This window comes from Sphaerisporangium krabiense (genome assembly GCF_014200435.1).
Lineage (GTDB): Bacteria > Actinomycetota > Actinomycetes > Streptosporangiales > Streptosporangiaceae > Sphaerisporangium > Sphaerisporangium krabiense.
Map to the genome: position 1 here is coordinate 797740 of NZ_JACHBR010000002.1, position 57671 is coordinate 855410.

Here is a 57671-nt window from a genome sequence, read left to right on the forward strand (position 1 = left end):
GGGACCGCAGGAGACGACGGGCGCGGGAACAACGCGCGGAGCAGGCCGCCCGGGGCGCGAGGACGAGGCCGTGGAGGACGCATCGAGGAGGGCCGCTCTCAGCACGGCCGCGTCACGGGGGGCGGACACACGAGAAAGACTTACCGTAGCCGGTCCATCACTACACGTCACCGTGAGGCCACCGTTATGAAACCGTGACCACCGCCGCGGCGTGCTCAGGTGGCGCAGATGTCCTTGTCCTGGGCGGTGGCGGACGGCGTCGGCGTTCCCGGCCCGGGGGACGGGCTCACCGAGGCCGAAGGGGACGGGGAGAGGGACGGTGAGGACGGCGAGGAGGGGGCGGGCGTCGGGGCCGGCGCGGCGCGGCGCCCGGAGTCCCGTACGGCCTTGGCGCTCAGCCTGCGGATCAGGTCCCAGTCCGGGTTCCCGGTGTGGATCAGCGGCGGCACGAACTGCACGCCGGTGACGCGCGCGTCCCGCACCTTCAGCGCCAGCGGCACGAGATGGGAGAGCATCGGCCGGGGGATGTCGGTGCGGAACATCCCCTTGGTGGCCTTGGCGAGCTGGTTGAAGCGCAGCAGCACGGTCGCGGGGTCGGCCTGGTGCAGCAGGGCGTCCAGCACGCAGCGCTGGCGTCCCATCCGCGTGTAGTCGTCGCTGTAGGTGCGCGACCGCGCGAACCACATCGCGTCCGCGCCCCGCAGGCGGCGGGTGCCCGCCTTGACCAGCCCCTCGTTGTACTTGCCGAACACCACGTCGGTGGGGACGGTCAGCGTCAGGCCGCCGAGGGCGTCGATGATCCGGGCCAGCCCCCACATGTTCACCATGGCGTACCAGTCGATCTCCAGGCCGAGGGTGTGCCCGATGGTCTCCTTCAGCGTCTCGGGGCCCATGCCGGTTCGGCCGCCGAACAGCTCGGGGTGGGTCTCGGCGTACTCCCACACCGAGAAGAGCAGATCCTCGCGGGAGCCGTCCGGGTTGGCGGGCAGGCGGAAGCCGGCGGGGAAGCGGCGGTGCATCGGCGTGCCCGGGGGGAAACGGACGTTCTCCAGGTTGCGCGGCAGGCTGAACAGGACGGTCGCGCCGGTGCGCACGTCCACGCTGGCGACGTTGATGCTGTCGGTGCGGATGCCGATCCGGTTCGGCTGCCAGTCGCCGCCGAGGATCAGCACGTTGACCCGCGTCCTTCCCTCCCACGGGTCGGCGGGCACGACGCCCCTCTCCGGCGCCGCCGCCACCGGGGCGGGGTCGTCGAAGACGGTGCTGAGCAGCTCCTCCGACACCAGGGCGTACTGCGCGACCGCGACGAACGGCAGCGAGACCGCGACGGCCAGCGTCCCCGCCAGGATCCCCGAGAGCACCTGCCCGGTCTGGGAGAGCAGGGACGGCCGCAGCACGACGTAGGAGCGCACCAGCAGGGCGAACCAGCCGAGGGCCAGCAGCGGGGCCACCACGACGGTGCCGCGCAGCAGGGCGGGGTCCAGCAGTCGCCCGCTGAGGTCGTCGCCCATCGCGAGGACCGTCGTCACCAGGCCGGCCAGCACGAGGACGTAGGCGCAGAGGAGGATCAGCCCGGTGCGCCGGCGGCCGGCGCGCAGGTGCGCCGAGCCCGGGAGCAGGGCCGACAGGGCGGTCCAGGCGATGACCTCGGCGGTCGTCGGGCGCGTGCTGGTGCCAGGCAAAGATCTTCCATTCCCCCGGTGGTCAGGGGGGCACGATACCCACGCCGTTCGACGGGGACGTGAACACGCCCCGAACGGATCATGATTTATCCGGACATAGCCGGGCAGGCGTCCGGCCGCCCTACCAAGGGATGCCGAACAGCCCGTAGTACGCGCCCGTGACCAGCAGCAACGCCGTCCCGCCCAGCACGGCCGCCATCGCGTACCGCTGCCAGCGCCCCGGCTGCCACCCCTCGCGCAGCGCCGTCGCCACCGCGGCGACCGCGGTGACCTCCTGCACCAGCATCAGCAGGGCGAGCACCCGGACGACCAGCCACCCGGACAGCACGGCGGGCCACGCCCCCGCCTGGTTCACCGAGAACAGCACGATCAGCGTGATGAACGCCAGCACCGAGGCGAGCAGGCCCACGCCCGTCCACGCCATGCGGCGCAGCCGCCGCCGGACGGCCGGCCAGACCTCCACGCCCGCCGACGTCAACGGCCCCCTGCCGCGCAGCCGGACGACCATCTCGGTGACCGGCGCCGCGACGTACCCGACCGCGGCGAGCGTCAGCGCCAGGCCCAGGATGGCGCTGTGGGCGTACCACGGCGCCTGCGGGATGTCGCTGGCCTGGTACCGCTGCACGGGCGTGGCGCCGGCGATCTGCGTCGCAGGCCGCGGTCGCGCGGTCCCGGGCAGGCCGTTGATCCAGTTCGCCAGCGTCTCCAGGTAGCCCCGGGTGTACGGGCCGCCGTTGACGCGCATCGCGTGGTCGGCGCCGCCCAGGAAACGGATCGTGTAATCGCGGTTGTCGCCGGCGGTCAGCGCGGAGGTCAGCGTCTGCATGCTCTCCACGAAGGGGATCGAGGGGTCCATCGTGCCGTACAGCGCCAGCACCGGCTGCGTCATCCGCTTCAGCTCCGGGACGCTGTCGTAGCGCAGGAAATCGAACCCGACCCCGCCCATCGCCTTCGTCAGCAGCTCGCGCACCCCGGCCGGCGCGTGCAGGCGCTCCAACTGCTCGTTGAGCGCCCAGGCGACCTGCCGGACCGGCGAGACGTTGGGGGAGGACACCAGGACGCTGAACCCGATCTCCTTGCTGGCGGCGGCCGCGATCGGCACCACCCAGCTCCCCTCGCTGACCCCCCACAGCCCCGCGCGCAGCGGGTCGACGTCGCCGCGCGAGCGGAGGACCTGGACCATGCGCAGGGCGTCGTCGGCGAGCAGCCCGAAGTCGCGGTGGCGGAAGTCGTACCCGACCGTGCGCTTGTCGTAGGTCAGCGTCACGATGCCGGCCTTGGCCAGCCACGTGGCCTGCGTGGTGAAGTCCTGGCGGGACCCCGAACCCGAGCCCTGCACGAAGGCGACCGCCGGATGGCGGCCCGGCACGCGGGGCGCGCGGATCGTCGCGGCGAGCGTGGCGCCCTTGACCGGGACCGAGATCTCGCGGGTGGTGATGGCGCCGTCGTGCGGGACGGGGCGGTACTCGGCGGCCGGCTGCGCCGGCAGCGTGCCCATCGTCTCGGACAGGCGCGGAGGGTCGAACGAGGGCGGCGAGAGCAGATATCCCACGGAGCCGAGCATCGCGAGGACCACCACCGTCGCGACGCCCAACCGGCTACGGTCGGTCACGCCACCTCCTGTTCTCGCGACCTCCTCGCGGAACCTCTTCCCGTGTCTTCGCCCACCTGAAAGGTTCCGATCGCACGCTTCTTACGCACAACAGAATTACACCCTCGAACACATCCTCCGATCATCAGATTAAGTCACGGGGCATGAACGATGGGGCCGGTGGTACCGCATTTGTCGGTGGGACCTGTTAGCTTCCTGCGACATGCGCGTCCTGCACACCTCCGACTGGCATCTCGGGCGGGCGTTCCACCGCGAAAGCCTCCTCGACGCCCAGGCCGCCTTCGTCGACCACCTGCTCGAAACGGTCCGTTCCGAGCGCGTCGACGTGGTGGCCGTGGCCGGCGACGTGTACGACCGGGCGCTGCCCTCGGTCGACGCGGTCGCGCTCTGTAACGACGCCCTGCGGCGGCTCACCTCCGCGGGCGTCCGCACCATCCTGATCAGCGGCAACCACGACTCCGCGCGCAGGCTCGGCTTCGGCGCCGAGCTGATCGACGCCGCGGGCGTGCACCTGCGCACCGATCCCGCCCGCGTCGGCGAGCCCGTCGTCATCGGGGACGTCGCCTTCTACGGCATCCCCTACCTGGAGCCCGAGGCCGTGCGGGTCCCCTGGGAGCTCGGCGAGCGCAGCCACACGGCCGCCCTCCGGCACGCCATGGGCCTGATCCACGCCGACCTCGCCCGCCGCGGCACCCGCGCGGTGGTCCTGGCCCACGCCTTCGTCTCCGGCGGCGAGAGCAGCGACAGCGAGCGCGACATCAGCGTGGGCGGCGTCTCCCACGTCCCGATCTCCGCCTTCGACGGAGTCGACTACGTCGCGCTCGGCCACCTGCACGGCCGGCAGCGCATGAGCGAGACCGTGCGCTACTCCGGCTCGCCCATCGCCTACTCGTTCTCCGAGGAACGCCAGCTCAAGGGGTCGTGGCTGGTCGACATCGGGCCGCGGGGGCTCTCCACCGCCGAGTTCGTGCCCGCGCCCGTGCCCCGCCCGGTCGCCACGCTCCGCGGCCACCTCGACGACCTGCTGACCTCGGAGCGGTGGGCCGGCCACGAGGACCACTGGCTGCACGTCACGCTCACCGACCCGCGGCGGCCCAAGGCGGCCATGGAACGCCTGCGCCGCCGCTTCCCCCACACCCTCGGCCTCGCGTTCGAGCCGGAAGGCGGCGACGAGGCCGCGCCCGCGGCGCAGCCCCTGGCCGGGCGCCCCGAGATCGACGTCGCCCTCGACTTCGTGCGCGCCGTGCGCGGCGAGCCCGCCGACGCCGACGAGACGCGCCTCCTCCGCGCGGCCGTCGAGGCGTGCCGGCTGAAAGAGGCTCTGGTCTGAATGCGTTCGTGCCACGCTGGACCACGTGACCTTGTCGCGTCGTCGATCACGCCCGCGCCCGGAGGCCCGCTGACATGAGGCTGCACCACCTGCGGCTCACCGCCTTCGGCTCCTTCCCCGGCAGCGAGGAGGTCGACTTCGACGCGCTCGGGGAGTCCGGCCTGTTCCTGGTGCACGGCCCCACCGGCGCGGGCAAGACCACCGTCCTGGACGCCGTCTGTTACGCGCTGTACGGCCAGGTGCCCGGCCTGCGCAACAGCGCGCGCCGCCTGCGCTGCGACCACGCGCCCCCCGACCGCGGGCCGAAGGTCACCCTGGAGGTCACGCTGCGCGGCAGGCGGCTGCGCGTCACCCGTTCCCCCGTCTGGGAGCGGCCCAAGCTCAGAGGCGAAGGGGTGGTCGAAGAGAAGGCGAAGGTCCTGCTCGAAGAACTGCCCGCCTCCGGCACGCCGGTGTTCCTGTCCAGCAGGGCCGACGAGGCGGGCGAGCTCATCGGCGGCCTGCTCGGCATGAACGCCGACCAGTTCTGCCAGGTCGCGATGCTCCCGCAGGGCGACTTCGCCAGGTTCCTGCGCGCCGACGGCGAAGAGCGCCGCCGCCTGCTGGAGAAGCTGTTCTCCGTCAAGATCTTCAGTGACGTCGAGCACTGGCTGTCCGACCACCGCACGACCGCCCACCAGGAGCGCCAGGAACTCCGCCAGCGCGTCGACTCGGTCATCGACCAGATGCGCGGCGCCGCGGGCCCCGCCCTCCTGGAGGCCGCGGCCTCCGCCGTCCCCGCAGCCGTGACGCCCGCTCCGCTCGAGGTCACAGGCGCCGTCCCGCGAGCGGGCGGTTCCCCGACGCCGGAGGCCGAGGAGCCGGCCATTTCGCAGGCAGAGGCTTCCGCCTCGCCGAACCCCGGAGTCCTGCGGGATCCGCGAGAAGAGCCGCTGGAGTGGGCCCGTGATCTTCTGGAGGCCGCCGGGCGCGCCTGCGCGGGCCTCAGCGGCGCGCGGGCCGCGAGCGAGGCGTCCCTGAGGTCGGCCAGGTCCGCGCTGGAGGCCGGGCACGAGCTGGCCCGGCGCCGCCGCGCCCACGCCGACGCCCAGGCCAGGCGGGACGAGCTCGACCGCGCCGCGGAGGAACGCTCCGACCTGGAGACCATCCTCGCCGAGGCCACCCGCGCCGACCAGGTCGCGCCCCTGATCCAGCAGGCCGAGCAACGCGCCGAGGACGCCACGAAGGCATCGCGCCTGGCCGTCGAGGCCACCGCCCGTGCCCTGCCCCTGCTCCCGTCGGCCGGGACCGCTCACCATGACGTCACCAAGCCCACCGGCCCGCGCCCGTCCCCGGGTGACCGCCCTGACTCCCGGAGTCCCGCCGCGGGTGACCGGCCGGAGCCGGAGTGGATGGCCACGCTGGAGCGTGCGCGCCGGGATGAGATCGCACGGCTGGAGCAGCTCGTTCCCGAGGAGGCGCGGCTCGCCACGCTGCGGGACGGGCTGGCGGAGGCAGGCGCGCGGCTCGCGACGCTGGCGGACGAGCGGGACCGGACGAGCCGGCGGCTCGACGCGCTTCCCGGGCTTCGCGCGCAGACCGGCGAGCGCCTCGCGCTGGCCCGCCTGGCCGCCTCCGGCCTCCCCACGGCCCGCGCCGCCGTGTCCGCCGCCACCCGTCACCTCGACGCCGTCCACCGCCGCGACACCGCGGCCGCCGACATGTCCGCCGCCCTGAACGATCTCCGCGCCCTGCTCGCCGACCTGCCCGGCTCCGGACAGAACGACCTGCCGGCTCGCCTGTCCGGCCCGGTATCCGGTGACCCGTCCGCCGATCCGGCGGGGCCTTCCGAGGAGGTCGGCGCGGCGGCGCGGGAGGTGCGTGAGCGGCTGTCCGTGCTGGAGCGCGGGCTCCGGGACGAGCTGGCCGGGCTTGAGCTGCGCCGGGCCGACGAGACGCGCGCCGCCGAGGTGCGCGGCGAGCTGGCCGAGATCGACGCCGTCCTCGCGGGGCTGGACGAACGTGAGGAGGCCCTCGCCGCCGCCCGGGACGAGCTGCCGGCCCGCCTCGCCGACATCGACGAGCGCCTGGCCGCCGTACGCGAGCAGGCGGCGCTGGTCCCCGCCGCCGAGGCCGCCTGGAACGCCGCCTGCGCCGCCCTGGAGCACGCCGAGCGCCGCGACGCCGTGGCCGCGGAACTGGAGGCCGCGGAGGCCGAGCGGCGGATCACCACCGACGAGGCCCAGGACCTGCGCGACCGCCTCCAGTCCATCAGGCAGGACCGCATCGAGGGCATGGCCGCCGAGCTCGCGCAAGGGCTCACCCCGGGCGAACCCTGCGCCGTCTGCGGCTCGACCGACCACCCGGCGCCCGCGGTCGCCGCCGAGGCCATGCCGACGGTCGAGGACGAGCAGGAGGCCGAGGCGCTCGCCGACGCCGCACAGGATCGCCGCCAGGCGGCGGAGGGCCGGGTCGCGGTCCTGCACGCCCAGGTGGAGGAGGCGGAGGCGCGGGCGGGCGGCCTGTCGGCCGACGAGGCCCTGATCGCCCGCGAGGAGGCCGAGTCGCGGCTCGCCGGCCTCGCCGTGGCCGCGGAGGACGAGGACGAGCTGGCGGAACAGGCGCGGGCCGTGCGCGCCGAGCTGGACGAGGTCAGAGACCGGGCGCGCGACGTCGAGCTCGAGATCGCGGGCCACCGCACGCGCCGCGCCGCGCTCCAGGCCGAGCTGGACCGTCTCGCGCTCGGCCTCGACACCGCCCGCGGCGAGGACGCCAGTGTGGCGGCGCGGCGCGAGCGCCTCGCCGAGGAGGCCCGGCTGCTCGGCCTCGCCATCGACGCCGCCACCCGCCTGGGCGAGACGGCCGCCGCCCACCAGGAACAACGCGCCGCGGCACGCCGGGACCTCCCGGAGACCCTCCGCCTCCTCGACGCCGCCGAAGCCTCGTCCGGCGCAGCCAGAACGGACGGCACGAATCCAGGCGCCGTTGACTCAGACGGCGCCGACGGCGGCGGAGCTCGGTCAGGCGTCACGATTCCAGGCGTGGACGCCGGCGGCGCGGAGTCCGGTGGGGCGGATGTCAGCGAGGAGGTGGCGGCGGGGCTGGTGCGGCGGGGCGAAGGGGTGCTGGCCGCGTTGCGTGCAGCGGCGGGCGAAGAAGCCGCTCTGGCCGAGGCCGCGGCGCGTCTGGACGCCGAGTTGGCCGAGCTGAACGACGCCCTCGCCCGCGTCGGTCTCGAACTCGCCGCGGAGCAGGCCAAGGAGGAAGGCCTCACCACCGAGTCCGAGCGGCTGACCACGCGTCTGGACGCCGCCAGGGGACAGGACGCCACCCTGTCCGCCCGCCTGGAGCGCCTCGCCGACGAGGCGGAGCTGCTGCGGGACGCCGCCGAGGTCGGCCGGCACGCCCGCGCGGCCGCCACCGAACGCGACGCCGCCGCGGCCAGGGCCGAGAGCGCGGCGGTGGAGGCCGGGTTCGCGGGGGTCGAGGACGCCCGCGCGGCCATGCGCACGACGTCGGCCCGCCAGGCGATGGCCGAGCGGCTGCGCGCGCTGGACGCCGAGCACGCCGCCGTCACCAAGCTGCTCGCCGATCCCGAGCTCGCCGCCGCCGCGGCGGCCCCGCCCCCGGACGTCCCCGCGCTGACCGAGGCGTTCGAACAGGTCGAGCGCGAGCACGCCGAGCGTTCCTCGGCCCGCGACCAGGCCGCCGCCCGCCGTGACCGTCTCGCCGAGCTGTCCACGTCGCTGGACGCCACGATGGCGCGGTGGCGTCCCGCCGAGGAGCGCCACCGCCTGGCCAAGAGCCTCGCCGAGCTGGCCGTGGGCACCTCGCCGGACAACGTGCCGCACATGCGCCTGTCGTCCTACGTGCTGGGAGAGCGGCTGCGCCAGGTCGTGGACGCGGCCAACGCCCGGCTCGACCACATGTCCGGCGGCCGGTACGTCCTGCTCTACGACCCGCGCAAGTCCGCGGGCGACCGCAGGCGGGCCGGCGGCGGCCTCGGCCTGCGGGTCCTGGACGGCTGGACGGGCGTCGACCGCGATCCGGCCACCCTGTCGGGCGGCGAGGCGTTCATGACATCCCTGGCGCTGGCCCTGGCGCTCGCCGACGTCGTCAGCGCCGAGGCGGGCGGCGTCGAGCTCGGCACGCTGTTCATCGACGAGGGCTTCGGCACCCTCGACGAGGACACGCTCGACGGCGTCCTCGACATCCTGGACGAGCTGCGGGACGGGGGCAGGGCCGTGGGCATCGTCAGCCACGTCGGCGAGCTGCGGGCCCGGGTGCCCGCGCAGCTCAAGGTGATCAAGAACCGGTTCGGCTCCCGTCTTGCCATGGCGGTTCCCGGATAGATCGCGGCGTATGGGAACGTTGTAACGGCTGGGGTGTTCGGTGTCATCGGGATCGACGACACGGGGGGGACATCCCAGGGCGGATGGAGAAGGGCGGGGAAGTCACGGGGTGAAGATCGCACTGCCGCGGGGAGACCGGCGCACGGCGATGATCGCGGCGATCGTCGTCGGCGCGCTCGGGATCACCGCCGCGGTCGCCGGGGTGGGCGTGTCCAGCGCCGGCCCGAGGCTGGCCGACGTCGGCGCCTGGCTGCAGAGCTCGGCACGCGGCTCCGTCGTGCACGCCAACGGCCTGTCCGGCCAGGTGGACGGCCGTATCGACCACGTCGCCAGGCCCGGCCGCGACCTTGACGTCGTCCAGCACGGCGCCACCGTCCTGCTGGTCGACCGGGCGGCCGGAACGGTCAGCCGCATCGACCCGGGCCGGCTCACGGTGGCCAGGACCCGCGAGTTCCCGGTGGCGCGCCTGCAGATCGTCGTCGCCGGAGACGCCGCGTACGCCGTCGATCCCGAGGGAACGGTCCAGCGTGTCGACCCGGTCACGCTCGCCGCCGTCGGCGCGCCCGTCGCCCTCCCTGGCCCGCTCGGCCGCGCCGCCGCCGACGGGGGAGGGACGCTGTGGGTGCCGGTGCCCGCGACCGGCCACGTGGTGCCGATCCGCGACGGCGTCAAGGGCGCGGCGGTCCCGGTCGGCGCGCCCGGCGACCCCTTGTCGCTCACCGTCGCCGGTGGCGTGCCGGTGGTCGTCGACGCCCGCGCGGCACGCGCCGTCAGCATCGGCGCCGACGGCACCCGTACCCGCTTCACCCTCCCCGACGCCGTCACGGCCACCGGGCGCAGCGGTGTGCTGTCCCCGGCGACCGTCGAGGGTTCGACCGTGCCCGTCCTTGTGCCGGGGCCGGACGGGTTGCTGCTGCTCCTCGACTCCGCCTCGGGGCAGATCGCCCAGACCAAGCTGTCGCAGGCCGCCGCCGACCCCGCGGCGCTCGGCGTGCCCCAGGCGCTCGGCGCCCGTGCGTACATCCCCGACACCGGCGCCGGGCGGCTGATCGTCTGGGACTCGGCGGCGAACGGCTTCGCCGAACCGATCCAGGTCACCACGCGCGAGGGCGACCTGGAGGTGTCCGTCCGCGACGGCCTGCTCTGGGCGAACGACGGCGCGGGCGACGGGGCCGTCGTGGTCGATCCCGAGGGCCGGGAGCGCCGTGTGCGGAAGGACGACCCCGACGTTCCCGGCCCGGCACGCACGTCGCGGCCCGAGCCGGCGCCTGGCACCGCGTCCGCCGGCGACGGCGGCGCGCCCACGTCGTCCGAGCCGACCGGCTCCCCGCCGCCCCGCCCCGAGCCCGGTCCGCACTCCACCCGGACCCGCGGCGCGGCGCCTCCGGAGGCGTCACCGACCCCGACACGCGACCGCGAGCCCCCGCCGGACCAACCCGGGGCCCCGGGGTCGGTGAGCGTGCGGTCCGGGCCCGGCAGGATCGACGTGGCGTTCGCTCCGTCCGCGAGCGGCGACGTGCGGCGGTACACGCTGGAGGTGTCTCCGGCGGGTGGCGAGGTCACCCCGGCGGCGGTGGCGGGGGACGGGCCGTTCCGCTTCACGGTGGCCGGAGGCGACTGCGCCAAGGAGTACACGGTGGTCGTCGTCGCGCGGTGGAAGGGCGGCGAGGTGCGGTCCGAGCCGAGCGGAGCGGCACGGCCCTGCGTCGCGCCCGCCGCTCCCGCGAACTTCCAGGCCGAGCCCAAGAACCACGGGGCCGACCTTTCGTGGTCGGCACCCGAGAACGCCGGCGGTGCGGACGTGACGTACGCGCTGTCGGGCGCGGCGTCCAAGGACGGGATCGCGGGCACCTCGGTGAGCGTCGAGGGCCTGAAGAACGCGCACAAGCACACATTCACCCTCAAGGCGCGCAACGCGGCGGGGGACGGGCAGGCCACGGCCTCGGCCACGGCGGACCTGGCCTACCCGCGCCACGCCTACCGGAACGCCGGCAAGACCGATGCTCTCGTGCGGCCGGGCCCCGGCAAGGACGGCGAGATCGGCCGCATTCCCAAGGGCCGCCACCGGCCCCTCACGGTGATCTGCCAGATAAAGGGCCCCTCCGTCACGGATGCCGAATCGGGGGAGACCAGCGACGTCTGGAACCGCATCGAATGGAACGGCGGTGTGGGGTACCTCAGCGACACGCTGATGAAGACCCCGCGCGGCGCGTTCCCGGCCGCGCCCCTGTTCCAATGCGACGACTGACCGGACGCGGCGGCATGCGACGAGACGCGACGACCGACAGGGGACCGACGTCGTGAGCCACACCCCACGGCACAGCGACCAGGGCCGCGCCGCCCCGCACCCCCCGTCCGGACATCCCCATAGCACCCCACCCTCACCCCACGACCCTCGGTCTCTTGGGGAGCCGTCCGCCCCGCACGACGGACGCGGCTCGGGCGCGTCCGACGGTGCGGCCGAGTATGGTCCAGAGGCGTCCGGCGGTGAGACCGGGTATGGCCCGGAGGTGCCTGATGGGGCGGCGGGACACGGTTTGCGGGCGTCCGGCGGGGAAGCGGGGTACGGCTCGCGGGCGTCCGGTGAGATGACGCCGGTGTACGGCGAAGACGTGGTGTCGGTGGTGTCCGGTGAGGTCGGGGGGCGTGTCAGCATGAAGTCCGACAGTGGTGAAGGGGCGACCCCTGCCGGAGCGCAGGGGCCGGTGCCCCCGGGTCCGGATGACCCGGTGAACGCGCCCCCGTACGGCGGCGCCGCTCCTCGCCACGGCATTCCGCCCGCTCCTCGCCACGGCGGCCAGGCTCAGCCAGGGGGACCGGACACCTGGTCCCGGCATGCCGCATCCGGGGAGACGGTATCCGGCCCCAAGGACGCGATTCCTCCGAGCCACGCCGGCGCGGCGTCTCCCGCTACGGGGCGTTCCGGATACCCGTCTCAGGATGGCGACTCGCTCACCGCCTCTGCGACGACGTCTGCGGTTCCTGCAGGTCAGACAAGCCATTTTGATCAGACGGGTTATCCAGGTCAGACAAACCATCCTGGTCAGATCGGCTATCCCGGTCACATGAGCCAGCCAGGTCGACCTGGCCCCCCTGGTGGGACAAGGGACCCAGCTCAGAGTGGACACCCAGCTCAGACAGGACAGCCGGGGCAACCCGGGCACCTTGGGCAGACGGGTCCCGTCGGAGTCACCGTCGCCGGACCCGTCGACGGTGGGGCGATGGATCGGCCGATGATGGGTGGCCATGGCGACGCCGTGACCCTCGACCAGGGCACCGCGCGCCTCCAGCGCACCGGGCGCGAGCAATGGGACACCCGGTATGCCGACCCAGGATCTCCGGCAGCTCCGTCATATGCCGCGTCCTCGCCATCTCCGACCGCCCCGCCATACGCCGCATCCTCGGCCAATACCGGATCTCACACGCCGCATGTGGACCAGTGGTACGGGAGGGAGGGGTCCGCATCGCCTGGGTACGCTGCGCCCTCGCCGAGTGCCGGATCCCCGACGCCGCACGCCGATCAGCGGTACAGGGGCCAGAACACATCGGCTCCGCCGCTGTACGCAGCATCCTTCCCGGCAGCGGGATCCCCGACGCCGCATGCCGGGCAGGGGTACGGGAGCCAGGACACGTCGGCTTCGCCCCTGTACGCCGCATCCACGCCGGGTGCCGGATCCTCGACGCCGCATGCCGGGCAGGGGTACCCAGGTCAGGAGCCTTCAGCGTTGTACGCCGCGTCGTCGGACAATTCTGGATCTTCCATGTCGCACGCTGGGCCGGGGTATGGGGGTCAGGAGACGCCCGCGTTGCCGCCATATTCCGCGTCCTCGGCGGGTGCCGGATCCTCGATGTCGTATGCCGAGCAGGGGTACGGAGGACAGGGGTCTTCGGCTTCGCCGCCGTACGGCGTGTCCTCGCCGAGTAGCGGATCTCCGATGTCGCAGGCCGACCAGGGGTACGGGGGACAGGAGGCTTCGGCGCCGTATGCCGCGGCCGCGGTGTACGCGGCGCCCACGATGCACGACGCACCGGCGGTGGCCGTGGCGTCCCCTCGATACGGCGAGCCGCCGATGGAGTCCGCGAACCCGGGGTACGGCGACCCCGGATCGGCCGCGCCTCCTCCCCGCGCCGTGTCCCCGTCGGCTCCGGGGCCCCGGCCCTACGTCCCGGCGCCCTCGCCGGAGCCGGGGTACGGCGACGCCGAGGATCTCGGGGACATGGCGGCGCTGGCGGGGGAGTTCCGGCAGCGGTTCGAGGCGCTCGCGGGCAACGTGGAGCAGGTCATCCGCGGGAAACGGGAGACGGTCGAGCTTGCGCTGATCTGCCTGTTCTGCGAGGGGCACGTGCTCATCGAGGACGTGCCGGGGACGGGCAAGACCACGCTGGCCCGGAGCCTCGCGGCCAGCATCCAGGCGGAACTGCGCCGGGTGCAGTTCACCCCGGACCTACTGCCGTCCGACATCACCGGAGTGTCCATCTACGACCAGGCCGGCCATCGCTTCCAGTTCCACCAGGGCCCGGTGTTCGCCAACCTCGTCCTCGCCGACGAGATCAACCGCGCGTCCCCGAAGACGCAGGCGGCGCTGCTGGAGGTCATGGAGGAGCGGCGGGTCACGGTCGATGGCGAGTCCCATGAGGTGCCGCGCCCGTTCATGGTGCTCGCCACCCAGAACCCCGTCGACATGGACGGCACCTATGCCCTGCCCGAGGCGCAGCTCGACCGGTTCCTCATGCGCGTGGCGGTCGGGTATCCCGATCACGCCTCGGAGGTCGAGGTGCTCAAGGGCATGCCCAGCGGCCCGCGGATCGACCGCCTGCCCCTGATCGCGCGGGCCGCCGACATCGCCGGGATGATCGACTTCGCCGCGCGCATCCATGTCGCCGACTCCATCTACGACTATGTCGTCGCCGTGGTCGGGGCGACGCGGCGTTCGCCGGAGGTCCGGCTCGGAGCCAGTCCCCGCGCCAGCCTCGCGCTGGTACGCGCGAGCAAGGTCAGGGCGGCGGCGGCCGGACGGCACTTCGTCATCCCCGAGGACGTCAAGGCCCTGGCGGTCCCCGTCCTGGCGCACCGCCTCCTCCTCACCGCCGAGGCCGAACTCCGCGACCGCACCGCGACGGCCGTCGTCACCGAGATCCTGTCCCGCACGCCCGGCCCCCACCCGCTCACGGGACCCTGACACCGTGCCCAGGACCCCTCGCCACCCGGCCGATGAAGGACACGTCGCCGAAGGAGCGCGTGCCCATGCGGGTGGGCGTTCCGGCGGAGTGGCCGGCGAACCGCGGGCTCCCGGGGCGCGGGATGTCCGGGAGGCACGGAACTCGCGGCAGGACGGGCTGCCGTCGGGCGGGGCGGTGCTGACGTCGGCGGGGAAAGGGGTGCTGGGAGCGGCGGTCCTGCTGTACGCGGTGGGGGCGTTCGCGCTCGGGTATCCCGAGTTGGTCGTGATGGCGGCCGGAGGCGTGATCGCGCTCATCGGGGCGTTGCTGTGGACGTTGCCGCGGGCCAGGCTGTCGGTCGGCCGGGAGGTGACGCCGCTGAAGGTGTCGCGGGGCGAGGCGGCGATGGCCGTGCTCACCGTGCGCAACCAGGGACGGCTGCCACTGGCCGGGCTGCGCGCCCGCGACCGCGCCGGCGCGTCCGAGCGGGTCGTCGAGCTGCCTCCGCTGCGGGGTGGCCGCACGCGCGTCGTGTCGTACGAGCTTCCCACCGGCGTCCGCGGTGAGATCGAGGTGGGGCCTCTCGCCGTGGTCAGGGAGGATCCGTTCGGCCTGACCCGCCACGTGACGGGGTACGGCGAGGAGTCCCGCCTGCTGGTCCGGCCGCGGGTGGTGCCGCTCGGCGTGCTGCCGTCCGGGCGCGCGCACCATCTGGAGGGTCCGGCGAGCGACCGCGCGCCCAGCGGCACCGCGACGTTCCACACGCTGCGTGAGTACGTCCCGGGCGACGACCTGCGGCAGGTCCACTGGCGGTCCACCGCCCGCACCGGGACGCTCATGGTCCGCAGGCTGGTGGACGCGGGTCTGCCCTTCACGACGGTGGCGCTCGACAACCGGGGGAGCCCGGGCGGGGAGGTCTCCGGGTTCGAGCTGGCCGTGGACGTCGCCGCCTCGGTCGCCGTCGGCGCGGCGCGCGCGGGCTTCCCCGTGCGGGTGGTGACCGCCGACGGGGTACTGCTCGACCTCAAGGGCGGCGCTCACGACGCCGAGGCCGTGCTGGACGCGCTCGCCCTCGTACGCGTCCGTGCCGGCGACGCCGGCGGGGGGAACCCACTCCGGCTCGCCCGCCCGGGTGGCTCGCTGGTCGTCGTCACCGCGCTCCCTGCCGCCGCAGGTGGCAGGGGCGCCGACACGGCCGTGAGCAGAGAGGGGAGTACGGCCGCGAGCGGGGAAGGGAGCACGGCTGCGAACGGGGAGGCGGACACGCTCGCGAGCATGGTCGCCGCCGCCCGCCGCCGTCACGACCGGACGCTGTGGCTGCGCGTCACCTCACCCGGCGACCCGCTCCTGCCGACCGGCGGTGCGCCTGTCCCGTCCGGCGACCCCGCACCGGGCGGTGCGTTCGCCTCGTCCGGTGGTGCGCTCGCCGCGTCTGGCGACCCTCCGGCCTCTGCGTTCGTTCGGCCGCGTGGTGCGGTGGCCGTGCCGGGGGTCGCGGTCATCGATGTCACCGACCTTGACGTCCTCGCGGCGGTGTGGCCGGGAGCTCGGCGATGACCGCCTTCCCCGATACGGACGCCCCGGTCCGCCGGTCTGGCGGGCCCGCCTCGGCACAGCCGGTGACCGGGCGCGCTGCCGCACCCCGCGCGGCCGGGGCCGCCACGGCGCGGGCGGCGGACGGCGGAGGCGGGCGCTTCCGTGGGGCGCAGGGCGTGGCCTTGGTGCTGGTCGCCGTGCTGGCGGGCGTGGCGGGGTGGGGGTTCCAGCGTGTCTTCGAGCCGCGTGCGCTGCTCCCGGTTGCCGGGGTGGCGGCGGTCGTGCCGGTGCTGCTGGCCGCGCTGACGAGGCGGTGGCCGTTGTGGGCGGCCCTGGCGGCGCAGGCGGTGGTGTGGCCGCTCACGGTGTCGGCGACGTTGTTCCACGGCATGGCCGTGGCCGGCGTTCTGCCGTCGGCGGCGACCGCCGCCGAGCTCGGGCAGGCTCTCGTGAACTCGTGGCGGGCGCTGCTGACCACGATCCTCCCCGCGCCCGGCGTGCCGAGGCTGCTCGCCGTGCCGCACCTGCTGGTGTGGCTGGCCGCGCTGGCCGGCGCCGAGCTGGTCCTGCGCTCGCGGGCGCGGATCCTTCCCGCGCTGCCCGCGCTCGCGGTGTTCACGATCGCGGTGACCCTCGGCGTGGACGGCCCGGGATCGGTCCTGCCCACGGCCGGGGCGCTGGTGGCGCTCGTGGCGGCGCTGGCGGTCGTGCGCGGAGAAGGGGGCGCGCTGCGGTCGCTCGCCGCGCTCCCGCTCGCGGCCGCCGTGGGCGCGACGGGGCTGCTGCTGGCCCCGTCGCTGCCGGTCGCGCGCGAGCCGCTCGACCCGAGGACGCTGGTCGAGGAGCCCCCCGTGGCCAGGTTCGACGGCGTGAGCCCGCTCGACCGCGTGTCGGCCTGGCTGCAGGTTCCGACGACGCCGCTGTTCACCGTCCGCGCGCCGCGTCCGCACAACTGGCGGCTGGCGGTGCTCGACCGGTACGACGGGGTGCGCTGGACGTCCTCCTCGCGGTTCCGCATGACGGGCGGGCGCGTGCCGCCGGGCCCGTACCGCGGCGCGTACGAGACCCTGGATCAGCAGGTCACGCTGGAGGGACTGCCCGGCGGGTGGCTCCCCGCGGCCGACCGGCCGGTCTCGGTGTCGGGCGTCGGCGTGGCGGTCGACGAATCCGGCACGCTGCTGTCGGCCCCGTCCGGCGCGCCGGGCAGGACCTACCAGGTCACCTCCCGCATCCCGCGCCCTTCCGCCGAGCAGCGGCGGGACGCGTCGCCGGCGGGCGGTCCCGGCGCGCTGCCGCCGAAGGTCGAGGCGTTCCGGTCCCTCGCCGCGCGCGTCACCCGCGACGCGCGTTCGCCGTACCAGCGGGCGTCGCTGCTGGAGCACTACCTGCGCACCGGGCTGAAGTACGACGTGACCTCGCCGCCGGGACATTCCCTGGCCGCCCTGGAGTACTTCCTGCGGACGACGCACCGGGGAACCTCCGAGCAGTTCGCCGCGTCGTTCGCCCTGCTCGCGCGCACGCTCGGCCTGCCGAGCCGGGTGGTCGTCGGATTCCGCCCCGGCACGGCGGACGGCGGCGCCTACCACGTGCGATCGGGGGACGTCCTGGCCTGGGCGGAGATCGAGTTCGAGGACCTGGGGTGGGTGGCCTTCGACCCGACCCCCGAACGCGGCGGCACGGCGGACCGGCACGACGTCGTCAGCACCGAGGTGCAGGAGCGCGAGCGGCTGGCCGAGCGGATCCAGGCGTCCCCGCGCGCGTCCGCACCGTCGCCGAGCGGTCCTGCGGTCACGGACGGGAACGACGCCCGTCCGCCGGTGGCGGCCGGGGCGGTCGTCGCGGCGGTGGCGGGGGCCGTCCTGCTGCTGGGGTATCCGGTGGCCGTGCTCGCGGCGCCGGCGCTGCGGCGACGGCGCCGCCGCCGGGGCGATCCGGCGGAGCGGGTGCGAGGGGCCTGGGTGCAGGCGTGTGAGGATCTGGGGCTGGCGGGCGAGCCGGCGTTGACGGCGTCGGAGGTCGCGGACCGCGCGGCGGACCTGCTCGGACCCGAAATATCACCTCATATAACGGCCTTGGCGAACCTCTCGAACTACGCCCAGTACGCGGGCCGCGACATCGGACCGGACGCCGCCGAGAAGGCATGGCGCCACTCCACCGAGGTGAGCACGCTCGCGGCCCGCGCGACACCACCCCTTCGAAGACTGGCCCGTCGCCTCCACCCACGAGCCCTCCGCCGTCCACGTGCCCCTAGGACGAGGCCCCGGGACGAGCAGCCGGCGAGACCCTGAGCGGGGGCGGCCTGGCGGAGAAGGGCGGTCAGACGCAGACTCCTGGGGACGCCGGCGCTGGAACCGCTGAGAAATGGCCGCTCATCGCCATCGTCCACGTCCGTTCGCAGCATTTGTGCTCATCGTGGGCGCGAAGTGGGTGGAAGCTCGAATTCTCTATATCATCTGTAATCTCCTGGCGAACCCGCCATGATCCGACGCTTAGGTGCGTATGGCAACGTACTAGAACGCGTCTATCGTCAGAGTCCACGCATCTCGCCGCCGACTGGAGTTGGCCTTGGGATTCCTCTCACGACTGCTGGCCGGGCCGCTCTCGCGCGACCGCAAACGCAAGCGCCGTTCGCGATATCGCGGCCCGTTCATACCGATAATCGGCCCGGCCTCCCGCCCGCACCGGCCGCCGGACCCGCATCCTTCCTCGGATATCGAGCGCTTCATACCTGCGATCGGCTATTTCGTCCCTCGTGAGCCGCCGGTCCCTCCTGAGCTGTCCGTCCCTCGTGGGCTGTTCATGCGTCGCGGGCTGTTCGTGCGCCGTAGGCTGTTTCTGCATCGTGGGACGTTCCGAGCGGTATTGGGCGGGACGTGCCTCTGCGGCGTTGGCGTGATCGTGGAACGCCAGGGCCGGTTCGGTCCGTTCCTGGGGTGCACAGAGTGGCGCCCCGGTGACTTCGGATGCAAGCTCGCCTGGCTGATGAATGGCGACAGGATTCCTCCGCCGTACAGGAACAGGTACAGGTGACACCCACACAGGCGCTGACCCCTCGGTCGGCCGCTGCCGGCGTGGCCTGAGCCGGCCTCGGGCGCGATCGCCGTCGACCAGGACGGCGACGCCTGGCGGCACCCCGAAGACAGGGGATGGTTCTGCGTCGAGCCATCGGCATGGACGTGGACCTGGCGAGCCGGCCGGACGAGTGGGACACCGTGCTCCTCTGGGCGTGCGAGGCTATATCCGCGCCCAGGGGGGTGCGTGCCCGATGGAGGTGGACCCTGCAAACGTTCGGCGGCTTCTTGGAGCGGGTGACGGCGGTACAGCCGAGCCCGCCCTTCTGGATGACGGCCCTGGCAGCGGTGGTGGCGCTCGGCGTGGTCGTGTATCCGACCTCGTGGCACCTCTCCCGTGGGCTGATCACGATCGCGCACGAAGGAGGGCACGCCCTCGTCGCGTTGCTCACCCGGCGCAAGCTCCAGGGCATCAAGTTGCACTCTGATACTTCTGGCGTCACGTTGACCCGGGGCCGCCCCACCGGTCCGGGCATGATCTTCACGGCGGCCGCCGGGTACGTCGCACCCTCGCTGCTCGGGCTGGGCGCGGCCTGGCTGGCCGCCGCCGGGTACGTCATGATCCTTCTCTGGACGGTGCTGGTCCTGCTCGTCTGCATGCTGCTGATGATCCGCAACGTGTTCGGCGTGGTCTCGCTGGTCACCATCGGCGGGGCCGTGTTCGCCCTGTCCTGGTTCGCCAAGCCCGACATCCAGGCCATCGGCGCGCAACTCGCCGTCTGGTTCCTGCTGATCGGCGGCATCCGCCCGATCCTGGAGCTACGGCGCAAGCGCCGCCAGGGCCGCGCGCCGGAGTCCGACGCCGACCAGCTCGCGCGCCTCACCCCGTTCCCTGGTGGCTTCTTCGTCTTTCTCTTCCTTCTGATCTCGGCAGCGGCCTTGGTGGTCGGCGCCTACCTGATGACCCCCATAGACCTCCTTGACCACCTCACCCGCCTGTGACCTCGAACAGCTCCTTGAGGCGGTCGGGAATGTCCTTGTCACCCTGAAGGTGGGCCTGGTCCACGACATCGCGCCGGACGGCGTTCTCGACATGTTCGGTTTCCAGAAATCAGTCATCTGGTCACTCATAAGATCGAGCGACGCCGCCGCGGTGGACCGCTGAGGGCAGGTGATGCGCACCCAGTGGGTAGCGCAAACCGGATACCGGGTGGCGTAGCGTACAAGTATGTCCGCCGATGTGCCGATAACTGATGCGTCAGTAACGCCTGCGAAGCCGTGGCCCATAAAGAAGCGGCTGTCCACTTCGCTCCTCTACCTCGTTTTGGCGGTCGTCCTGCTCGGTATGGCCGGGCTCGCTCTCGCCTTCGCGTGGCACATCTACACGCAGGATTATAAATACTTCGCGTTCAGCCTGTTCATCGCCGTCTGCGCGGTGCGGTGGCTCGCCTTTTTCGGGGTCGGGTATCTGTGGTTCGCCATCGGCGCCCCCTTCAGCGCCACCGATCCGTTGGCCGCCACGACGACGGCCGATCACAGCCCGGGAAGCGGCCACGGAGGCTGGTACGTGGAGGGCTCAGACGACTTCGGCGATGACGGCTTCGACGTCGATTGATCTGAGGGCGGCTGTTCCTCCCGGTTCCAGGCGAGCTGGTCGATCTTCTGGTCCCTGACGCTGACGCGGTAGCCGGCGGCCTGGGTCCCCTTCCGCGCGGGGCACCTCCAGGGGATCCGGCGGTGGGCCGGCGCCCGGGGAGGAGCAGGTGTGGGCGGGTCTGTGGGGGGAATGGCGTTCTGTTTTGGAACGTGCCGTCTAAGCTGGGACAATGCACGAACCCCTTACGCAGGGCCCTCAGGGTGAGGAGCAGCACGGGCTGCTTCTGGCGTTCTTCCAGGCCTTCTCTCGCGGCGACCTGGACACGATGGCGCGGTGTTACCACCCTGAGATCAGCTTCGGCGACCCGGTCTTCCCCGAGTTGGAGGGCCGTGAGCGCGTGATAGGCATGTGGCGCATGCTGTTCGCCGTGGGCCGGGACGTCCAGGTGACGTTCCGGGACGTCATGGCGAGCCGGCACACCGGTGCGGCGCACTGGACGGCCACGTACCGCCTGCCGGGCAGCGGCCGCACGGTCGTCAACGAGGTGGACGCGGAGTTCCGCTTCGAGGACGGCCTGATCGTCCGCCACCACGACGTCTTCGACTTCCGCCGGTGGTGCAAGATGGCCTACGGCGTGCCCGCCGGCGTGGTGCTCGGCTGGACGCCCGCCCTGCGCCGCCAGGTGCGCGGCCGCGCCCGTGGACGGCTGGACGAGTACCTGAAGAGCACGTCGCCGGCCCCGGGGTGAGGTCCGGTCGGGGGAGCCCGTTAAGGATGGCTGTTAAGGGCAGCTAAGGTCTGACACGGGCGGAAGCGGGAGGGACGCGCGGCCGCTCTCACCGTCCGAGGGGAGGGTTCCGTGGCAGAGCGTCGCGTGCGCGGGCTGAAGGATTTCATCAGGGTGCCGGTCCGGGGCGGCGACCACGAGGCGGCGCCGCCGGAGTACTCGATGGATCCCCGGTCCGGCGGCCGCGAGTCCCCGGCCCACCAGAGCCTGATCGACAGCGCGGTCTACGTCGACGGGCGGCGTGTGGCCAGCCCGCCGTCGCTCTCGGAGGCGGTCGCCGCCCTGCGCTCCACCCCGGGGAGCATGGCGTGGATCGGCATGTACCGTCCCCGGGAGTCCGAGATCCTCAACGTGGCCGAGGAGTTCGGCCTGCACGAGCTCGCCGTCGAGGACGCCATCGTCGCCCACCAGCGCCCGAAGGCGGACCGGTACGGCGAGACCCTGTTCCTGGTGCTGCGGGCCGCGCAGTACCTGGACTCGCCGGAGAAGGTGGAGTTCGGCGAGCTGCACGTCTTCGTCGGCCCCGACTTCGTGCTCACCGTCCGCCACAGCGAGGCCCCGGACCTGAGCAAGGTGCGCCGCCGCATGGAGGACGACCCCGAGCTGCTGCGCCAGGGCCCGCAGGCCGTGCTGTACGCGATCCTGGACACGGTCGTGGACGGCTACGCGCCGGTCGTGGCGGGCCTGCAGAAGGACATCGACGAGATCGAGGTCCAGGTCTTCGGCGGCGACCCTGCGGCGCCGCGGCGCATCTACGAGCTGTCCCGCGAGGTGATCGAGTTCCAGCGGGCGACCCGCCCGCTGCTGGACATGCTGAACGGCCTGATCGCCGGCTCCTCCAAGTACGGCGTGGACACCGAGCTGGAGCGCTACCTGCGCGACGTCGCCGACCACGCGATCACCGTGGTCGAGCGGGTGGACAACTTCCGGCAGATGCTCCAGGACATCCTGATCGTCAACTCCACGCTGGTCAGCCAGGCGCAGAACGAGGAGATCAGGAACGTCACCCAGGCCAGCTACACCCAGAGCGAGGAGGTCAAGCGCATCTCCTCCTGGGCGGCCATCCTCTTCGCCCCCACCCTGGTCGGCACGATCTACGGCATGAACTTCACCCACATGCCCGAGCTGAGCTGGTGGTTCGGCTATCCGTTCGCGCTGACGCTCATGGGCCTGGTCTGCGTCACGCTCTACGTGATCTTCAAGCGCCGCGACTGGCTGTGACCCGCGCCGGTCTGGGATGAACCATGCCAACGGGGTAGGTCCGCCGGTATGGAGGAAAGAGTCCTGGAACTGCACGCCGTCGCGATGGACGAGTTCGGCCTGCGCGTGGCGATGGTCCGCGACGACCAGTGGGACGCCCCGACGCCGTGCGCGGACTGGACCGTCCGTGACCTGGTCGGCCACCTGGTGACCGAGCAGCTGTGGGTGCCGCCGCTGCTCGCGGGCGAGACGATCGACCAGGTCGGCGACCGGTTCGACGGCGACCCGCTCGGCGACGACCCGGTGGGCCGGTGGACGCGGGCGAGCGTCGCCGCGCAGCAGGCGTTCGCCGCTCCCGGCGCCCTGGACCGCGAGGTCCACCTGTCGTACGGCACCGTCCCCGCCCGGCGCTACTGCATGGAGATGACCAGCGACCTGGCGGTCCACGCCTGGGACCTGGCCCGCGCGCTCGGCGTCGACGAGCGCGTGGACCCGGTGCTGATGGCGGAGGTGCACGACTACCTGGCGCCGATGCTGGAGGGGTACTCCGGTGAGCTGTTCGCGCCGCCCGTCCCGGTGCCGGAGGACGCGAGCCCGCAGGAGCGCACGCTGGCCCTCACCGGCCGCCGCCCCTGACCCGGCCGCCGGGTTCAGGCCAGCAGCCGGCGGGCGGCCTCCTCGATCGCGGCCTCCGACAGCAGGACGTGCGCGGCGGCGTCGCCGAGCGGCACGAAGCTGTCCTTGGACGTCACCCGGGCGGCCTTCCCGGCGAACCCGTTGTCGGCGAGCGCGGCGAGCACCCCTTCCGACACGCCGCCGGAGCCGCGGGTCTCGTCGGCGACCAGCACCCGGCCGGTCAGCTCGGCGGCACTGACCAGGTCCTCCACCGGCAGAGGGGACAGCCACCGCAGGTCGAGCACGCGGCAGCCGTGCCCTTCTGAGGTGAGCCGGATCGCGGTCCGCAGGCTCATGCGCAGCCCGTTGCCGAACGTCACGATCGTGAGGTCGCGGCCGTCGCCGTAGGAGCGTGCCCTGCCGATGGGCACGTGCGTCTCGGCCCACCGGGCCGGAGGGGCGTACGGGGTGAGCCAGCCGTTGTCGCCCTCGTCCATCAGGTCGCGGGTGCCGTACAGGGCGATGGGTTCGAGGAAGACGCACACCTCGCCGTCGGCCTTGGCGGCGGCCACGCAGGTGCGCAGCATCGCGGCGGCGTCGTCGGGGCGGGCGGGGGAGGCGACGACGACCCCGGGGATGTCGCGCAGCGCGGCCACGGAGTTGTCGTTGTGGAAGTGGCCGCCGAACCCCTTCTGGTAGGCGTAGGAGGCCACGCGCACGACCATGGGGTTGCGGTAGGCGCCCTTGGAGAAGAACCGCAGCGACGCCGCCTCGCCGCGGATCTGGTCCAGCGCGTTGTGCAGGTAGGCCAGGTACTGGATCTCCGGGATCGGCAGCAGCCCCGAGGCGCCCGCGCCGAGGGCGAGGCCGAGCAGGGCCTGCTCGTCCAGCGGCGTGTCGAACACCCGCGCCGCGCCGAAGCGCTTGAGCAGCCCGCGCGTGACGCCGTACACGCCGCCCTTGCGCGCGACGTCCTCCCCGAACACCATCGCCTCGGGATGGGTGCCGAGGATCTCGGCGAGCGTGCGGTTGACGGCCTGGGCGAGGGTGAGCGGGCCCTCGTGCTCGGGCAGGGTGGGGCCGAACACCGCGGCGCGGTCGCGCGGGCGGCGCGCGGCCTGCGCGGCGACGAGCGCGGGACGGCGCGGGGCGAGGGGCTCCATGACCTCGCGCGCCGAGGCGAGCCGGGGACGCCGGGTGGACTCCATCGCCAGCTTCAGCACGTGCTCGCGGATCGTCTCGTAGCGGCCGAGCAGTTCCTCCGGGTCGGTCAGCCCCGCCTCGACGAGCATCCGCGCCGTGGCCACCAGGGGGTCGCGCGCGAGGTCGGCGGCGATCTCGCGGGGCGCCCGGTAGGCGGACTCGACGTCGGAGCCGGCGTGTCCCATGAGCCGCACCACGCGCAGGTGCAGGAAGGCGGGCGACCTGTGGGCGCGGACGTGCTCGGCGGCCCGCCGCGCGACGTCGTAGGCCTCGGCCAGGTCGCAGCCGTCGGCCTCGAACCGCGGGATCAGCGGGTGGCCGGACGCCCGCACCCAGTCGCGCGGGGTGCGCACGCTGATGCCGATGCCGTTGTCCTCGCAGACGAACAGGATCGGCAGCGGCAGGCCCTGGTAGGCGCAGTAGGCGGCGGTGTTGAAGCCGGTGAGCGCGCTCGCGTGGTTGACCGAGGCGTCTCCGAAGCTGCACACGGCGATCGACTCGGCGGGCCAGGCGCTCTCGACGCCGAGCTTGCGCGCCCGCTCGACGGCGAACGCGACGCCCACCGCGCGCGGCAGGTGGCTGGCGATGGTGGAGGTCTGCGGGATGACCGCCAGGTCGGGGTGGCCGAAGACCTTGTGGCGGCCCCCGGCGATCGGCTCCTCGGCCGCGGCCGACAGGCCGAGCAGCACGTCGCGCAGGCCCTCTTCGGCCAGGCGCCCGGCCTGCGCCGACCTCGCCAGGTAGAACGCGCCGGAGCGGTAGTGCAGTAGCGCGGGGTCGGTGGGGCGCACGGCCGCGGCCACCGCCGCGTTGCCCTCGTGGCCGGCCGAGCCGATGGTGTAGAAGCCCTCGCCCTGCTCGCGCAGCCAGCGGGCCGCGATGTCGAGCAGCCTGCTGGCGAGCTGGACCTCGAACAGCTCGCGGCAGAGGTCGCCGGTGAGGGTGGTGCCCGGGCGGACGGGCAGGGCGGGATCGCGGCGCGTGCCTGGGGAGAGCGCGGCGACCGACTCGGTGAAGTGCGTCTCTACTGCGTCGCGGGCCACACGGCCGATTATGTAGCCCGCATCGGGGCCCCGTCTCAGGGCTTGCCGGAACCGTCTGGCCGGTTGCGGCGATCGTTCGCTTTGACTCATCTTTTTGACGCTTTGTCAGATCTCCCAACCAACGTACACCAAAGGCCGTCTATTGGAGTGGAGAGACGTGGCACCCTCACGCCGCGTTCGAGCAACGGGAAAGGACGGTACCCCGTGTTTCAACGCATGCGCGCCGTCGTGGTCGCGATGGCGATGAGCGCCGGGACGTTGGCCCTGGTCTCCTCACCCGCGTCGGCGACGGCCGTGGCGGCCCCCGAGGTCACCTCGGTGGACGTCGGCCCGAGCCCGGTGGTCGTCGAGGACAAGGACGGCAGGCCGGTCACCTTCAGCTTCCTCGTGGACGGGGCGACCTCGGGAGGCTTCACCCTCAAGCGGCCCGACGGGTCGACGGTCGACGTCGAGGCCAAGAAGGCCGGCGAGGTCGGCGGAAAGCAGAAATGGGAGGGCACGCGCACCTTCGGCCGCGCCGACGCCGCCGGCACGTGGAACGTCACGGCCAAGGCGACCAGCGTGGTCGGCACCGGCAAGGCCGACAAGGACTTCCAGGTCAGGCAGGTCTGGGAGACCGACCTGGCCGGCTTCGGCGCCTCGCCCGAGCCGGTCTCCCAGGGCGGCAGGCTGTGGCTGCGCGGCCGGTTGCTGGTCAACGGCGCCGGTGGGTGGCGGCCGTACGCGGACCAGAAGGTGTCCATCGCCTTCCGGGCCTACGGCGCGGCCGGCTACGAGCGCGTGGCCTCCGACCGCACCGACCGCGGCGGGCGCTTCGCGCTCGGCGTCAAGGCCCTGGGCACCGGCTGGTGGCGGGCCGAGTACGACGGCTCCGACGTCGCGCACAAGACGGTCAGCGACAGCGACCGCGTCGACGTGCGCGCCACGCGGGCCCACAGCCGGATCACCGGTTTCCGCGTCGCCCCGAACCCGGCCACCGAGGGGGCCCGTCTCGTGGCGAGCGGGCGCCTGGAGGCGTCCCGCGGGTGGGGCGGCTACGGTGGTCAGAGGATCGACCTGCTGTTCAGGGCGGACGGCTCGCAGCGGTGGCGGTACGTCTCCTCCGGCAGGACCGACCGGGGCGGCCGGTTCCGGATCGGGGCCGAGGCCGAGCGGTCCGGCTGGTACCGGGCCGAGTACGACGGATCCCGGCACGTGCGGGGGACGAGCGGCCCGGCCGTGCACGTGAAGGTCGCGCGGTACACCGCCTCGACGCGGATCGTCAGGTCCGACTCCTCCCCGGAGCCGGTGCGGTACGGCAGGTACGTCACGAGCCGCGGCGTGCTGCAGATCTGGAACGGCCACGGCTATGAGGGGTACGCCCACCAGAAGGTCGCGCTGTACTTCAAGCGTGCGGGCGGCGCCAAGTGGGAGTACGTGAAGACCGTCGCGACCGGCGGCTCGGGCGCCTTCCGTGCCCAGGCCAAGGCGTGGCGCTCCGGCGAGTGGAGGGTCGTCTTCCCGGGCAACGACGAGGCGCGCGCCTCGTCCGGCAAGGCCGACTTCGTCAAGGTCAGGAAGTGACGCCCTGACGTAGCGCGCCGCGACGAACAGGACGGCCCGGGAACCTGGCGTTCCCGGGCCGTCCGCCTCCTCAGGGGGAATCAGGGGCGCAATTCGCCCGACTTGAGGCCGTTCGCGAAGTCCGCCCATTCATCCGCGGTGAAGACGAGCGGCCGGCCGGCGGGGGTCTTGCTGTCTCGGACGCCGATGAGCCCGCGGGACAGGAAAGCGACCTCGACGCAATTGCCGCCGCTGCCCCCCGAGAATGTGGACTTCTCCCACCGTGCGGTGGAGAGTTCCTCGTTCAGCTGCATATGTTCTCGAATCTCCCTTATTTGCGCAAAGGACGCCTGCTGAGGAAGAGCCTCAGCACGGATCATCTCGTATCGCGTCAGGAGTTCCTGAACTTCCGCGGCACGTTCGATGACCTGGCCATGTCCTCCAACAGCCTCGAGGTATACCGCATCAGGCAAGCCCGTTGCCTGGGCCATCAGAAAACTTCCCTCGAGTCCGGCCGTCGAGCGCGCCGAGAATGGGAGGACCTGAAGGGTGATGTGCGGAACCGTCTCCAGCTCCTCCAGGCGTTTCAGTTGGTCGGTCATCACCAGGGGGTCGCCGATGACGCGGCGGAGCGCGCCCTCGTCGATCACGGCCCAGAACATCGGGGGCTCGGGGCGTTCGAAGATGCTCTGGCGTTCCAGGCGCGCGGCGACCTTCTCCTTGACCCGCTCCAGCACCGCGCGCGGTTCGCCGAGGAAGATGGCCCTGGCGTACGCCTCGGTCTGCAGCAGGCCAGGGATGACCAGCGGCTCCCAGGCGCGCAGCGTGCCGGCCTCCCGTTCGATGTCGAGCCAGGGCCGGAACCACGGGGGCGTCGCCGAGTGGTGGATGAACGGCCAGAGCCTGACCAGGGTGCCGTCGAGGCGGAGGGCGTCGTCGCAGCGCTGGGCGAAGTCGTGCGACGGCGTGCGCTTGGCGGTCTCCACCGAGCTGATCATCGCCGCCGTGTACTGAATTCGGGTGGAAAGCTGCTCCTGCGAAAGTCCTGCTGCTTTTCGGTGTTTGCGAAGTTCGTAGCCGAAAAGGGCCCTCGGGCTCTCGGCGGGGTTGAGCTCGCTCGGATGGGGCATCCCGGCGTTCCTTCCACCTCGCCGCGGTTCACGACGGCATTAACCGGATGTGTCTCTGTGTTGTTGAAGGGAAACCTCTACCGAGAGTAATCGCGACGGAGCAATCTGAGAAGACCGTACGACGCCGTCGAGGCGGAGGGCTGATCGGTGCCAAGGGAGCTCATTCGCGCATTCAATCCCTTTTGCGGCATTTATCGGCTTCAACTCGCTTCCCGATGGCTTCGTTACAGGCGGGAGGCCGTCCGGGGCAGGCCCCGCCGCCCGTACGGGCTCGCGTCCGTACGGGCATCGCCCTTATCCGACGATGAACGGTTCCCACCATGACCCAGACGAAGACCAAGGCCGTCACGGAAAAGAAGGCCCACGCCGACACGCGGCATCTCTGCGCCCTGCGGGAGGGTCTCCAGGACGCGGACGTCACCTGCCTGATCGTGAAGCGGCTGCGCGTCGTGCTGGCGCACAACACGGTCGAGCCGGTACGTCACCAGCCCGGCGAGCTGCTGGTGTTCGGCCCGGACGGCATCGCCCTGGCCCGGGTCACCGTGTGCCCGGCCGGGCGCGGCGCGGCCTTCCGCGTCACCTCCGCGGGCGACGCGCCCGAGCGCCTGTTCATCGAGGCGCAGGCCGGAGAGGCGATCGCCTACCTCAGGGGCCTGGTGCGGGGGCACGACCTCGCCGCGCACGCCACGCCGTGAGGACGGCGGGGCCCCGGCCGGCTCCCTCGCCCGGCCGGGGCCGGCGCGTTCTCGGGCGGTCAGTCGGCGCGGCGGAACTGCGCGACGGCGACGCCGAGCAGGGCCAGGCCCATGAGCGCGACGATGCCGAGCTCCACGCCCACCGGGACGTGCCAGCCCCACCAGTGGACTCCCGGGTTCAGCGCGTCCATCACCTCCGGCCGGACCGACAGGTGGCTGAACACCGCGTGGCGCATCGGGTCCACGGCGTAGGTCAGCGGGTTCACCTTCGTCAGGAAGGCGAGCCACGCGGGCAGGCCGGCCAGCGGGAACATCGCGCCCGACAGGAATATCATCGGCATGATCGCCATCTGCATCACGCCGAAGAAGGACTGCATGTTCTTCATGCGGGCCGCGAGGCTGACGCCGAAGGCGGTGATGGTGAACGAGGCGAGGAACATCTCGCCGAGCAGGGTCAGGATCAGCGCGGGGGAGTAGGGCACGTGCACCAGGCCCGCCAGGGCCAGGATGATCACCCCCTGCGCGGTCGCGACGATGCCGCCGCCCAGGCACTTGCCGATCACGATCGAGCCGCGCCCGACCGGGGCGACCAGCATCTCGCGCAGGAACCCGAACTCCCGGTCCCAGACGATCGAGCCCGCCGAGAACATGGCGGTGGTGACCACCGTCATCGCGATCACGCCGGGGTACATGAAGGTGCGGAAGTCGACGCCCTGGGCGGTGCCGCCGGTGATCAGCGTGCTCAGCCCGGTGCCCATGACGAACAGCCACAGCACGGGCTGGATCAGCGTGGAGACCATGCGCGTGCGGTCGTTGAGGAACCGCAGCAGCTCGCGGTGCAGCACGACCTTGATCGCCCGCACGTCGTGCGCCGCGCCGCGCCCGGGCACGCGGACCCCGACGACGCCGGACGCGGAGACCTCGGTGGACATGGGGCTCACCTCCTCGCCATGGCGCGCATGTAGGACTGCCCGCCGCTCTCGCCCTCGGCGTCACGGATCGTGGAGCCGGTGTAGTTCATGAAGACGTCGTCCAGCGACGGGCGCGACACGCTCACCGAGCGGATCGGCACGCCGAGCTCGGAGAACAGGCGCGGCACGAACGCCTCGCCGGAGGCCACCGCGAAGGTGACCGTCCCCTCGCGGACGGCGGCGTCCAGGTCGAAGCGCTCCTTGAGCGCGGCGATCGCGGTCGCGTCGTCGGCGGTCTGGATCTGGACGCGGTCCTTGCCGACGCTGGCCTTCAGCTCCTCGGGGGAGTCGATGACCACGATCTCGCCGTGGTCGATGATCGCGATGCGGTCGCAGTACTCGGCCTCGTCCATGTAGTGCGTCGTCATGAAGATCGTGATGTCCTCGGTGTGACGCAGCTTGTTGATGTAGCCCCAGATGGCCGAGCGGGTCTGGGGGTCGAGCCCCACGGTCGGCTCGTCGAGGAACAGCACGCGCGGCGAGTGCAGCAGGCCGCGCGCGATCTCCAGGCGGCGCTTCATCCCGCCGGAGAAGGTGTTCACCTTGGCGTCCTTGCGGTCCCACAGCGCGACCATCTCCATGACCTGCCGGATGCGCGCGCCCACGACGTCCTTCGGCACCCCGTACAGCTCGGCGTGGAAGCGCAGGTTCTGCTCGGCCGACAGGTAGCCGTCCAGCGTCGGGTCCTGGAAGACCAGCCCGATGTTGCGGCGCACCTGGTCGCGTTCCCGGACGACGTCGTGCCCCGCGACCAGGGCGCTGCCGCCCGTCGGGCGGATCAGCGTGCACAGCATGCTGATCGTGGTGGTCTTGCCGGCGCCGTTCGGGCCGAGGAAGCCGAAGACCTCGCCCGGCCGCACCTCGAACTCGACGCCCTTCACGGCCTCGACCGCGCCGTAGCTCTTCCTGAGCCCCCGTACGGCGACGGCGGGCGCCTCACGTGTCGTCACGGTCCCTCTTCCTCCTCGTCCCCGTCGTCGGCGAGGATCGTGAAGATCGAACGTCTGGTGCTCTTGAGCAGGGTGCGCGCCGCGGCGAGCTGCCGCGGGTTGGCGACCTGCGTGAGCTGGGCGAACGCCTCACCGAGCTGCGACCAGAGCATCCGCAGCTCCATCATCTCCTCGGGCAGGCTGCTCGCGACCTCCGCCCAGGGGTCGGGCGGGCCGCCGGCGCACGCCGCGAGACGGTCGCGGCCCCTGGCGGTGAGCCGGTAGGCGCGGCTGCCACCCGAGTCCCTCCCGGCGATGAGGCCCTCGTCCTCCAGTTGCTGGAGCGCGGGGTAGACCGAGCCGGGGCTGGGCCGCCAGATGCCGTGGCTGCGCCGCTGGATCTCCTGGATCATCTGGTAGCCGTTGCGCTCGCCCTCCGCCAGCAGCGACAGCAGCGCGGCGCGCACGTCGCCCCGCCGCACGCGGGGCGCGAAGGGGGGCACCGGCGGCCCGTGGTGGTGGAAGCCCGGCGGCGCCGGGGGGACCGGCGGCACCGGCGGGACAGGGGGGACGGGCGGGACGGGCGGAACCGGGCCCATCGGGGGCGGGGGGAACGGGGGCGGCGGGGAGTGCGCGGACATGCGCATGTGCCACTCGTACGAGGGGTCCATAGCGTGACCTCCAACTATCGAGATACGTAAACGATATATCTAGATAGTTGGCAGAACAAGCGGCTTTCCGGACATGACGAAGGCGCGCCGCGTCCCGGGGGCCCACGGCGGTGCAGGTGGGTGCGAGGTTAGCGCTCGTTAACCAGGCCGGACAGCGCGGCCAGGGCCAGGCGGCGCAGCAGCGCCGCCATGGCCGCGCGGGGAAGCTCCCCGGCGCTGTGCGGCGTGGAGTTGAGCAGGCCGAAGACCGCGTGGGTGGCCGCCCGCAGCTCCGGCGGCGGGACGTCGGGGTAGAGCTCGGTCAGCACCGTGACCCACTCCTCGACGTACAGCCGCTGCAGGCGCCGGATCTGCCGCCGGGACGGCTCGGGGACGTTGCCGAGCTCGCGGTCGTGCACGGTGATCAGCGCCGGATGGTCGAGCGCGAAGTCGATCTGCCCGCCGATCAGCGCGTCCAGGGCCTCGCCCGCGGCGCCGGCCGCGGTGACCCGCTCGACCGCCGCGCCGCGCAGGCGCTCGCTGACGTCGAGCAGCATCTCGGCGAGCAGCGACTCCTTGCCGCTGAAGTGGCGGTACAGGGCCGGGCCCGAGACGCCGACGGCCGCGCCGATCTCTTCGATGGAGGTGCCGTGGAAGCCCCGCGCCGCGAACAGCCCGGCCGCCGCGTCCAGGATCTCCCTGCGGCGGTTGCCGGGAACGCGGGTAGGACTTCGCATGACGGCCATGACCGGCAATGGTAGACGAAGCAGTTAATAATCACTAACATCTGAGGTCGAGGTTAGCGTACGTTAACCCCTCTGGGAGGAGCGCACCATGGCCCCTGTGCTCCGGACCGCGGTGGGTCCGGGCGGCGAGGAGTACAAGCGCAACGCGGAGGTCAACGAGCGGCTGGCCGCGGAGCTGCGCGAACGCCTCGCCCTCGCCGCCCTCGGCGGCTCCGAGCGGTCCCGCGCGCGGCACGTCGAGCGCGGCAAGCTCCTGCCCCGCGACCGGGTGGGCGCCCTGCTCGACCCCGGCTCCCGCTTCCTGGAACTGTCGCCGCTGGCCGCCACCGGCCTGTACGGCGACGAGGCCCCCGCCGCGGGCATCATCACCGGCATCGGCCGGGTCTCCGGGCGCGAGTGCGTGATCGTGGCCAACGACGCCACCGTCAAGGGCGGCACGTACTACCCGATCACCGTCAAGAAGCACCTGCGGGCCCAGGAGGTCGCCCTCCACAACAACCTGCCGTGCGTCTACCTGGTCGACTCCGGCGGCGCGTTCCTCCCGCTGCAGGACGAGGTCTTCCCCGACCGCGAGCACTTCGGCCGCATCTTCTACAACCAGGCCACCATGTCCCGGCGCGGCATCCCCCAGATCGCCGCCGTCCTCGGGTCCTGCACGGCCGGCGGCGCCTACGTGCCCGCGATGAGCGACGAGGCCGTCATCGTCAGGAACCAGGGCACGATCTTCCTCGGCGGCCCGCCCCTGGTGAAGGCCGCCACCGGCGAGGAGGTCACGGCCGAGGAGCTCGGCGGCGGCGACGTGCACGCCCGGGTCAGCGGCGTCACCGACCACCTCGCCGAGGACGACGTCCACGCGCTCGCCATCGTGCGCGACATCGTCGCCACCCTCGCCCCGCGCGGCCCCGCCCCCTGGGAGCGCGCCCCGTCGCGCGAGCCCGCGCACGACCCCCGCGACCTGTACGGCATCGTGCCCTCCGACACCCGCACGCCCTACGACGTGCGCGAGGTCGTCGCCCGCGTCGTGGACGGCAGCGAGTTCCTGGAGTTCAAGGCCGAGTACGGCACCACGCTGGTGACCGGCTTCGCCAGGATCCACGGCCACCCGGTCGGCGTCGTGGCCAACAACGGCATCCTGTTCGCCGAGTCGGCGCTGAAGGGCGCGCACTTCATCGAGCTGTGCGACCAGCGCGGCGTCCCTCTGGTCTTCCTCCAGAACATCAGCGGGTTCATGGTGGGCCGCGCCTACGAGGCCGGCGGCATCGCCAAGCACGGCGCCAAGATGGTCACCGCGGTCTCCTGCGCCCGGGTCCCCAAGTTCACCGTGGTGATCGGCGGCTCCTTCGGGGCCGGCAACTACGCGATGGCCGGCCGCGCCTACTCCCCGCGCCTGCTGTGGATGTGGCCGAACGCCCGCATCTCGGTCATGGGCGGCGAGCAGGCCGCCAACGTCCTGGCCACCGTGCGCCCCGGCGGCGACGCCGAGGGCGAGGCCGAGTTCAAGCGCGAGATCCGGGAGCGGTACGAGCGCCAGGGCAACCCGTACTACTCCACCGCGCGGCTCTGGGACGACGGCGTGATAGACCCGCTCGACACCCGCACCGTGCTGGGGCTGGCCCTGTCGGCCGCGGCCAACGCCCCCCTCGACCCCATCGGCTACGGCGTCTTCCGGATGTGATCATGGTTTCTGGGCTCTCTGGCATCGGCACCGTGCTCGTGGCCAACCGCGGCGAGATCGCCCTGCGCGTCATCAGGACGCTCCGGCGGCTCGGCCTCCGCTCCGTCGCCGTCCACAGCGACGCCGACGCCGGGGCGCGGCACGTCCGCGAGGCCGACGCCGCCGTCCGGCTCGCCTCGGGCTACCTCGACATCGAGGGCGTCGTCGCCGCCGCGAAGGCGAGCGGCGCCCGGGCCGTCCACCCCGGGTACGGCTTCCTGGCCGAGAACACCGCGTTCGCGCGCCGCTGCGCCGAGGAGGGGCTGGTGTTCGTCGGCCCGCCGCCGCCGGCCATCGAGGCGATGGGCGACAAGATCCGCGCCAAGGCCACCGTGGCCGCCGCGGGCGTGCCCGTGGTGCCCGGCGGCGCCGAGCCCGGCGACGACCTGGCCGAGGCCGCGGCGCGCATCGGCTTCCCCGTGCTGATCAAGCCGTCGGCGGGCGGTGGCGGCAAGGGCATGCTGGTGGTGCGGTCGGCGGGCGAGCTGGCCGAGGCGGTCGCCTCCGCGCGGCGCACGGCCGCCGCCGCGTTCGGCGACGCCACCCTGCTCGTCGAGCGGTACGTCTCCGACCCCCGGCACATCGAGATCCAGGTCCTGGCCGACACCCACGGCAACGTGATCCACCTCGGCGAGCGCGAGTGCAGCCTCCAGCGCCGCCACCAGAAGATCGTCGAGGAGGCCCCCTCGCCGCTGATCGACGAGGAGACCCGCCGGCGCATGGGAGCCGCCGCGGTCAGCGCCGCCCGCTCGGTCGGGTACGTCGGCGCGGGCACCGTCGAGTTCATCGTCCCGGGCGACCAGCCGGGGCACCCCGGCTACTTCATCGAGATGAACACCCGCCTGCAGGTCGAGCACCCGGTCACCGAGATGGTCACCGGCCTCGACCTGGTGGAGCTGCAGCTCCGCGTCGCGGCGGGCGAGCCCCTGCCCCTGGCGCAGCAGGACGTGCGCATGCGCGGCCACGCCGTGGAGGCCCGTGTGTACGCCGAGGACCCGGCGCGCGACTTCCTGCCCACCGGCGGCCGGGTGCTGGCCCTGGCCGAGCCCGAGGACGCGGCCGGCGTGCGGGTGGACTCCGGCCTGTTCCCGGGCGCGGTCGTCGGCAGCGACTACGACCCCATGCTCGCCAAGGTGATCGCCTGGGGTTCCGACCGGGCCGCCGCCCTGCGGGGGCTCGACACCGCGCTGCGGCGCACCACGGTCCTCGGCGTCACCACCAACATCGCCTTCCTGCGCGCCCTGCTGGCCGACGCCGACGTCGCCGCCGGGCGGCTCGGCACCGGCCTGATCGACCAGCGCCTCGACGCCCTGCTCGCCGCCGCCCACGCCACCGGCGCCCCGCCGGACGAGGTGCTCGCCGCGGCGGCCCTGGTCCTGCACGACGAGCTGTCCGGGGGCGACGACGACCCCTGGGACGTGCCGGACGGCTGGCGGATCGGCGAGCCCGCCTGGACGACCTGGCCGCTCGCCGCGCGGGGCGAGCCGGTCGCCGTCCGGGTCAGGGGCCTGCCCGCGCGCGGCGCCGAGGTCGCCGTCGGGGACGGGCCGCCGTCGGAGGCCAGGGTCGCGCGGGAGGGCGGCGACGCGCTGGTCACCCTGGACGGGGTCACCACGCGCTACGCCTGCGCCCGCGACGGGCACACGGTGTGGCTCGGGCGCGACGGCCGCGCCTGGGCCCTCACCCGCCACCTGCCCGGGGACCCGGGCGACCGCGCCGGGGCGGGCCTGGCGGGCGACGGCGTGGTGCGCAGCCCGATGCCGGGCACGGTGCTGCTGGTCAAGGTGGTGCCGGGCGAGGCGGTGACCGAGGGGCAGCCGCTGCTGATCGTCGAGGCGATGAAGATGGAGCACACCGTGACCGCCCCCGCCGACGGCGTCGTCGCCGAGCTGACGGCCCGCGCGGGGCGGCCGGTCGACATGGACGAGGTGCTGGCCGTCATCCGGGCCCCGGACGCCGGGGCGTCCCCCGAGGCCACCGAGACGGGAGGATCGTGATGCTCCAGCCGATGCGGGTGCCGGCGGAAGGGCTGCCGGACCGCGTGACGATCTACGAGGTCGGGCCGCGCGACGGCCTGCAGAACGAGCCGGCGATCGTGCCGCTGGAGGTCAAGGCCGAGCTGGTCGCGCGGCTGGCCGCCGCCGGGCTCACCACCATCGAGACCACCAGCTTCGTCCACCCCCGATGGGTGCCCCAGCTCGCCGACGCCGAGGAACTGCTGAGGCGCGTCGAGAAGGCGCCGGGCGTGCGCTACCCGGTGCTGGTCCCCAACGAGCGCGGCCTGGACCGCGCGCTCGCCCTGGGCGTCACCGACATCGCGATCTTCGGCAGCGCCACCGAGACCTTCGCCCGGCGCAACCTCAACCGCGGCCTGGACGAGTCGGTCGAGATGTTCGCCCCGGTCGTCGCGCGCGCCCGCGACAACGGCCTGCGGGTGCGGGCGTACCTGTCGATGTGCTTCGGCGACCCGTGGGAGGGGCCGGTGCCGATCGCGCAGGTCGTCGGCAACGGCAGGCGGCTGCTCGACCTCGGCTGCGAGCAGCTCTCGCTCGGCGACACCATCGGCGTCGGCACCCCCGGGCACGTCACCGCCCTGCTCGCCGCCTTCGCCGCGGCGGGCGTCGGCCCCGAGCGCCTCGCCGTGCACTTCCACGACACCTACGGCCAGGCGCTGGCCAACACGCTCAGCGCCCTGCGCGCGGGCGTCACCGTGGTGGACGCCTCGGCCGGGGGCATCGGCGGCTGCCCCTACGCCAAGAGCGCCACCGGCAACCTCGCCACCGAGGACCTGGTCTGGATGCTCTCCGGGCTCGGCATCGAGACCGGCGTGGACCTGGCCTCGCTGGCCGCCACCAGCCTGTGGCTGGCGGAGCGGCTCGGCCGCCCGAGCCCGTCGGCGGTGGTGCGCGCGCTGTCCCAAGAACTCACCGAGGATGAGGAGTAGACCATGCACCGGCTCGGCGACGACTACGAGGCCCTGCGCAAGACCGTCGAGGAGTTCTCCCGGGACGTGGTGGCGCCGGTGATCGGCGACTACTACGAGCGCTGCGAGTTCCCCTACGACATCGTGTCCCGGATGGGCCACATGGGACTGTTCGGCCTGCCCATCCCCGAGGAGTACGGGGGCATGGGCGGGGACTACTTCGCGCTGTGCCTCGCCCTGGAGGAACTGGCCCGCGTCGACTCCTCGGTGGCGATCACCCTGGAGGCCGCGGTGTCGCTCGGCGCGATGCCGGTCTACCGGTTCGGCTCCGCGGAGCAGAAGGCCGAATGGCTGCCGGAGCTGACCTCCGGGCGCAGGCTCGGCGCGTTCGGGCTCACCGAGCCCGGCGGCGGCTCCGACGTGCCCGGCGGCATGCGCACCACGGCCGTCCTGGACGGCGGCGAGTGGGTGATCAACGGCTCCAAGGCGTTCATCACCAACTCCGGCACCGACATCACCGGCTTCGTGGCGGTCGCCGCCATCACCGGGGAGCGGCGCAGGGCCGACGGCGAGGCCGCGCCGGAGATCTCCACGATCCTGGTCCCGTCGGGCACGCCCGGGTTCACGGTGTCCAAGAAGTACTCCAAGGTCGGCTGGTCGGCCTCCGACACCCGCGAGCTGGCGTTCTCCGACTGCCGCGTGCCCGCCGCCAACCTGCTCGGCGAGCGCGGGCGCGGGTACGCCCAGTTCCTGCAGACCCTGGACGAGGGCCGGGTCGCCATCGCCGCGCTGTCGGTGGGCCTGGCGCAGGGCTGCGTGGACGAGAGCCTGCGCTACGTCAAGGAGCGGCACGCGTTCGGGCAGGCGATCGGGCGCTACCAGGCCATCCAGTTCAAGGTGGCCGACATGGAGGTGCGCGCGCACACCGCCCGCCTGGCGTACTACCACGCGGCCGAGAAGATGCTCGCGGGCGAGCCGTTCAAGAGGGAGGCGGCGATCGCCAAGCTGGTGAGCTCGAACGCCGCCATGGACAACGCCCGCGACGCCACGCAGATCTTCGGCGGCTACGGCTTCATGAACGAGTACCCCGTGGGCCGGTTCTACCGCGACGCGAAGATCCTGGAGATCGGCGAGGGCACCAGCGAGGTGCAGCGCATCCTCATCGCCCGCCAGCTCGGCCTGAGCGCCTGACGCCGGGGCGTTCCGGGGCACGGCACAACGGCCTGCGCTATCGTGAGCAAACGGACATATGGAGCACAAGACGCGATAAACGACAAAGCACTCCGGCGCGGCCGGTGACGCCGCGAGAAAGGCCCGCCCCCATGCCCGACGCGCGCACGATCCTCGACAAGGTCACCGAAGGCTTCAACCGGCACGACCTGGAGGCGGTGACCCGTTGTTTCGACGCCAGGGGAGTGTTCGTCACCCCCAGCGGCGTGGGGGACGGGCTGGAGGAGATCTCCTACTTCTTCGAGACGTCCCTGACGGCCTTCCCTGACGCGGTCGTGACGCTCTGGAGCACGGTCGCGTGCGGCGACACGGCCATCGGCGAGTGGACCCTCACCGGCACGCACGGCGGCGCGTACATGCTGCCGGGCGGCGACGTCGTGGCGGCGACCGGGCGTCCCATCGCCGTCCGCGGCGCATCCTTCTGTACCGTGGACGAGGACGGCGTCGTCGGCTACCGCATCTACTACGACCAGCTGGAGCTCATCGCGCAGCTCGGCCGCACGGTGAGCGCGGAGGGCGAATTCTGATCTTCCGGGCACCCCGAATGGACGAAGGGTGCGCCGAGTCCCTAAAGTCCCATTCATGACTTCAGATGATCTCCTGGTACGGAGGGCCCGCGAGGACGACGCCGAGGAGATCTACGGGCTGACGCGCGAGTTCGCCCTGTCCTTCCGGCCCGAGCGCGCCGCCTTCCACGCGGCGTATCCGGCGCTGCTCGCCAACCCCGACGCGTCCGTGCTGGTGGCCGTCGTGGACGGCGCCGTGCGCGGATACCTTCTCGGCTTCGTGCACCTGACGCTGTTCGCCAACGGCCCCGTCGCCTGGGTGGAGGAGGCCATCACCCAGCACGGCTTCCGCAGGCGGGGCCTCGGGCGCGCGCTGCTGGAGGAGTTCGAGCGCTGGGCGCGCTCGCGGGACGGCGGGTACATCGCCCTGGCGACGCGCAGGGCGCCGGAGTTCTACAACGCGCTCAAATACGAGTCCGCTGGAACGTACTACCGCAAGGTTCTGAAAGCCGGCGCGCAGGAGTGAACCCGGGGCGGCGCCCCGGGCCCGTCACGAGGTGAGCTGCGCGTCCAGGCGGTACCCGTCCACGGTGACGTACACCGAGTCCCCGGGCCTGGCGTTGAGGCGCATGAGCACCGGCTGGAGCGAGTCGAACACCGGCTGGCGGTCGCGCCAGACCAGCACCACCGCGTTGTCCCCCGGCCCGGTGACCGACAGCAGCGTGCCGGGACGCATGCCGAGCTGCGTCGCGTACCCCTCCGGCACCGGCACGGGCTCGCCGCGCAGGTGCTCGCTGGTGACGTCGATGCGCTGCCAGCGGCGCGGGTCGGAGGCCGGCCCCGGCAGCGGCGGCGCGTGGGTCGCGGCGCGCGGCTCGGGCACCAGGTGCGGCCGCGGCGGGCCGGACAGCGCCGTGAGCGCGGCCAGGGCGTTCTGGGCGGTCTGCGCGTCGGGCAGGTTGCCCGCCACCGACGGCACCGGCACGCCGCCGCGCATCTGGTGGCCGTTGGCGCCAGGCGTGCGGCGGGGCAGCGGCGCGAAGCCGCCGGTCGTCGTGGGGTCGGGGGGCCGCACCGCGACCTTGGGCAGCGCCTCGATCCACGCCTGGGCCGAGTGCGCGCGGATCCCCACCTGGGCGAGCAGCTCGACCGCGTCCTCGCCGGAGGTCTTGTCCCCGAGCATCTGGGCGGTGCGCTCCCGCAGCCGGGTCAGGTCGCCGACGACCAGCCAGCCGTCCTGCAGGCGGCGGTCCGGCATGAGCGCCACCAGCACCCGCCACAGGGGCGTGCCGAGCGAGGGCACCTCGATCGGGTGCGCCGGGTCGGCGCCGATGAGCTGCTCCTCGGTGGCGGCGTTGCCGAGCCACTCGGTGAGCCGGAACAGGTGCCCGGTCACCGGGGTGCCCTCCGGCGAGCGCAGCCAGTGCAGGACGCGCTCCTCGGCGGCGCGCTGCGCCTGGGACAGCACGTCGCGGTCCACGTGCAGATCGTGGGCCAGCGTGCGCAGGCTGACCGGCTCCTCGGCGAAGAGCCGCTCGATGGCCACGGCCCGCTCCAGCGGCGTCCACTCGCGGAACACCGCGTCGACCAGGCGGACGAGCGGGTTGTCCGACACCGGCGGCGGGGCGGGGACCTGCGCCACGGGCGGCGCGGCGGCGTTCTGCACGGGGCCGGTGGGCGGGCCCGCGGGCGCCTGCGCCGAGACGGCGGGGACCCGGCCGATCACCTCGCGGAACACCGCCGTCAGGATCGTCTCGGGGGAGGCGGCGAGCGCCGGGGCGCGCAGGTCGGCGGCGGTGAGCCTGCGCAGCCGCTGCCAGCCGCCGACGCCGCCGATGGCCGAGCGCGCGGGCTCCGGCCAGCCGGGCAGCGCCGGGTCCACCTTGTGGACCTGCAGCGCGGGCAGCAGCTCGGTGAGCGCCAGATGGTCCCAGCGGCTGACGGCCAGCCGTGAGAGGCGGTCGCACAGCCACTCGACACCGGTCGTGCCGAGCGCGCGACTGAGCGCGACCGAGGCCCACCAGCCCCCGGGGAGCCGGGGATCGGCGAGCACGTCGGCGACCTGCTGAGGTCGGCTCCAGCGCAGGACCGGCACCAGATCACTCAGGCAGATCATTGAATCGGCGTCCATCGGCTGACCGCATCCTCCCGAGTGTGACGCATGTTGCTAATGGTGCAGCTTACGCCGGACGCTAGCAATTAGCGCCATCTAGGGAGAACATAGCGGCTCGCCGGACTCCGAGATCCGCACAGCGGGCATCCCGCCCGCCGGGACGGGTCTCCCGCCGAGCCTCGCGACCGCCCGCGCCCCGGCCGCGCACCCCGCCACCAGCGCGGACTCCGCCGGGTGACCGGACAGCAGTGCGGCGAGGAATCCCGCGGCGAACGCGTCCCCCGCGCCCGTGGAGTCCACCGCCCGGGCCGCCACGGCGGGCGCCCGCGCCACCACCCGCCCGTCCCGCGCCAGTAGCGCGCCGCCGGCGCCGAGCTTCACCGCCGCCATGCCGTACCGGGCGCCGAGCGCCGCGGCGGCGGCCTCCGGGTCGCGCTCGCCGGTGAGCAGCAGCGCCTCGTCCCGGTTGGGGACGAGCAGCGACGCCGCCGCGGTCTCGCGCAGGAACCGGTCCACGCCGAAGCCGGCGAGGGGACCGGTGGAGGCCGGGTCCACGCTGATGGCGACCCCGCGGCGCGCCGCCGCGCGCACCGCCGTCCTGAACAGGTCGAGGCCCGGCCCGGCGAACAGGGTGTAGGCCGAGACGTGCAGGCGGCTCACGCCGTCGAGCAGCCGATCGTCCCAGTCGGACGGGCCGATGCGCCCGCCCGCGCCCCGGTTGGTCAGCATGGACCGCTCGCCCGCGCCGTCCACCATCGCGATCACCACGGCCGTCGGGTGCCCGGGGTCCACGCGGGCGTGCGGGCGCACCCCCGCGCCGCGCAGCTCGGCGACGTGCCAGGCCCCGGTGTCGTACCCGACCCGGGTGAGGAGGCGGGCGTCCGCGCCGAGGTGCGCGGCCCAGCAGGCGGTGTTGGCCCCGGAGCCGCCCGGCCGCACCACGATGTCGGCGGGGGTGTCGGTGCCGGTCGCGACCGGGGCGCCGTGGACGGCGACCACATCGGTGACGGCGTCGCCGATGACGAGCAGCCCGCCCACTCAGCCCTCCGGGGAACCGGGGCCGGCCCAGGCGGCGGCGATCGCGGCGGCCAGGCGGACGTTGCCGCGCACGGCCGCCAGGTTCGCCTCCAGCGACGCGCCGCCGGTGCCCCGGACCAGGAAGTCCAGCAGGAACGGCGTGATCGCCTGCCCGGTGACGCCCTCTCGCGCGGCGGCGGCGAGGGCCTCGGCCAGCACGCGGTCGTGCAGCACCGGGTCGAGCTGGTCGCCGTCGGGGACGGGGTTGGCGACGATCAGCGCGCTCTCGGGGCCGCCGAGGAGGTCCTGCGCGCGCATGACGGCCGCGGCCTCCTGCGGGGTCTCCAGCCGCCAGTCCACGGGCAGCCCGGAGCTGTGCAGGTAGAACCCGGGGAAGGAGTCGGTGCGGTACCCGGCGACGGTGACCCCGCGCGTCTCCAGCCGCTGCAGCGTGGCGGGCACGTCCAGGATCGACTTCACCCCCGCGCACACGACCGTGATCCTGGTCTTGGCGAGCATGTCCAGGTCGGCGGACTCGTCCTGGTCGGTGGTCCACCCGCGGTGCACGCCGCCGAGGCCGCCGGTGGCGAACACCCGGATCCCGGCGCGGGCCGCGAGGAAGGCGGTGGCCGAGACGGTGGTCGCGCCGCTCGCCGACAGGGCCGCGGCGAGCGGCAGGTCGCGGAAGCCCAGCTTGCGCAGGCCGTCCTCGGTGGCGACGCGCTCCAGCATGTCCTTGTCCAGGCCGACGCGGGCCACCCCGTCGAGGACGGCGATGGTCGCGGGCACCGCGCCCGCCCGCCGGACCAGCTCCTCCAGTTCCAGCGCCACCCGCAGGTTGCGCGGGCGGGGCAGGCCGTGGGAGATGATCGTCGTCTCCAGCGCCACCACGGGGGAACCGGCGGCCAGGGCCTCGGTCACTTCCTCGGACGTCCGGATCGCCGGGCTCGGGCCGGTCTTCTGCATGCTCGCTCTCGATCCTCTCCGTATGTAGGCTCGCAGGGGATTCTGCCCCTGATGTGCCGTCTCACCGTACTGTCCGAGTTGGGAGGCTTTGGCATGCGCCGGTCGCACTACGACGTGGTGATCGCGGGCGCCGGGCACAACGGCCTGACCGCCGCCGCCTACCTGGCGCGCGCCGGACGCCGGGTGCTCGTGCTGGAACGGCTGCCGCACACCGGCGGCCTCGCGGTGTCCGCCCGCGCCTTCCCCGGCGTGGACGCCCGGCTGTCCCGCTACTCCTACCTGGTCAGCCTCCTGCCCGCCAAGATCGTCGCCGACCTGGGCCTGGACCTGGAGCTGCGCCGCCGCCGCTACGCCTCCTACACCCCCGTCGGCGGCGCCGGCCTGCTGGCCGACAACGAGGACCCGGCCCGCACCGCCGCCTCCTTCGCCGCCGTGACCGGCGGTCCGGGCGATCTCGCCGCCTGGCGCCGCTTCTACGCCATGACCGCGCGCGTCGCCCGCCGCCTCGCCCCCACGCTGCTGGAACCCCTGCGCGAGCGGGCGGACGTCCGCGCGGAGGTCATCGCCGACGAGGAGGCGTGGCGCGACCTGTTCGAACGGCCGATCGGCCAGGTGGTGGCCGAGCGCTTCGGCGACGACACGGTCAGGGGAGTGGTGCTCACCGACGCCCTCATCGGGACCTTCGCCGACCCGGCCGCCGACCTGGCGGCCAACCGCTGCCTGCTCTACCACGTCATCGGCGACGGCACGGGGGAGTGGAAGGTGCCCGTGGGCGGCATGGGCGCGGTCACCGGCGCGCTCGCCGAGGCCGCCGCGCGGGCCGGCGCGGAGATCCGCACCGGGATGGAGGTGCTCGCCATCGACCCCTCCGGAGAGGTCGCCTTCCGTGACGACCGCGGCGCCGAGCACGCCGTGACCGGCGGCCACGTGCTGGTGAACGCCCCTCCCGCCGTCCTCGCCCGCCTGCTCGGCGGCGCGCAGGAGCCGCCCGAGGGCTCCCAGCTCAAGGTCAACATGGTGCTGGCGCGGCTGCCCCGGCTCAAGGACCCCGCGGTGACCCCGGCCGAGGCGTTCGGCGGCACCTTCCACGTCAACGAGGGCGGCGAGGCGCTGGCACGGGCCCACGCGCAGGCCGCCGCCGGGACGATCCCCGCGCTGCCGCCCGCGGAGGTGTACTGCCACTCGCTGACCGACCCCTCCATCCTCGGGCCGTCGCTGCGAGCGGCCGGGGCCCACACGATGACGCTGTTCGGCCTCCACATGCCCGCCCGCCTCTTCCGCGCCGATCCCGGGGCGGCCCGCGCGAAGGCGCTGGCCGCCACCCTGGCCTCCCTCGACGCGGTGCTGGCGGAACCCGTCGAGGACTGCCTGCTGCGCGGGCCGGACGGGTCGCCGTGCCTGGAGGTCAAGACCCCGGTCGACCTGGAGCGGGAGGCCGGACTGCCCGGCGGCCACATCTTCCACCGCGACCTGTCCTGGCCCTTCGCCGAGCACCCGGACGAGGCCGGGCGCTGGGGCGTGGAGACCGCGCACCCCCGCGTCCTGCTGTGCGGGGCGGGCGCGCGGCGCGGCGGCGGGGTCAGCGGCATCCCCGGCCACAACGCCGCCATGGCCGTCCTGGCGGGCTGACCGCGTTCTCATCCGATTCTCATGATCGTTCATGGACCTCTCAGCGTCGGCGGCTAACGTGGGCCGGTGAGCGCAACCGGAGACCACCGTGCTTCCCACGACCCCTCCGGCCTCACCGTGTGCAGGCGGCTGCGCCCGCGATGGCCCCCGCCGTCGCCGCGCTCACCGGCGTCGGCGGCGTGCTGATGTGGCGGGCGTACCGGGAACGGCGCGCGGTCACCGGCTGGGCGCTTCCGGCAGGAGTCGCCCTCACCGCCGGCTGGGCGTTCGTGGTCCTGCGGCGCACGCCCGGCTGGACGCCGTGGCTCGCCTACGCGGTCGCGGCTCTCGGCGCGGCGGCGGTCCTCGGGCTCGTCCTGATCCGGCTCGGCCGCCGGGGTCGCGCGCGGCTCGCCGTGGTAGCGCTCGCCCTCGGGCTCGCGGGCGGTCTCGCGGGGCCGGCGGCCTACGCGCTCACCCCGCTGTCGTCGCCGGTCAACGGCTCCAACCCGACCGCCGGCCCGCAGACCGGCCCCGGCGGGACGGGAGGCTCGTTCCGGCCGCGCGGCATGGGCGCGGGCGGCGTGGACGGTGCGCGTACGACCGTGGACGCCGGGCTGGCCGGCTACCTGCGCCGGAACCGTGGGGACGCGGAGTGGCTGGTCGCGGTGAGCAGTGCCCGGGAGGCATCGCCTCTCATTCTCGCCACCGGGGGCGAGCCGGTGCTCGCGATGGGCGGCTTCACCGGCTCCGACCCCGCGATGACCGTGGCGAAGCTCCAGCGGTACGTGGCGGCGGGGCGGGTGAAGTACGTCGTCCTCGGCGGGGGCGTGGGCGGTCCCCGAGGGCAGGACGGTGAGGTCGCCACGTGGGTGCGGAGCCACGGCGCCGAGGTCCCCGCGCCGGAGTACGGCGGCACGGGGACGGGCGGCACGCTCTACCGCCTGAGCTGACCGCGCGGAGGCCACGCATCCCCCTCGCCGAGCTGGGTAGGGACATCGACCTCGGAACCCGACTCGGAAGCGGAACCGAACTCGAACCGGAGCCGGGCTCGGCATCCGACACGGGACCGAACGCAGAACCCGACACAGGAAACAGCACGGAAGGACGGACGGCGTGGACCAGCAGAGTTTCATCGCCCTGCTCAACGAGGACCTGGAGAGCGAGTACCGCTCGATCGTGCAGTACACCCAGCACACGGCGACGATCAGCGGGCCGGAGTATCAGAGCCTGGTCGAGGAGCTGAAGGTCCACCTCCACCAGGAGCTGGACCACGCGACGACGCTCGCGGGCCAGATCGCCTTCCTCGGCGGCGTCCCGGCGGTGTCGGTGCCCGAGGTGCCGAGCGTCCCCGACGGCGCGGCGGCGCTGCGCCTGGACCTGGAACTGGAGGAGACGCAGCTCGATCGCTACCGCGAGCGCGTGGCGTAGGCCATGGACCTGGGCCTGCCCGACGTCGCCGAGGCCCTGCGCCCCCTGCTCCAGCAGACCCAGGACCACGTCATGGACCTGCGCAACGCCCTCGGCGCCTGACCGCCCGCGCCGCGCCCCCGCCGCCCTGGGAACGGCGGCGGGTGGGGGCGCCGTCGCGGGCAGGTTCGGGTGGCCGGAGGGTCAGGAAGGTGCGGCGGGCGGGAACGGCGGCGGGTAGTAGGATCGGCGCGTGCGCAGTGCGGATGGGGCAGGCGGGGGGACGCGGGGCAGCCGGGCCGACCAGGCCGACCATCGCCGGGCGGAGCTCCTGGACGCCGCGCGGCGCGTCGTGCTCGAACGGGGCATCTCCAGCACCCGGGTCGCCGACATCGCCAAGGCCACCAACGTCAGCGGCGGGCTGATCCACTACCACTTCGCCACCAAGGACGACCTGATCACGGCGATGCTCCGCACGACCATCGACGGCGAGGTCGGCCGGCTCAAGCAGCTCGTCCAGGATCCCGGCACCGGCGTCGAGCGTCTGGACCGGGTGCTGCGCTACTACATCCCGAGGTCGCGGGCCGACCAGAGCTGGCTGCTGTGGATCGACGCCTTCGCCGCCGGGCTGCGCGAGGCCGTCGTCCAGCAGATCCTGCTGGAGCTGGAGTCCGGCTGGATCGGCGCCCTGGAGCAGGTCATCCTGTCGGGCGTGGACAGCGGCGAGTTCACCTGCGACGACCCGCGCGGCGCCGCCGAGCGCATCGACGGCATGCTGGACGGCCTCATCATCCGCTACACCCTGCACCCGTCGGTGCTGTCCCGGCGCCGCCTGCTCGAGCACGCCCGCATCGCCGCCGCCCGCGAGGTCGGCCTCTCCCGCGCCGACTTCCCCGACTCCTAGCCCGGCCGCGCGTCAGGGACGCAGGCCGGCGAAGACGATGGCGAGCACGCGGCGCTGCAGGTCGGGGGGCCAGGCGGCGTGGACGGCGCCCTGGCACACGCCGGTCAGCAGCGCGAGCACCTCGTCCGGCCGCACGTCCGCGCGCACGGCCCCCGCCGCCTGCGCGCGAGCGAGCAGCGTGCCGATGGCGTCGCGGAGCGTTTCGACGGGGCCGGCCACCATCGTGTCCACGCCGAAGTCGGCGGCCGCGAGTTCGGCGACGGTGCGTTTCTCCACGGCCTGACCCACCATCTCGCCGAAGAAGGCGAACAGCCCGGTGGCCGGGTCACCGGAGCCCAGGGCGCGCACCCGCTCGGCGAGGTGCTCCATCAGGTCCTTCAGGATGGCCTTGAGCAGGTCGTTCTTGGTGGGGAAGTGCCGGAACACCGTGCCGACGGCCACCCCCGCGCGCACCGCGACCTCCTCGGTGGTGGCGGAGGCGCCCTTCTCGGCGAACACGGCCGCGGCCGACTCCAGGATGCGCGCGCGGTTGCGCCGCGCGTCGGCCCGCAGCGGCGGGGACGGCGGAGACAGTGGGGACGGCGGGGATGTCGGCGATTCGGAGGAGGTCATAGGCATCCATTGTCGGCGTTGACAACATGAGTGGATACTCACTATCTTCAACATGAGTCACCACTCATCTTATCTCCGGACGTCGAAAGGATCGCCATGTCCGCGACCGCACGCGAGGTGTTCGAGCGTTTCCCCTGGTCCGCCGGGATGCCGGAGGAGTCGCTGTGGGCCGACGACGTCGTCATCGAGACCCCTTTCGCCCCGCCCGGCCGTCCCCGCCGCTGGGAGGGACGCGAGGCGTTCCTCGCCTACGCCCGCCCCCGCCGCGCCGAGCTCCCCGCAAGGCTGGAACGCCGCCGCCTCGTCGTCCACGAGACCGCCGACCCCGACGTCATCGTCGTCGAGTACGAGCTGGGCGGCCGGCTGCCGGGCGCGCGGGAGGACACGTGGGCGCCGTTCATCGCGGTGCTGCGCGTCCGCGACGGGCAGGTGGCGCACTGGCGCGAGTACCAGGACCCGCTGGTCATCGCCGCCGCCACCGGCACGCTGCCCGACCTGGTCGCATCGCTGGGCGGCGCCCGGTGACCACGCTCCCCGCGGGCGCGCTGGTCCGCCGCGACGGCGTCGTGGCCGAACTGCGCGCCCCCGGGCTCGGGCTCGACCGGCCGCCCGCCGAGCTGGGCGAGCTGACCGGCCTGCGGCTGGTCGACCTGGCCTGGAACCGGATCACCGAGCTCCCCGCCTCCATCGGCCGGCTCACCGGGCTCGTCACCCTGCGGCTCGACGGCAACCGCCTCACCGGACTGCCGCCGCGGATCGCCGCGCTCCGCTCGCTGCGCGAGCTGCACCTGGACGGCAACGCGCTCGACGCCGTCCCCGGCCCGGTCCTGGAACTGCCCGGCCTGACCAGCCTCTTCCTGTACGGCAACCGTCTCGCCGCGCTGCCCGCCGGCCTCGGCCGCCTGCGCGGGCTGCGCCACCTCGCGGTAGGCGGCAACGCGCTCACCTCGGTCCCCGGCGCGCTGTGGGACCTCGCCGGGCTGCGGTCGCTGAACCTGGCGGAGAACGCGCTCACCGAGATCCCCGAGGACATCGGCCGGCTGCGCGACCTGCGCATGCTGGACCTCGGCCACAACTCCCTGGCCGGCGTGCCCGCCGCGCTCGGCGACCTGGAGAACCTGAGCGACTACCTGTACCTGAGCGACAACGGCCTCACCTCGGTGCCGGCCTCCCTCGGACGGCTGCGCCGCCTGGCGTACCTCAACCTGACCGACAACCGGCTGGCGACGCTGCCGGAGACCCTCGGAGACCTCGCCGCGCTGGTCGAGCTGCGGCTGTACGGCAACCGCCTGACCACGCTGCCGGAGTCGTTCGGCCGCCTCTCCCGCCTGCGCGAGCTGCACCTGCGCGGCAACCGCGTCGCCGGCCTGCCCTCCTCGCTCGGCGGGCTGCGCGAGCTGCGCGTCCTCGACCTGCGGGACAACGTGCTGACCCGCCTGCCCGACGCGATCGCGGGCCTGACCGCGCTGACCCACCTGGACCTGCGCAACAACCGCCTGCGCGACGTCCCGCGCGCGCTCGCCGCGCTGCCGCGCCTGGAGAAGCTCGACCTGCGCTGGAACAAGCTCGACCGCGAGCCCGAGGCCGTGGACGCCCTGCGGGAGCGCGGCTGCGTGGTCCTGCTCTGACCCTTTCCCGCTTGACCTCGACAAAGGTTGAGGTCACATACTCGGTCCCGGTGCGACGACGAAAGGACCGGAGATGAAGGCGGCGGCGTTCGAACGGCCCGGGGGACCCGAGGTGCTCCGGCTCATGGAGGTGGCGACGCCCGAGGCCGGGCCCGGGGAGGTGCGCGTCCGGGTGCGGGCCGCGGGGGTGCAGCCCTACGACTGCGCGGTCCGGGCGGGCTGGATCCCGCCGGGGGTTCCCCCGGACATACCGAAGATCCCCGGCAACGAGTTCGCGGGCGTCGTGGACCGGACCGGCCCCGGTGTGACGGGGGTCGCGGCGGGCGACGAGGTGCTCGGGTTCGGGCGGCTCGACGCCTACGCCGAGTACATCGTGGTCCCGGCCGACCAGGTCACCGCGAAACCGGCGGAGATGCCGTGGGAGGTCGCGGGCGGCTTCAGCGCCGGCGCGCAGACGGCGCACATCGCGCTGCGGGAGCTCGGCGTCGGCGCGGGGGACACCGTGCTGGTCCACGCGGCGGCGGGCGGGGTGGGCACGATCGCGGTGCAGCTCGCGGCCGCCTGGGGCGCGGCCGTCGTCGGCACGGCGAGCGAGGCGAACCACGACTACCTGCGCGGGCTCGGCGCCGTCCCGGTGGCCTACGGCGAGGGACTGGTCGCCCGGGTGCGGGCGGCGGCCCCCGGCGGGGTGGACGCCGCGCTCGACGGGGCCGGCGGCGACGCGCTGACCGCCTCCCTGGAACTGGTGAAGGACCGCTCCCGCGTTCTCACGCTGGTGGAGCACGGCCAGGCGGAGGCTCTGGGCGTGCGGGTGACGCCCGCGCTGCGCTCGGCCGCCCGGCTCGCCGAGCTGGCCGGCATGTACGCGCGGGGAGAGCTGCGCGTACACGTGCGCGAGACGTTCCCGCTGGAGCGTGCGGCGGACGCGCACCGCGCGGTGGAGACCCGCCACGGGGCGGGCAAGGTCGTGATCACGGTCGGCTGAGGCGGCGAGGGCGCCGGCGTCAGGCGGGCAGCGCGGCCAGGAGGTAGGCGAGGCGGGCGGCGGCGTTCTCGACGTCGTCCGCCGTGCCGAGCCGGTAGCCCCAGGAGGTGAGGAACACCCCGTCCGGGGTGCAGGTGACCACCTCGTTGAGAGTGCTGCTGAAGCGGTTGCGGACGCGTACCGTGACGGGGGTGCCGCCGAGGACGCGGACGGAGAGGTCGATGTGCTCGCGGGCCGCGAGAGCGAATCGCTCCAGGCAGGACATGGTGTCCAGCATGCTCAATCACCTCCGCTTCAACCAGAGAAGTCAGGATTGCATGATCTTGGCGAAGCGGGCAAGCAATTGTGTGGTTTAAGGGACGATTGTTAGTAGGCCGAATATTCGGGTCCTTCATCCGGCCTGGTTAGTGCACATTTATGCACATATTCCGGTTCTAGATCCTGATGTTATGGCCCCGCCGCTGGCTACCGCCCCACCGGGTCGGCGAAGTCCACGAGCACGCGGACGATCACCTCGCGCGCCTTCTCGCGGAACACCGCGACCTCGCACAGGTCCTCGAACGCGCCCGCGTAGAACGCCACGTCCTCGGCGTCGCGGAGCTGGAAGTCCTTGGTGCGCGTCGGCACGGCCACCAGCGAGTCGTTGTAGATCCAGAAGCCGTTGAGCAGCGCGGACGGCAGCTCGGCCGCGAAGGGGATCACCCCGAACTCGACGTTCGGCAGCGTGGTGACGGCGAGCAGCCGGTCGAGCTGGCCGCGCATCACGTCGGCGGGCGCGAGCCGGTAGCGCAGGGCGGCCTCGGGGAGCACGAACCGGAACCGCCGCTCCTGGTCGTAGAGGATCTCCTGGCGGCGCATGCGGACGCGGATCGCGGCGTCGACGTCGTCGGTGGCGCCGTAGACCCGGCGCACCTTGCAGAAGATGTGCCGGGCGTACTCGGCCGTCTGGAGCAGGCCGATGATGACGGCGGGCTCGAACACGCGGAAGAGGCGGGTGCGCGACTCCAGGTCGCGGACGTCCTCCTGGAGCGCGGCGAGCCCGCTCTTGTGGCGCTGCTTCCAGGACTCCTGCCGTTCGAGGAGCCCGACGGCCCCGGCGATCAGCTCGTCGATCACCTCGGACGTCGCCTCGACGGCCTGGCCCCACGACACCACGTCGTCCTCGGTCGCGGTCTGCCGGGCGTTCTCGATGCGCGAGACCTTGGACGCCTGCCAGTTCAGCCGCGCCGCGAGGTCCTTGCCGGAGAGCTGTGCGGTCTCTCGCAGGTGGCGGAGCCGGACGCCCAGGTCGACCCGCGCCTGCTGAAAGCTGCTCACGCTCACCCTCCGGTCGGCCACGGACTCGCAAGAGGGTAGACCTACAGCGGCCCGTGTGCCAGAGGGATCTCCCTATTCGTGATCAGCCGCCGCTCGGACCCGGTTCCTGGCCGGTCAGGACCGCGCGCGCGATCTCGACGAGCAGCGCGCGCGGGACCTCCACCGCCGACTCGCCGGGAAGGACCTCGCGCAGGTCGGCCCGGGCTTCCGGGTCGTTCACCGTGAGGCCCTGGACGACGATCGTGCCGCGGTCGGTCTCGTAGAGCGAGGGGCAGGCGCCGGCCTCCGAGGTGGAGCCGAGGAACCGAAGACGCATGAATATCCTCCTTCCCAAATGGCAACCGTAATGGTCACAATTGCGCGCAATTGTAGGTCATCGAGAGGTGCGCGATCAGTCGCCGGTGACGCCGTCCGCCATCTCGCGCAGGATGTCGATGTGCCCGTTGTGCCGGGCGGTCTCCTCGATCAGGTGGTGCAGGATCCAGCGCAGCGTCACGTGCGTGCCGTCCCTGACGGGCCGCTTGGCGACGGTGTCGAGGTCCAGGGACGCGACCAGCTCGCGGTAGCGCGCGCACTGCTCCTCGTACTCCGCGAGCAGCTTCTCCAGGGGGATCTCCACGGCGATGCGCATCTCGCGGTCCGGGTCGTCGTCGGTCCAGGGCGCGCGGTCCTCCTCGCCGAGGAGCCGCCACTCGATCCAGGCGAACTCGACCCACCGCAGGTGGCTGACCAGCCCGCTGATCGTCGTCAGCGGCGAGGTCGCCAGCGGGGCGCGGCGGGCGTCCTCCTCGGACAGGCCCTCGCACTTGGCGTGGACCGTGGCTCGCACGTAGTCCAGCATGGTGGTGAGTGTGGCGCGTTCATCCCAGGTGGGAGGAATGTCGGTTCGGCTCATGAATGGAGCCTCCTAGACCGGGGTGCGCCTGTCCAACGGATATAGGAATAGGGACCACCCGTGCCCGCAGTTCCTCGCCGAGCGCCTTCGCCTGGGCGTCCAGGCGCGGGCTCGCCGCGACGCCGGCGCCGAGCAGCCCGCGCACGACGAAGTTCAGCGCCCGCAGGTTCGGCAGGCGGTGCCGCTCGACCGTCAGCCCGGCCACCGACGGCAGGAGCGCCCGGAGCCGGTCGGTGGTGAGGAAACCGTCCAGCCAGGCGTACGCGGCGTCGGTGCGCACCCAGACCCCGAGGTTGGCGTCCCCGCCCTTGTCCCCGGACCTCGCCCCCGCGACCGTGCCGAGCGGCGCCTCCCTGACCGGCCCGGCGGGCGCGACGGGAACGGCGGGCCCGGCCTGCGGCCCGGCGTCCCCGGCGGTCCCGGGGAACGCGGGCGGGCCCGGGTCGCGCCACACGCGCCGGTCCCCGAACCACACCTCGGCACGCACCTGCCCGGCGGGCACGAAGCACGGCCGGTACACCCCGTACGGGGACGCCTCGCCCGGCGGGGTGAGCGCGTAGAACCCCGGATAGCCGGCCAGCGCGGTCTCCACCACGGCCGAGGAGAACGTCCGCCCCGCCTTCCTCGGGTCGGCGTCCATCACCGTGATCCGCAGCAGCGCCACCGCCTCCGGGCCCTCCGGCGCGCCGAGCGGCGTCAGCTCCACGTGAACCTGGCCGAACGTCTCGCGGGGCACCCGCGCGAACACCGCCTCCTCCGCCAGCCGCGCCTTGGCCGCGATGTCCAGGCCGGTGAGCACGAGCGTCATCGTGTTTCGGTGGCCGCCCAGGTGGTTGAGCGCCACCTTCAGCGTGTCCGGCGGCGGTTCGCCCCGCACGCCGCTGATCCGCACGCGGTCCTCGCCCTCCTGCGCCAGCCGGATCGTGTCGAAGCGCGCGACGACGTCGGGGCCGAGATAGCGCGGCGCGCCGATCTCGTACAGGAGCTGCGCGGTCACCGTGCCCACCGAGACCCGCCCGCCCGTGCCCGGATGCTTGGTGATCACGCTGGACCCGTCGGCGCGCAGCTCGGCGATGGGGAACCCGCAGCGCGGCAGGCCGGGCACCTCGGTGAAGAAGGCGTAGTTGCCGCCGGTGGCCTGGCAGCCGCACTCGATGACGTGCCCGGCCACGACCGACCCGGCCAGCGCGTCCAGGTCGCGCGGCCCCCACCCGTACCGCCACATGCCCGGCCCCGTGACCAGCGCCGCGTCGGTCACCCTGCCGGTGACCACGACGTCCGCGCCGTGCTCCAGGGCGGCGGCGATGGGCCGGCCGCCGAGGTAGGCGTTGGCGGTGAGCGGCTTGTCCTCCGGCCGGTCGCCGGTGCGCGGCGGCACGCCGAGGGCGGCGAGGTCGCGCCCGGACAGGTCGTCGCCGGTGACGTGCGCCACCCGCGCGGACAGGCCGAGCCGGTCCGCCAGCTCGGTCACCGCCGCCGCGCATCCGGCCGGGTCCAGGCCGCCCGCGTTGGAGACGACCTTGACGCCCCGGTCCAGGCAGGTGCCGAGCACCTGCTCCATCTGGGTGAGGAAGGTGCCCGCGTACCCCGGACGGCCCTTGCGCCGGTTGCCGGCCAGGATGAGCATGGTCAGCTCCGCCAGCCAGTCCCCGGTGAGCACGTCGATCGGCCCGCCCTCGACCATCTCGCGGGCCGCCGACAGCCGGTCGCCGTAGAAACCGCCGCAGTTGGCGACGCGCAGCGGCGCCGCGGCCGTCACGGGGAGGGGACCCACGCGGCGGGGCGCTTCTCCATGAACGCGCGCAGCCCCTCCTGCCCCTCGGCCGAGGTGAACCGCTGGGCCGACAGCTCCGCCATGCGCCGCATGCCCTCCTCGACCGGGATGCCGGGAACCTCGCGGACCAGCCGCTTGGTGATCGCCAGCGCCTCCGGGCCGCCGCGCATCAGCATGCCCGCGTAGCGGGCGACGGCCGCGTCCAGCTCCTCGGCGGGGACGGCCCGGGTGAGCAGGCCGATCTCGGCGGCGCGCGCGGCGTCGAAGACCTCGCCGGTCATGAAGTACTCGGCGGCGGCGCGCGGCTCCACCCGCCGCAGCACGGTCACCGAGATCATGGCGGGCACCACGCCGAGCCGCACCTCGCTGAACGCGAACGTCGCCGAGTCCGGCGCGAGGGCGAAGTCGCACGCGGCCACCAGCCCGAGGCCCCCGGCGCGGGCGGTGCCGTTCAGCCGGCAGATGACCGGCTTGGGGCTCTCCCAGATCAGGCTCATGACGTCGGGCAGCGCCCCGGTGACCGGCGCGTCGCCCGGTCCTCCCGCGGGCGCCTGCTCCTTCAGATCGGCTCCCGAGCAGAACACCGGCCCCGCGCCGGTCAGCACGACCACGCGGACGGCCTCGTCGCCGATGGCGTCGGTCAGCGCCCGCCGCAGCTCGGCCAGCAGCCGGGTCGACAGGGCGTTCCTGTTGGCGGGGGAGTCCAGCGTCACGGTGGCGACCCCGCCGCCGGTCTCCAGGCGCACCAGCGCGGTCACGGCGTCTCCTCGGCGGTCTCGATGACGGCGAGGACGGTCCCCGCCGCGACCTGAAGTCCCGGCGCGGCGTTCAGGGCGGACAGCACTCCCGCGGCGGGGGCGCGGACCTCGTGTTCCATCTTCATCGCCTCCAAGGTGAGGATCGTCTGCCCCGCCGCGACCCGGGCCCCGGGCGTCACCGCGACGCGCAGGACCGTGCCGGGCATGGGGGCGAGCAGGGAGCCCGGCGCCAGGCGCGCCGCCGGCTCGGGCAGGCGCGGCAGCGGCGTGAGCCGCGCCGCGCCGAGCGGGGAGTCCACGTGCACGGCGTCGTCGTAGGCGGCCACCTCGAAGCGCCGGCGCACCCCGGCGACCTCGAGGACGACCCGCGCGGGCGTGGCCGAGACCAGCGTCACGCCGTCGAACCCCTCCGCGCTCAGGCCCGCCCGGGTCAGGCGGTAGGCGACCTCGACGCGCCCCGCCGGGCCTTCGAACGCGGTGCGCTGCGGCTCGGACGGCACGTTGCGCCAGCCGCTCGGCAGCCCGCCCATCACCGGCGCGGCGGCGCGGCGCCCGGCGGCGAGCGCCAGCGCGGCGGCCAGCGCGGACAGCGCCACGTGCCGCGGCGGCCCCTCGCAGCCATCGGCCGGGTCGAAGGTCTCCAGGAACCCGGTGTGGGCGTCGCCGGCGAGGAACGTCTCGTGCCGCAGCACGCGGACGAGCAGGTCCCGGTTGGTGACGGGACCGTGGACGCGGGCGCGGGCCAGCGCGGCGGCCAGCCGCCGCGCCGCCGCCGCCCGGGTGGGCGCCCAGGCGATCACCTTGGCGAGCATGGGGTCGTAGTGGACGTCCACCCGCGAGCCGGTCTCCACCCCGGAGTCCAGCCGCAGCCCGGACGCGGCCCCGCCCGGTGGCGGCCCGAACCGCGCGTCCACGCCGGGGATCTCGAACAGGCCCAGCGTCCCGGCCTGGGGACGCCAGCCGTCCGCCGGGTCCTCGGCGTACAGGCGGGCCTCGATGGCGTGGCCGGACGGCCCGGGCGGCGCGGCGGGCAGGCGGGCGCCCTCGGCGACCTCCAGTTGCAGGCGCACCAGGTCCACGCCGTACACGCACTCGGTCACCGGGTGCTCGACCTGCAGCCGCGTGTTCATCTCCAGGAAGGCGACCGTGTCGCCCTTGACCAGGAACTCCACGGTCCCGGCCCCCACGTATCCGATGGCCTCGGCGGCCTTGACGGCGGCGGCGAGCAGTTCCTCGCGCACCCGTGGCGCGAGCCCCGGCGCGGGGGCCTCCTCGACGACCTTCTGGTGGCGGCGCTGGATCGAGCAGTCCCGCTCGCCGAGCGCCCACACCGTGCCGTGCGCGTCGGCGACGATCTGCACCTCGACGTGCCGGGCGCCCTCCAGCAGGGGCTCGGCGAACAGCGTGCCGTCGCCGAACGCCGCCAGCGCCTCGCGCCCGGCGGCCTCGGCGGCCTCCGCCAGCCCCGACGGGTCGCGGACGACGCGCATGCCGCGCCCGCCGCCGCCCGCCGACGCCTTGAGCAGCACCGGGAACGGCAGGTCCGCGGCGGACCCGGGCGCGGCCGAGGGGAGCACCGGCACCCCGGCCGCGGCCATCAGCGCCTTGGCCCCGATCTTGGCGCCCATCGCGGCGATGGCCTCCGGCGGCGGGCCGACCCAGACGAGCCCGGCGTCCAGGACGGCGCGGGCGAACGCCGCGTTCTCCGACAGGAACCCGTAGCCGGGATGGACGGCGTCCGCGCCCGTGCCCAGCGCGGCGGCCACGATCGCGGCGGCGTCGAGATAGGTGTCCGCGGGCCTGGTCCCGGGCAGGCGGACGGCGTGGTCGGCCTCGGCGGCGTGCGGGGCGGAGGCGTCGGCGTCGGAGAACACCGCGACGGTCTCGATGCCGAGGTCGCGGCAGGTGCGGAACACCCGTCGGGCGATCTCGGCGCGGTTGGCGACCAGCAGGCGTCCGATCACGGGCTCACATCCGGAAGACGCCGAAGCCGTGCCCGGCCGGCGCGGGGGACCCGGCGATGACGGACAGGCACAGGCCGAGCACGGTGCGGGTGTCGCGCGGGTCGATCACGCCGTCGTCGTACAGCCGCCCGGACAGGAAGAAGGGCAGCGACTCGGCCTCGATCGTCTCCTCGACCGTCCGCCGCATCGCCGCGTCGGCCTCCTCGTCGTAGACCTGGCCGCGGGCCTCGGCGGCGGCCCGGCCCACGATCGACAGCACCCCGGCGAGCTGCGCCGGGCCCATGACCGCCGACTTGGCGCTCGGCCAGGTGAACAGGAACCGCGGGTCGTAGGCCCGCCCGCACATGCCGTAGTTGCCCGCGCCGTAGGAGGCGCCCATCACGACGGTGAGGTGCGGCACGGTCGAGTTGGACACCGCGTTGATCATCATCGCGCCGTGCTTGACGATGCCGCCCCGCTCGTACTCCGTGCCGACCATGTAGCCGGTGGTGTTCTGCAGGAACAGCAGAGGCGTGCGCGCCTGGCAGGCGAGCTGGATGAACTGCGCCGCCTTGCGCGCCTCGTCGCTGAACAGCACACCCCGGGCGTTGGCGAGGACGCCGATCGGGTGCCCGTGCAGCTCGGCCCAGCCGGTGACGAGGCTCTCGCCGTACAGCGGCTTGAACTCGTCGAACTCGCTGGCGTCGACCACGCGGGCGATGACCTCGCGCGGGTCGAACGGGACGCGCAGGTCCTCCGGGACGACGCCGAGCAGCTCCTCCTCGTCGTACACGGGGAGCCGCGCGCCGCCGGGCGGGGGAGCGGGCGGGCGCCGGCCGAGGCGACGCACGACGCGGCGGCCGAGCCGCAGCGCGTCGTGCTCGTCCAGCGCCAGGTGGTCGGCGAGGCCGGAGACCCGGGCGTGCATGTCGGCGCCGCCGAGCGACTCGTCGTCGGCCTCCTCGCCGGTGGCCATCCTGACCAGCGGCGGGCCGCCGAGGAACACCTTGGCGCGCTCCTTGACCATGATCACGTGGTCGCTCATGCCCGGGACGTACGCGCCGCCCGCCGTGGAGTTGCCGAAGACGATCGCGACGGTGGGCACGCCGGCGGCCGACAGCCGGGTCAGGTCGCGGAACACCCGCCCGCCGGGGATGAAGATCTCCTTCTGGGACGGCAGGTCGGCGCCGCCGGACTCGACCAGGTTGATCAGCGGCAGCCGGTTCTCCAGCGCGATGTCGGCGGCCCGCAGGGTCTTGCGCAGCGTCCAGGGGTTGGAGGCGCCGCCCCGCACGGTCGGGTCGTTGGCGACGATCACGCACGGCACGCCCTCGACCACCCCGATGCCGGTCACCACGCTCGCGCCGACCGGGACCCCGGCGCCCCACCCGGCCAGCGGGGACAGTTCGAGGAACGGCGCGTCCGGGTCGAGGAGCAGTTCCACCCGCTCGCGGGCCAGCAGCTTGCCGCGCCGGTGGTGGCGCTCGGCGTACTTCGGGCCGCCGCCCGCCACCGCCTTGGCGTGCTCGGCGTCCAGGTCGCGCAGCCGGGCCAGCATGGCCGCGCGCCGCGCCCGGAACTCGGCGCTCGCGGTGTCC

47 protein-coding genes are annotated in these 57671 nt (G+C 73.6%); 27 read left to right on the forward strand and 20 right to left on the reverse strand.

Features of this window, described 5'->3' with window-relative positions:
• Window positions 1–215 precede the first annotated feature (215 nt).
• Window positions 216–1682: an LCP family protein gene (locus BJ981_RS31480; protein ID WP_221315419.1), complete on the reverse strand. Its 1467-nt coding sequence runs from the start codon at window positions 1680–1682 to the stop codon at window positions 216–218.
• Window positions 1683–1803: 121 nt separating this feature from the next.
• Entirely contained in the window at window positions 1804–3294 is a 1491-nt protein-coding gene (locus BJ981_RS31485; protein ID WP_239139248.1) for an alpha/beta hydrolase family protein, read from the reverse strand.
• A gap of 202 nt (window positions 3295–3496) precedes the next feature.
• Here BJ981_RS31485 and BJ981_RS31490 point away from each other — a divergent pair, with 202 nt between their 5' ends.
• The 12 genes from BJ981_RS31490 to BJ981_RS31545 all read left to right on the forward strand — a co-directional run bounded on the left by BJ981_RS31490 (window position 3497) and on the right by BJ981_RS31545 (window position 22882).
• Window positions 3497–4624 (forward strand): exonuclease SbcCD subunit D, encoded by a 1128-nt coding sequence (locus tag BJ981_RS31490; RefSeq protein ID WP_184617022.1) that lies wholly within the window; start codon window positions 3497–3499, stop codon window positions 4622–4624.
• A 74-nt stretch (window positions 4625–4698) separates the two neighbouring features.
• Complete coding sequence (locus BJ981_RS31495) at window positions 4699–8955, forward strand: AAA family ATPase (protein ID WP_184617023.1); 4257 nt, start codon at window positions 4699–4701, stop codon at window positions 8953–8955.
• A gap of 109 nt (window positions 8956–9064) precedes the next feature.
• Entirely contained in the window at window positions 9065–11203 is a 2139-nt protein-coding gene (locus BJ981_RS31500) for a fibronectin type III domain-containing protein (RefSeq protein ID WP_184617024.1), read from the forward strand.
• Window positions 11204–13172: 1969 nt separating this feature from the next.
• The gene (locus BJ981_RS31505) at window positions 13173–14135 is read left to right on the forward strand and encodes an AAA family ATPase (RefSeq protein WP_184617703.1); all 963 of its coding nucleotides are present in this window, start codon (window positions 13173–13175) and stop codon (window positions 14133–14135) included.
• A 199-nt stretch (window positions 14136–14334) separates the two neighbouring features.
• A complete protein-coding gene (locus BJ981_RS31510) occupies window positions 14335–15672 on the forward strand; it encodes a DUF58 domain-containing protein (RefSeq protein ID WP_184617025.1) in 1338 nt (445 codons plus the stop codon).
• A gap of 62 nt (window positions 15673–15734) precedes the next feature.
• Complete coding sequence (locus BJ981_RS31515) at window positions 15735–17939, forward strand: transglutaminase TgpA family protein (RefSeq protein WP_184617026.1); 2205 nt, start codon at window positions 15735–15737, stop codon at window positions 17937–17939.
• 858 nt (window positions 17940–18797) lie between these two features.
• Window positions 18798–19664: a M50 family metallopeptidase gene (locus BJ981_RS31520; RefSeq protein ID WP_307837823.1), complete on the forward strand. Its 867-nt coding sequence runs from the start codon at window positions 18798–18800 to the stop codon at window positions 19662–19664.
• Entirely contained in the window at window positions 19642–19827 is a 186-nt protein-coding gene (locus BJ981_RS31525) for a hypothetical protein (protein ID WP_184617027.1), read from the forward strand. The genes BJ981_RS31520 and BJ981_RS31525 overlap by 23 nt, the downstream gene beginning before the upstream one ends.
• A gap of 63 nt (window positions 19828–19890) precedes the next feature.
• A complete protein-coding gene (locus BJ981_RS31530) occupies window positions 19891–20277 on the forward strand; it encodes a hypothetical protein (protein ID WP_184617028.1) in 387 nt (128 codons plus the stop codon).
• A 211-nt stretch (window positions 20278–20488) separates the two neighbouring features.
• Complete coding sequence (locus tag BJ981_RS31535) at window positions 20489–21007, forward strand: nuclear transport factor 2 family protein (RefSeq protein WP_184617029.1); 519 nt, start codon at window positions 20489–20491, stop codon at window positions 21005–21007.
• Between the two features lie 111 nt (window positions 21008–21118).
• Window positions 21119–22267, forward strand: coding sequence for a magnesium and cobalt transport protein CorA (locus BJ981_RS31540; protein ID WP_239139246.1), 1149 nt, complete (start codon window positions 21119–21121; stop codon window positions 22265–22267).
• 48 nt (window positions 22268–22315) lie between these two features.
• Window positions 22316–22882, forward strand: a complete 567-nt coding sequence (locus BJ981_RS31545; protein WP_184617030.1) for a TIGR03086 family metal-binding protein — start codon at window positions 22316–22318, stop codon at window positions 22880–22882.
• A 14-nt stretch (window positions 22883–22896) separates the two neighbouring features.
• Here the strand turns inward: BJ981_RS31545 and BJ981_RS31550 are convergent, their stop codons facing one another.
• The gene (locus BJ981_RS31550; protein WP_204070271.1) at window positions 22897–25107 is read right to left on the reverse strand and encodes a thiamine pyrophosphate-dependent enzyme; all 2211 of its coding nucleotides are present in this window, start codon (window positions 25105–25107) and stop codon (window positions 22897–22899) included.
• A 204-nt stretch (window positions 25108–25311) separates the two neighbouring features.
• Here BJ981_RS31550 and BJ981_RS31555 point away from each other — a divergent pair, with 204 nt between their 5' ends.
• On the forward strand, window positions 25312–26670 hold the full coding sequence (locus BJ981_RS31555; RefSeq protein WP_184617032.1) for a hypothetical protein: 1359 nt from the start codon (window positions 25312–25314) through the stop codon (window positions 26668–26670).
• An 80-nt stretch (window positions 26671–26750) separates the two neighbouring features.
• On the opposite strand, the gene BJ981_RS31560 is transcribed toward BJ981_RS31555, so the two are convergent.
• Window positions 26751–27779, reverse strand: coding sequence for a Scr1 family TA system antitoxin-like transcriptional regulator (locus BJ981_RS31560; protein WP_184617033.1), 1029 nt, complete (start codon window positions 27777–27779; stop codon window positions 26751–26753).
• Window positions 27780–28099: 320 nt separating this feature from the next.
• On the opposite strand from BJ981_RS31560, the gene BJ981_RS31565 reads away from it, so the two are divergent.
• A complete protein-coding gene (locus tag BJ981_RS31565; protein WP_184617034.1) occupies window positions 28100–28474 on the forward strand; it encodes a hypothetical protein in 375 nt (124 codons plus the stop codon).
• A 59-nt stretch (window positions 28475–28533) separates the two neighbouring features.
• Here BJ981_RS31565 and BJ981_RS31570 read toward each other — a convergent pair whose 3' ends face one another.
• The 4 genes from BJ981_RS31570 to BJ981_RS31585 form a co-directional block, all read right to left on the reverse strand.
• Entirely contained in the window at window positions 28534–29406 is an 873-nt protein-coding gene (locus BJ981_RS31570; RefSeq protein ID WP_184617035.1) for an ABC transporter permease, read from the reverse strand.
• A gap of 5 nt (window positions 29407–29411) precedes the next feature.
• Window positions 29412–30395, reverse strand: a complete 984-nt coding sequence (locus tag BJ981_RS31575; protein WP_184617036.1) for an ATP-binding cassette domain-containing protein — start codon at window positions 30393–30395, stop codon at window positions 29412–29414.
• Window positions 30392–31045 (reverse strand): PadR family transcriptional regulator, encoded by a 654-nt coding sequence (locus BJ981_RS31580; protein ID WP_184617037.1) that lies wholly within the window; start codon window positions 31043–31045, stop codon window positions 30392–30394. The genes BJ981_RS31575 and BJ981_RS31580 overlap by 4 nt, the downstream gene beginning before the upstream one ends.
• Before the next feature lie 128 nt (window positions 31046–31173).
• On the reverse strand, window positions 31174–31770 hold the full coding sequence (locus tag BJ981_RS31585) for an SACE_7040 family transcriptional regulator (protein WP_184617038.1): 597 nt from the start codon (window positions 31768–31770) through the stop codon (window positions 31174–31176).
• 97 nt (window positions 31771–31867) lie between these two features.
• On the opposite strand from BJ981_RS31585, the gene BJ981_RS31590 reads away from it, so the two are divergent.
• From BJ981_RS31590 to BJ981_RS31615, 6 genes are all read left to right on the forward strand, one after another.
• Entirely contained in the window at window positions 31868–33445 is a 1578-nt protein-coding gene (locus BJ981_RS31590; protein ID WP_443729003.1) for a carboxyl transferase domain-containing protein, read from the forward strand.
• Window positions 33446–33447: 2 nt separating this feature from the next.
• Window positions 33448–35481, forward strand: coding sequence for an acetyl/propionyl/methylcrotonyl-CoA carboxylase subunit alpha (locus BJ981_RS31595; protein WP_184617040.1), 2034 nt, complete (start codon window positions 33448–33450; stop codon window positions 35479–35481).
• The gene (locus BJ981_RS31600) at window positions 35481–36428 is read left to right on the forward strand and encodes a hydroxymethylglutaryl-CoA lyase (RefSeq protein ID WP_239139245.1); all 948 of its coding nucleotides are present in this window, start codon (window positions 35481–35483) and stop codon (window positions 36426–36428) included. Before BJ981_RS31595 ends, BJ981_RS31600 begins: the two co-directional genes overlap by 1 nt.
• Window positions 36429–36431: 3 nt before the next feature.
• The gene (locus BJ981_RS31605) at window positions 36432–37598 is read left to right on the forward strand and encodes an acyl-CoA dehydrogenase family protein (protein WP_184617041.1); all 1167 of its coding nucleotides are present in this window, start codon (window positions 36432–36434) and stop codon (window positions 37596–37598) included.
• A gap of 131 nt (window positions 37599–37729) precedes the next feature.
• Window positions 37730–38164: an ester cyclase gene (locus BJ981_RS31610; RefSeq protein WP_184617042.1), complete on the forward strand. Its 435-nt coding sequence runs from the start codon at window positions 37730–37732 to the stop codon at window positions 38162–38164.
• A 55-nt stretch (window positions 38165–38219) separates the two neighbouring features.
• Window positions 38220–38669, forward strand: coding sequence for a GNAT family N-acetyltransferase (locus BJ981_RS31615; RefSeq protein WP_184617043.1), 450 nt, complete (start codon window positions 38220–38222; stop codon window positions 38667–38669).
• Window positions 38670–38693: 24 nt separating this feature from the next.
• Here the strand turns inward: BJ981_RS31615 and BJ981_RS31620 are convergent, their stop codons facing one another.
• From BJ981_RS31620 to BJ981_RS31630, 3 genes are all read right to left on the reverse strand, one after another.
• The gene (locus BJ981_RS31620) at window positions 38694–40274 is read right to left on the reverse strand and encodes a serine/threonine-protein kinase (protein ID WP_184617044.1); all 1581 of its coding nucleotides are present in this window, start codon (window positions 40272–40274) and stop codon (window positions 38694–38696) included.
• Window positions 40275–40352: 78 nt separating this feature from the next.
• Complete coding sequence (locus tag BJ981_RS31625) at window positions 40353–41294, reverse strand: carbohydrate kinase family protein (protein WP_184617045.1); 942 nt, start codon at window positions 41292–41294, stop codon at window positions 40353–40355.
• Window positions 41295–42239: a pseudouridine-5'-phosphate glycosidase gene (locus BJ981_RS31630; RefSeq protein WP_184617046.1), complete on the reverse strand. Its 945-nt coding sequence runs from the start codon at window positions 42237–42239 to the stop codon at window positions 41295–41297.
• A 93-nt stretch (window positions 42240–42332) separates the two neighbouring features.
• On the opposite strand from BJ981_RS31630, the gene BJ981_RS31635 reads away from it, so the two are divergent.
• The 4 genes from BJ981_RS31635 to BJ981_RS31650 all read left to right on the forward strand — a co-directional run bounded on the left by BJ981_RS31635 (window position 42333) and on the right by BJ981_RS31650 (window position 46161).
• A complete protein-coding gene (locus BJ981_RS31635; protein WP_184617047.1) occupies window positions 42333–43868 on the forward strand; it encodes a phytoene desaturase family protein in 1536 nt (511 codons plus the stop codon).
• A 119-nt stretch (window positions 43869–43987) separates the two neighbouring features.
• Window positions 43988–44800, forward strand: a complete 813-nt coding sequence (locus BJ981_RS31640) for a mannosyltransferase YkcB-related protein (RefSeq protein ID WP_184617048.1) — start codon at window positions 43988–43990, stop codon at window positions 44798–44800.
• A gap of 163 nt (window positions 44801–44963) precedes the next feature.
• A complete protein-coding gene (locus BJ981_RS31645; protein ID WP_204070270.1) occupies window positions 44964–45278 on the forward strand; it encodes a ferritin-like domain-containing protein in 315 nt (104 codons plus the stop codon).
• 232 nt (window positions 45279–45510) lie between these two features.
• The gene (locus tag BJ981_RS31650; RefSeq protein ID WP_184617049.1) at window positions 45511–46161 is read left to right on the forward strand and encodes a TetR/AcrR family transcriptional regulator; all 651 of its coding nucleotides are present in this window, start codon (window positions 45511–45513) and stop codon (window positions 46159–46161) included.
• A gap of 12 nt (window positions 46162–46173) precedes the next feature.
• Here the strand turns inward: BJ981_RS31650 and BJ981_RS31655 are convergent, their stop codons facing one another.
• The gene (locus BJ981_RS31655) at window positions 46174–46773 is read right to left on the reverse strand and encodes a TetR/AcrR family transcriptional regulator (protein WP_184617050.1); all 600 of its coding nucleotides are present in this window, start codon (window positions 46771–46773) and stop codon (window positions 46174–46176) included.
• Window positions 46774–46869: 96 nt separating this feature from the next.
• Here BJ981_RS31655 and BJ981_RS31660 point away from each other — a divergent pair, with 96 nt between their 5' ends.
• The 3 genes from BJ981_RS31660 to BJ981_RS31670 all read left to right on the forward strand — a co-directional run bounded on the left by BJ981_RS31660 (window position 46870) and on the right by BJ981_RS31670 (window position 49386).
• Window positions 46870–47298 (forward strand): nuclear transport factor 2 family protein, encoded by a 429-nt coding sequence (locus tag BJ981_RS31660; RefSeq protein ID WP_184617051.1) that lies wholly within the window; start codon window positions 46870–46872, stop codon window positions 47296–47298.
• Window positions 47295–48401 (forward strand): leucine-rich repeat domain-containing protein, encoded by a 1107-nt coding sequence (locus tag BJ981_RS31665; protein WP_239139244.1) that lies wholly within the window; start codon window positions 47295–47297, stop codon window positions 48399–48401. The genes BJ981_RS31660 and BJ981_RS31665 overlap by 4 nt, the downstream gene beginning before the upstream one ends.
• Window positions 48402–48474: 73 nt before the next feature.
• On the forward strand, window positions 48475–49386 hold the full coding sequence (locus tag BJ981_RS31670) for an NADP-dependent oxidoreductase (protein ID WP_184617052.1): 912 nt from the start codon (window positions 48475–48477) through the stop codon (window positions 49384–49386).
• Between the two features lie 19 nt (window positions 49387–49405).
• Here BJ981_RS31670 and BJ981_RS31675 read toward each other — a convergent pair whose 3' ends face one another.
• The 8 genes from BJ981_RS31675 to BJ981_RS31710 form a co-directional block, all read right to left on the reverse strand.
• Entirely contained in the window at window positions 49406–49663 is a 258-nt protein-coding gene (locus tag BJ981_RS31675; RefSeq protein ID WP_184617053.1) for a hypothetical protein, read from the reverse strand.
• A gap of 188 nt (window positions 49664–49851) precedes the next feature.
• Complete coding sequence (locus tag BJ981_RS31680) at window positions 49852–50703, reverse strand: helix-turn-helix domain-containing protein (protein WP_184617054.1); 852 nt, start codon at window positions 50701–50703, stop codon at window positions 49852–49854.
• A gap of 82 nt (window positions 50704–50785) precedes the next feature.
• Window positions 50786–51019, reverse strand: a complete 234-nt coding sequence (locus tag BJ981_RS31685; protein ID WP_184617055.1) for a hypothetical protein — start codon at window positions 51017–51019, stop codon at window positions 50786–50788.
• A gap of 75 nt (window positions 51020–51094) precedes the next feature.
• Window positions 51095–51598, reverse strand: coding sequence for a DinB family protein (locus tag BJ981_RS31690; protein ID WP_184617056.1), 504 nt, complete (start codon window positions 51596–51598; stop codon window positions 51095–51097).
• Window positions 51564–53372, reverse strand: a complete 1809-nt coding sequence (locus tag BJ981_RS31695; protein ID WP_275422299.1) for an acyclic terpene utilization AtuA family protein — start codon at window positions 53370–53372, stop codon at window positions 51564–51566. Before BJ981_RS31695 ends, BJ981_RS31690 begins: the two co-directional genes overlap by 35 nt.
• Window positions 53354–54130, reverse strand: a complete 777-nt coding sequence (locus BJ981_RS31700) for an enoyl-CoA hydratase-related protein (protein WP_184617057.1) — start codon at window positions 54128–54130, stop codon at window positions 53354–53356. Before BJ981_RS31700 ends, BJ981_RS31695 begins: the two co-directional genes overlap by 19 nt.
• The gene (locus BJ981_RS31705; protein WP_184617058.1) at window positions 54127–56094 is read right to left on the reverse strand and encodes an acetyl/propionyl/methylcrotonyl-CoA carboxylase subunit alpha; all 1968 of its coding nucleotides are present in this window, start codon (window positions 56092–56094) and stop codon (window positions 54127–54129) included. Before BJ981_RS31705 ends, BJ981_RS31700 begins: the two co-directional genes overlap by 4 nt.
• A 4-nt stretch (window positions 56095–56098) precedes the next feature.
• A complete protein-coding gene (locus tag BJ981_RS31710) occupies window positions 56099–57631 on the reverse strand; it encodes an acyl-CoA carboxylase subunit beta (RefSeq protein ID WP_184617709.1) in 1533 nt (510 codons plus the stop codon).
• Window positions 57632–57671: the final 40 nt, after the last annotated feature.

What these genes read in the sequence shown, in the direction of transcription:
- BJ981_RS31490 (WP_184617022.1), top strand. Translation starts at nt 3,497, where the DNA reads ATGCGCGTCCTGCACACCTCCGACTGGCATCTCGGGCGGGCGTTCCAC.
- BJ981_RS31495 (WP_184617023.1), top strand. Translation starts at nt 4,699, where the DNA reads ATGAGGCTGCACCACCTGCGGCTCACCGCCTTCGGCTCCTTCCCCGGC.
- BJ981_RS31505 (WP_184617703.1), top strand. Translation starts at nt 13,173, where the DNA reads ATGGCGGCGCTGGCGGGGGAGTTCCGGCAGCGGTTCGAGGCGCTCGCG.
- BJ981_RS31520 (WP_307837823.1), top strand. Translation starts at nt 18,798, where the DNA reads ATGGTTCTGCGTCGAGCCATCGGCATGGACGTGGACCTGGCGAGCCGG.
- BJ981_RS31530 (WP_184617028.1), top strand. Translation starts at nt 19,891, where the DNA reads ATGTCCGCCGATGTGCCGATAACTGATGCGTCAGTAACGCCTGCGAAG.
- BJ981_RS31535 (WP_184617029.1), top strand. Translation starts at nt 20,489, where the DNA reads ATGCACGAACCCCTTACGCAGGGCCCTCAGGGTGAGGAGCAGCACGGG.
- BJ981_RS31545 (WP_184617030.1), top strand. Translation starts at nt 22,316, where the DNA reads ATGGAGGAAAGAGTCCTGGAACTGCACGCCGTCGCGATGGACGAGTTC.
- BJ981_RS31560 (WP_184617033.1), bottom strand. Translation starts at nt 27,779, where the DNA reads ATGCCCCATCCGAGCGAGCTCAACCCCGCCGAGAGCCCGAGGGCCCTT.
- BJ981_RS31565 (WP_184617034.1), top strand. Translation starts at nt 28,100, where the DNA reads ATGACCCAGACGAAGACCAAGGCCGTCACGGAAAAGAAGGCCCACGCC.
- BJ981_RS31570 (WP_184617035.1), bottom strand. Translation starts at nt 29,406, where the DNA reads ATGTCCACCGAGGTCTCCGCGTCCGGCGTCGTCGGGGTCCGCGTGCCC.
- BJ981_RS31580 (WP_184617037.1), bottom strand. Translation starts at nt 31,045, where the DNA reads ATGGACCCCTCGTACGAGTGGCACATGCGCATGTCCGCGCACTCCCCG.
- BJ981_RS31585 (WP_184617038.1), bottom strand. Translation starts at nt 31,770, where the DNA reads ATGGCCGTCATGCGAAGTCCTACCCGCGTTCCCGGCAACCGCCGCAGG.
- BJ981_RS31595 (WP_184617040.1), top strand. Translation starts at nt 33,448, where the DNA reads ATGGTTTCTGGGCTCTCTGGCATCGGCACCGTGCTCGTGGCCAACCGC.
- BJ981_RS31600 (WP_239139245.1), top strand. Translation starts at nt 35,481, where the DNA reads ATGCTCCAGCCGATGCGGGTGCCGGCGGAAGGGCTGCCGGACCGCGTG.
- BJ981_RS31605 (WP_184617041.1), top strand. Translation starts at nt 36,432, where the DNA reads ATGCACCGGCTCGGCGACGACTACGAGGCCCTGCGCAAGACCGTCGAG.
- BJ981_RS31610 (WP_184617042.1), top strand. Translation starts at nt 37,730, where the DNA reads ATGCCCGACGCGCGCACGATCCTCGACAAGGTCACCGAAGGCTTCAAC.
- BJ981_RS31615 (WP_184617043.1), top strand. Translation starts at nt 38,220, where the DNA reads ATGACTTCAGATGATCTCCTGGTACGGAGGGCCCGCGAGGACGACGCC.
- BJ981_RS31620 (WP_184617044.1), bottom strand. Translation starts at nt 40,274, where the DNA reads ATGGACGCCGATTCAATGATCTGCCTGAGTGATCTGGTGCCGGTCCTG.
- BJ981_RS31630 (WP_184617046.1), bottom strand. Translation starts at nt 42,239, where the DNA reads ATGCAGAAGACCGGCCCGAGCCCGGCGATCCGGACGTCCGAGGAAGTG.
- BJ981_RS31635 (WP_184617047.1), top strand. Translation starts at nt 42,333, where the DNA reads ATGCGCCGGTCGCACTACGACGTGGTGATCGCGGGCGCCGGGCACAAC.
- BJ981_RS31655 (WP_184617050.1), bottom strand. Translation starts at nt 46,773, where the DNA reads ATGACCTCCTCCGAATCGCCGACATCCCCGCCGTCCCCACTGTCTCCG.
- BJ981_RS31660 (WP_184617051.1), top strand. Translation starts at nt 46,870, where the DNA reads ATGTCCGCGACCGCACGCGAGGTGTTCGAGCGTTTCCCCTGGTCCGCC.
- BJ981_RS31670 (WP_184617052.1), top strand. Translation starts at nt 48,475, where the DNA reads ATGAAGGCGGCGGCGTTCGAACGGCCCGGGGGACCCGAGGTGCTCCGG.
- BJ981_RS31675 (WP_184617053.1), bottom strand. Translation starts at nt 49,663, where the DNA reads ATGCTGGACACCATGTCCTGCCTGGAGCGATTCGCTCTCGCGGCCCGC.
- BJ981_RS31685 (WP_184617055.1), bottom strand. Translation starts at nt 51,019, where the DNA reads ATGCGTCTTCGGTTCCTCGGCTCCACCTCGGAGGCCGGCGCCTGCCCC.
- BJ981_RS31690 (WP_184617056.1), bottom strand. Translation starts at nt 51,598, where the DNA reads ATGAGCCGAACCGACATTCCTCCCACCTGGGATGAACGCGCCACACTC.
- BJ981_RS31710 (WP_184617709.1), bottom strand. Translation starts at nt 57,631, where the DNA reads ATGCTGGCCCGGCTGCGCGACCTGGACGCCGAGCACGCCAAGGCGGTG.